Genomic DNA, 57,671 nt, shown 5'->3' on the forward strand with positions numbered 1-57,671 from the left:
TCAGGCGGTTGAGCAAGGATTATGAGGTGTATTCAGAGGTCAGTGAAGCGATGATTTATGGCTCCTTACTGCGGCTGATGCTTCGAAGATTAGGAGCTTAAGATTTCATTCATAAATCAGCTCTTAAAACATCCTCTTATGTAGACTGCAAACTCATTCAGCGCGATCGCCAATCTTGTAGAGTGTATTTGCGATCATGAAACGCACCAAGAAATTTATCCACCCAATTGGGCAATTATGCAATTTGCTTCGACGTAAATATGAGTCATAATGGTGCATTCGCTTGGCAGCAATGCACCCTACTAAAGCAGCGATCGCACTGAGTTATGAGTGAGTTTAGTGAGTCGTACCATTTACGCGAAGCCACCCAAGAAGATGCCGTTCAGTTATTACAACGGGCAGGATTAAATGGAATTGTTTTTCCATCTAGTAACGGTTGGACAAGCTTTGTGCCATCCGGAAATAATTGGGAAGCGCTTGGAGCGATCGTTCAAGCCAATGTTGGATTGTTACTGCATTATTCCTATGCAGAAGACCATGGCTGGCTGATTGAGATCTATCACGGAGTGGAACGCCAAATGAAATTTCAGCACTGGTGGGACGGTTCTGAGGAGAGTGTGGATGACCAGGGCATGCCTCATCCGTCAAATGATCCCAATTTCGATCTTTTGGCTCAATGGATTCCACAATCTTCTGAAAATGTCTCAACTTTGCATGAGTGTCTCAGACTGGATGGGCAGGATAGAGCTTATGATTTTGCTCACTTGATCGGATTAGAGCATTTCAAGTGGCTATCGCCGGTTTACTGGAGCCATGACCCAGCAGGTTCTCGTTTTCCAGGGAGTATTGAGGTTTAAATTCTAGCTATTCATCAAACTGTTGATAAACCAGCAGTCGCTAAAGCCATTAGACCTTGGGGAAACTGGCGGTAGGCCCAACGGTCGTGGTAAAAGAGACTGCATCAATGCTTTTCTGTCAGCGGTGGGTTCAATTTTCGCAAGTTAAACCACTGCTTGTTTCTGGCTCCTCAAATTTAAGGTTCGGCGAGCCCTTGAGCAACTTCTGCTCAAGGGCGACTACTCAGTTTTCGAGAACCGAGGTGATTATCGGTTTAATACCATTTTCTGGGTAGGGTCCTTTTAGAAGTTCCTTTGATACACCCATATTGGCAAGAATAAACTTGAGAGAAGTGTTCGTTTGCCACAAGTCTTGTGTATGTGGACCGCCTGTAGAGTAACGTTTTCCTTCGTTGTAGAGAGTGTCCCAATGCTGTAGGCAAGCAAATAGCATTGGACGAAATCCCTGATTATCTCGCTCCTCTCTAGAGAGCCTCTTAAAAGGATAAAACCACATCTTGTTCTGAGGAGAAAGTAGTGATAACACTCCCCAGCAGGTTTGCAACGAGAATTCAAATACTGAATAACTGACCTCAAATGAGATTTTTTCTTCTGTGTAAAGTTGCAGAGCCTCTTCAAAACAAAGATAGCAGTAGAACTGTGGACCCCAAGGGTCCGCGTTTGCTCCTGGAGAGCCTGCTAGCACTAACATGCCAGCTTTTTCCGAAGTGTCAACCATGGATTCATTGGCAATAATTTCTTGCCAAGCTTGTCCTTTCATCAACTGCTTTGCCAGCTTTCGGCAGGTTGCTCTAGTTTCCTTATAGGTTCCAAAAAATGAAGCAGGTATTTGCATAAATTTAGTAATAGCCAGGTGTTAGAAGGCGACCAAGTTCTCCAAATACGTTGTAGGAAGAATAGAGAGCGATCGCCCTCTATTCCTCCCCTAAATTAGCTAGATAGCTCTCAGCCAGACTGCAAACTTCTTCAGTTTCCTGTACCCATTTGAATTCGTTCCTAATTAACGTGAGTTTTGGATAAGCGCAGCTTGAAAGTCTTGTTGTGGCTTAGCGTTTGGGCTTTACAAAGACCAGAGCACGTTATCAAAATGAACGAGGGATATTGTCTAAAGCATTAATCTAACGTGAGTTCAAAATAATTAAAACTTATAGTTCCATTAACCCTGACTTCAATGGCTTCCCCTGATTTTAGGGGAGTGGCTGTACCTACAAAGTCGGGAACATAAAAACCTTCCGGAACGGTTCCATAAGTAATTGTGTCGAGTTGAGAGCCTCTAGAGAGTTTTACTCTTTGAGAATCTCTTTCAGCCACGTTTAAAGGTTCATCTGATTGTCTTCTGAATTCAACTAGCCAAAGGATTTGATTATCTACTTGCCTTCTGAACGTAATTGAAATAATACGCACATCAGAAATGCGAGATTGTCTTTCTTTAGGTTTAGTAAAAGATAAGGTAAGATGCTCGGCTCGTGTGTCGATTGCGCTGACACAAATTGGGTCAGGCCGACATCCCAATAGCAGGAGCAGCATGGTTGCCCCTGAATAGAGTGAAATTTTACGCCAATTTATTCTGTGTAATGCCAACTAACGGATTACCTCTAAGTCCTGTGATTCACATAAATCTAATGGGTTATAGTGAAATGATGGAGGGCGATCGCCCTCTATTGCTAATGTTTTAGGTCAAGTCACAGAAGGTTTGAATGTGTTGCCAAATTTCCGCTTGTACGTTGCCTAGGGCGTGGTCGCTGTCTAGTTCCACCAACTTCACCCAGGGGCGGGTAGCTGCATAGGCGCGACTGGCCTCCACTGGAATCACCTCATCGTGGATGCCGTGCAAAATCAGCGTGGGAACGGAGCGCTGTAGCTGGGTGTCGTCGTACTGTTGCGCATCGGCAAGGAAATTGTAGTGCAGGGGGAGCGATCGCCCTTCGCTGTAGTGGTACACGGGCATATATCCAGTTTGTTGCCACTGTTGCACCTGTGCTTCTCCCAGCCGAGCCAGCCAGTTCGCCGCAAAGCCAAAGGCCGGAGCCAGCAGCACCAGCCTTTGCACTTGGGCATGGCGATCGCCCAACCATGCCGCCGTCAACCCGCCCAGGCTAGAGCCAATTAGCGTGACAGGTTCCAATGGTGAAAACAGCTCAGCCACCTGCTGCATTTGGCGGCTCAGCGTTAGATGAGAAAAATCGCCCTGGTTCAGGTCGGGGATGAGGAGCGGTTGCTGAAGCAACTGAAAGCGATCGCCCAAGTACACCGCCTTGGCAGATTTCGGACTAGAGGCGAACCCGTGGAGATAGATAAATGACATTCTAGCTAGATGTATTCCCGCTATAGTGGATTGTTCAATGGTTTTGATGTTGCATCAAAACAAACAGCAAATCACCATGACACATTCTCTCGCACAACAAGTCGTCCTCATTACCGGAGCCTCGGCAGGCATTGGGGCGGCGCTGGCGCGGCTGTTGGCTCAGCAATACAAAGGCATTCGGCTAGTGCTGGCAGCTCGTCGCGCTGATACCCTAGAAGCTCTCGCCAAAGAGTGCCGCACGTTGGGAGCCGAGGTGCTGGTGGTGCCCACCGATATGGCCCAAACCGACCAAGTGGTGACCCTGGCAACTCAGGCGATCGCTCAGTTTGGCCGAGTGGATACCCTGGTCAACAATGCCGGATATGGGCAAATGGGGCCGATTGAGTTGGTGCCCCAAGAGGCGATCGAGCAACAGTTTGCCGTGAATGTGCTGGGGGCGATCGCCCTTATTCGTGCCCTCATTCCCAACATGCGCGACCAGGGCGGCGGCCTCATCATCAACGTAAGCTCCCTAGCTGGACGCATGGCCTTTCCCCTGGTGGGCACCTACAGCGCCTCCAAGTTTGCCCTAGAAGGCGTGAGCGATGCTCTCCGCCGCGAACTGGAACCCTTCAACATTCGCGTGTCGGTGATTGAACCCGGCCCTGTGCAAACCGAATTCGTGGAAGTGGCCCAAAAGCGCGCCCTCGCCACCATTCCCAATGCAGATCAGTCCCCCTACCAAGCCGCCTTCGAGCAACTGCAAACCCTAGAGCAACGCACCGCCCGCCAAACCTGGAGCAGCGAACAGGTCGCCCACGTCATCCTCAAAGCCATGACCGCTCGGTATCCGCGCCCTCGCTACATTGCCGCCACGGGGGGCGAGATCCTTGTCTTCCTCATGACCAAAGTGCTGCCGACTCGCTGGAGCGATCGCTTTTGGCAACGCTTCTACGGCATCCATAAGATCAAAGGGGCTAGGGGTTAGGAGGGAGTGGGGAGTGGGGAGTAGGGCAGGTGGATCAGAAAGGCTTGGATGGGCGAGTTGCCTTGCTTGCACTTTGTTCTGAATGGACGAGGCTCCTCTGAGTTCTCCCTGTGTTGGGTCTCATTTAGAAAGGCCGATGATTTCCCTTCACGATTCATCATTTTGCTTTTTGCGTTCTGCTTTCCCTGCTGCGGTATTGTGGGGAAAGATGCACGTTTACCCACCGTTTTTCAATGACTGCTGTTTCGCCGAATTTTCCCCACAAAAAGGCCAAAGCCCTGAAGCCCGGTAGCCGTCGTCCCGCCAAGGAGCTGTGCAGTGAGTGCGGTCTGTGCGATACCTACTACGTTCACTATGTAAAAGAAGCTTGCGCCTTTATCAACCAACAAATTCCCGAGTTAGAGCAGCAGTCCCATGGGCGCAGCCGGGATTTGGACAATGAGATGGATGTGTACTTTGGCGTACACAACGATATGATGGCGGCGCGCAAAACCGAGCCCATTGAAGGCGCACAGTGGACGGGCATTGTTAGCAGCCTTGCCATCGAGATGCTGAACCGGGGCATGGTAGAAGGCGTGGTGTGTGTACAAAATACTGAGAGCGATCGCTTTCAGCCCATGCCCGTCATCGCCCGAACCCCAGAGGAAATTTTGGCGGCGCGGGTGAATAAGCCAACCCTTTCCCCCAACCTATCGGTACTGGAGCAAATTGAGCAATCTGGCATGAAGCGGCTGTTGGTCATTGGGGTGGGCTGCCAAATCCAGGCATTGCGAGCGGTGCAAGATCAGCTCGGGTTGGAGAAGCTGTACGTGCTGGGTACTCCTTGTGTGGACAATGTCACCCGCGCTGGCCTGCAAAAATTTTTGGATACCACCAGCCGATCACCCGATACGGTGGTGTACTACGAGTTCATGCAAGATTTTCGCGTGCACTTTAAGCACGAAGATGGCTCCACGGAAACGGTGCCCTTCTTTGGTCTAAAAACCAACGAGCTAAAAGATGTGTTTGCGCCGTCTTGCATGAGCTGTTTTGACTATGTGAACTCGCTGGCCGATTTGGTGGTGGGCTACATGGGCGCACCGTTTGGTTGGCAGTGGATTGTGGTGCGCAATGAAACGGGGCAAGAGATGCTGGACTTGATGCAAGACCAAATTGAAACTCAGCCCGTGATGTCGCAGGGCGATCGCCACAATGCTGTGCAGCAAAGCATCCCCGCTTACGACAAGGGTGTTACGCTCCCGATGTGGGCCGCCAAGCTCATGGGCGTGGTGATTGAGCGCATTGGCCCCAAAGGGTTGGAGTATGCTCGCTTCTCGATCGATTCTCACTTCACGCGCAATTACCTGTACGTGAAGCGCAACCATCCCGAAAAGCTAGAGCAACATGTCCCCGATTACGCCAAAAGGATTGTGGGGCAATACAAGCTGCCAGAAGAGTAAACAATTTGGTTCGGTAGAATAACTTAACCGAACCAAATGCATAGTAGCGATACATAACGCAACCAAGTTTTAACGCTCCGTCAAAAATCGCAGACTTTTGTGCGATCAACCGTGGTTTTGAGTTGAAGTTGGGAATTATGTCCTAGGAGCAGCAAAATATACTCTTGAGTAAAGGATTTGGACATATGGTAACTGCGACACCTATCAAGGTTTCTTCGAAAGAGGAAACTCGTATTTTGCTGACTGTGTGGACCCTAGGAGGTTCAGAAGCTGAGGTCAATAAAGGAGAAGTAACTCGCCGAATTAAGCGCCCAAACGAGAAATCCATTCAATATGAAAGCAGCTTTGACAGGCTAGAAGCAGTTCAAGCGATTACTATCAATCGAACACAAAAGCGATCGCCCAAGATTTCTCTGTCGCCGAAAGGGGTCGAGATGCTAGTCCAAGGACTCAATCCATCAAATTTTCAGTTTAATGCTCAGATTGGTGCCAAAACGGCGAACGCTCTTCTTAAACTTATCGGGCAGCGCTGGCTTGAAGCTCCCAGATCCGAAACTAATAGAAACAGCGGACAATTAACAGAAGCGATCGCCACAATCACAACTTATGAAGAATTCAAGAACACGGTTGTAGATGTATACGAGCGTCTTAACCGAGATTATAACTACGACAACTTGGTGCCTATTTATCGAATCCGGCGCGAGGTAGGAGAAAAGGTTTCTCGTCCTCAATTTAATGATTGGATGTTGGAGTTGCAATCCAATGATGTTTTTCAACTACTAGAAGGCAGTGTTGAAGATAGTGCACCCGATAAGATTGAAGATTCTGTAACAACTAAACTCGGCAAACTACGCTGCTATGCGAAGCATCTCTATCCCTAACTTAATAACTTAAGACGGCTATTTTCTCTTCATTTGCCTATTTTTTGCAAGCCAAATACTATCATGCCCTCTCATTCATCTTTCGAAGAGCTCAACGAAGCGATTAAAAATGAAAACCCTTTTGATGGGCGGTACGTTGTTAAATCTCAGCAGGTCTGGGGTGAAGAATTCCCTGATATCCCTACTCTAAACACCTATGCCTCGGATGCTATTCTTGACACAGTTAGCCGTATAAAAGAAGGAAAATTATCAACTTTCGGCATCACCATATTAGCGCCAAAAGGCGTAGGCAAGAGTCATGTCTTGAGCCGTATTCGCCATAATTTACAGATGCATGGACATGGTGTTTTTATTTACATGTGCGAGTATGGAAACCTAAGCCATATCAAGCTTCAGTTATTACAAGGTTTATCATCAAGTCTCAGGAAGCGGGGACATAAAGGAGTCATGCAATGCCAGCAGGTTGCAACCACTCTGATTAATCATGCTACTCAGAAAAGCGTTACTCCTCAGCAAGTGCTCGGTTTCTTTCAAAAAGAAGCAGCTAAACTACCTTTCATTGTTAAGAAGGTCACTGAGCAAATTATTGCAAGTGGAATACTCAAGGATATTCAGTATGATCCATATGTTTTAAAGGCTTTTATTTGGACGCTGTCGCCTGTTCATGCACCCTTTGCCTTAAATTGGCTGGCAGGACGAGAACTGACTCAAGTTCAAGCAGAGGTGATGGAGCTGCCAAATCCCGTCAAAGAGAATAAAAATATTGAGGCTTTCCATATTGCATGTCAAATTCTTGAGCTGATATCGCTTCATACAGTTCCTGTAATATGTTTTGATGAGCTGGATGGAACAGAGTTTGGCGAAGATGAACTTGAGCCACAAAGCGGTTTTACAAGAGCGCAAATTGTTGCCAGCCTAGCCAAAGATTTGTACAACAATTTAAGGCGAGGCGTCATAGTTACTGCTATGTATCCTCAAACTTATAAAGAAGTAAAATCACTTCCAAGAAGTGAAGCGATTGAAGACAGAGTTGCTCAGAAAATTGTTGAGTTCACTAACTTTAAATCGCAGGATGCAGTTGATTTGGTTTCTGGCTGGCTTGAGGATTTCTATGCGCGACAGGGTTTAACTCCTCCTCATAAAGTGTATCCATTCGATGAGAGCCAGCTTCGAGAAGTTGGTGATGGATCGACGATGAGAGAAGTTCTGCGGTGGTGTGCCGACAACTTTGGAACTGTCATTGATCAAAGCGAGCGGATAGAGCGGGTTTATCGAGAGGTAGAAGAATCTATTGAAGATTTTTTTGATGATAATGAGCGTATCGCTAGTGCAATCGCTTTCGGTCTACAGCATTTAATAGGTCAAACCATTGAAAAGGTAACCATTGAAGAGATTGACCGAGAGGTTCAACCAAAGTCCGAAAATAGAGGATTCATAAACTTCAGAATCCTTGGGATGGAAGATGGTCAACCTGTAAAAATTGGTGTTGCTGTTATACAGGATTCGCACGGAAAAACAGTTGGTGCCGGCTTGAAACGGCTAAATCAATATCACGATTTCGATTTGACCCGTGGTTGTTTAGTCCGTTCAAAAACCATTAATGAATCCTGGAGTGCCCATACTGAACTCCAAAAGCTATTAAGTGAGATGGGTGGTGAGTGGGTCACCATGACTGAAGACCACGTCAAGCCTTTACTTGCGTTGAGAGCGATCGCTAAGGATCTGGAAGGCTATAATTTCCAACAAGAACACTTCTATCAATTTATCGAGCAAAATCGACTGATTCTTGATAATCCACTTCTCTGTGAAATCTTGAGTGATCCCTCAGGGGAATCTCCTAAAGATGTTATTGAGGAAGATGATTTAATTGGTAAATTGAGTGACGTGTCAGATGAAGCCAGCTTAGAGACAGAAGTTGGTGATGATTTAGGAGCGGCAATCTGTGAGAGTAAGGTAGGGTTCGATCTTGCCATTTTATCTACGACACAGCGTGCCACGTTTGAACTATATCAGCAAGGATTAACCATCGGAAGAATTGCTCAAAGGCGTCGTTTGTCACGCAGCACAATTGTTCGACACATTGTAGATATGATTGAAATGAATCAGCCAATCGAACTCAATACTTTAATGGCAGAGAAGCGACAGACTCGTATCAGACTAGCCATAGAAAAAACATCAAATCCCACTTCTCTTAAGAGTATTCGAGAGCATTTACCAGACAGTTACACATACGATGAGATTCAGCTAGTTCGAGCAAAATGGATAGCTGAGAATCGTCAGCGAAGTGCTTGAAGATAGACATGGTTAATACTAGTCTGCCAATTGCCTTGAGCTTGCCTGCACCTGAATTAGAAGCTCTTCTTCAAGGGCGAATGATTGTTGTCAACTCTAGAACTTTCATTACCCCAGGACGGTCGTTCGCCCTATATCCATCACAAATGCTGGTTGCTGCATCTATCGATGAGGTTTATCATCCAAACTTTGTTCCGTCTGCAAAGGCAGCGATCGCTAGGCTACAGGCAAAAGGAGGTGAAATTAGTGCCTGGGCAAAATGCGAATTCTGTCAATGCATAGATTCATCAGCATCCTTAGAGAAGCTGTCGAACTTAACTGTCTGGACGGTTGATGGATTAAACCAATTTTTTGCTCAACAAAGGCAGATTTTCCTTACATATATAAGGGTTTATCACCTACCTCAACCAGTTTATTTCATCAGTAATACTCGCGGCCAATTTATCAAATTACCAAAGGCTTGTTCTGCTACATCTAATTTTCCTGTACTAGATGAAGCATCTTTTCGTCACCGCAGGTATGTTCTTGAGAGATTTGAAGACGACCAGAAACTAGAATTAAACAGCCTCGCTTCACCTCCAGACTTAGCTCTAGCAGAGCTCGAAGCAGTCATATCTAATTTGGCTTGCACTGATTCCAGGGCTAAGGCATTGCATCAAGATATTAGATTTTTTTTAGGGTGGAGTAAGATTGGAAGCAATTCTACTTATAAAGATGCCAATTTTACATGGATTAAAGAAATCTCGTTACTAGCCGATCGCAGCTTAGAGGAAGACACTCGAAAAAGTAACTATCAAGCAGGTACGGATTTTGAAATTATTGTCCGAAGAAGTCTTGACTTTTTAGGTTTTACGATCGAAGAAGAATATAAAGGTGGCGCTGGCGGTTTAGATCTCTATTGCTCAAAACCATACCCACTTGCTGGTGAGTGCAAATCTGGCAAAAGTATCCCAAGCAGAGCTGTTGAAGAGTTAGAGAAAATTGCTAAGCGGCATTTAAAAGAAAATTATTTAAGAGCAAAGAAGTTAGTGATTGGTTCAGGTAAGCCAACACCACAACTTCAGGAATCTGCAAATTACTCTCGGGTTAGCATTATTACAGCAATGACACTTCAAAAACTAGTTGAGCTAGCTGCACAGTACCCAGGTTCCATTGATCTGCTTGCATTGAAAGAATATTTAATCCCTGGTCAAATTGACGATGGCATTCAGCGGTATATTAATTCAATCTCAAAGGAATTGAAATTACGTTCAAATGTCATTCAAGCTGTTAAAGAGTTAGAAAAGGGCTCTAGTAGCTCTACAACAAAAGGGCTAGGGGTTATTGAGATCAGGGTTTGCCATGATTTAAAGTTTTCTATGATTACTCAGAAAAGGTTGGATGATAAAGAAATTCATGAGATCTTAGTAGAACTTTCATCGCCCCTTGCAGGATATCTAGGCAGAATTAAAGGTTCTAACTGGGAAGCTGACAGATTCTATTATCTGCGTGATCTAGCTATCAACCGAGATCTCTAAAACTGAATCTATAAATTAGCTATGAGGACTGTGCATCCTCCATATGAGAGCGGTTCGACTTCTCTTTAATAAATCCTCTCCTAATCGCCGAAGGGTTGAACTATTAGCTCAAATCTTGGCAGCGCATCTTTACCCAACAAATGATTAAGGAGCGATTGCACTTCGATACATTGCCCAGGCCAATAAATTTCAACTTGTTGATTTTGGGGATTGAACAAAACCATCCCAGCTATATGCTGCAATCTATGTACTCGTACATTTTTTCTTGCAAGGCTGGCAAGTCATCGGTTCGCGATCGCAGCTCCATCGCAAAATCGGGGCGATCGATGTTCCTATCGCGGTGTGCAGGTTGCTAAAGTGTCTGGAGAAGCCTGAACAAAACGTGAAGTTTAATAGCAGAGAAGGGCGATCGCCCGTGCTCATGTCGTAAAGAAAACCACCGACGTGGGAACTCTAAATTCCAGAGAGCATCATTAATTTTTTCCACAACACAATGGGACTTTCATCTCGCCTGTTTGGTTGGTTTCGCAAATCTCCCCCGGTATCTCCGGTCCTTCCGGTTGCCCAAGCACCCATCGCCCCTACCCGCCCAAAAACATTGGCCGAACTGGAGCGACAAATGGCGCTAGAAGCTCAGCAAAATCGGATGCGAGTGTCACCAACGGCTCCGGTGCGGCGGGGTGGATGGAAAGGCAAACTGATGGGGTTGACCCTATTGGTGGGCTTGCCCACGTGGTTGGTGTGGGTAGCCAATTTGCCCTATGCCCCCATTCGCAACTCTGTTGCCGACAATGCACCCATGTTGCTGCTGCCCAGCTACATTCGCTACGACAACAACTTTCGCGAAGCGATCGCCCTTTCCCAACAGGCCAAACAGCTGATCGACAATCCTACCAGCCCTACCGACCTCGACCGTGGGCAAATCATTGTCGCGGAAGCTCAAGATCGGCTTGATGCGCTGCCCGTCACCATGCATCAATATTGGGACGATGACTGGTATCGTTGGCATGGCTGGTATGGCTGGAGCTACTCTCCTAGCTACTTTAATAACATTCGTACCGAAGTCGGCCGTCTACAAGCCACCGTAGCGCAAGAGCAAACCGCCCAAACGGCGCTGACTACAGCCGAGCAGGCGATCGCCACAGCCAAACAGTCCTACCAGCAAGCCCAAACTCCTATCGATCAACAAAGTGCGATCGCGGCTTGGCGCGAAGCATTGCAATCGTTGGAACTGATCCCCAGGCAAACGTTGGCAGGCAGAAACGCCGAAATTAAGCACACCGCCGCCCAGCAAGAGTTTCATCGCATTGTGGGCATCGCCGCCGCTTCAGACGAAGTGGCCGTGTATATTGCCAGCGCCATGGAGTTTGCAAAACTGGCCGCACAACAAAGCCAAAACCCACCCCACTCGGTCGAAAAATGGCGCGAGATTGAACGCCTTTGGCAAGAAGCGATTGCTCGGCTAAATCTCGTTTCTCAATCAGACTTACAAGGCTATGCCCAAGCCCAGCGCAAAATCGCGGAATACGAAGCGAACTTGGGCCAGATTCGCGTCCGACAAAAGGCCGAGTACGACGCGATGCAACGGTGGGAAGAAGCCAACCGGGTCATTCAACAATTCCAACAAAGCTTAAGCTACCGCGATCGCAATTACCAACTCAGCCAACTTGACAGAGCAATTAATGAGCTAAAGCGGATTCCATCCGGAACGTCTGTTTACAAAGATGTGGAAGTGCTGCTCATCCAAGCCAGTAATGCGCGAGAAAAACTCCTGTCGGCCCCTTAGGGCTTCGGTGGTAGGCCGTTGGTACGTCATCACATCCTGACATGCGGATGGGTTGGCCCGACATCGCACTTTTCATGACTCCATATCCCGACCTGCCCTGTCCAGCGACCTCAGTGTTGTTGGATGGGCTGTTTTTTGGGGTTTAATCCAGCAGGCTTTACGCAGTGGAATCAATTTTTGGAGCGCTAAGCACACCAAAAATCCTTCAGTCCCCTGGTTTTTCGGATGAAGTGCATAAGTCCTATCCGGTAACACAGGGCGATCGCATCTACGTAAAATTGCTGGTTAATCGCAAGCAGGAACAGCATCAGCCACAACCCTTGATGCTAGGAACTTCTAATTTTTTTCGTCGTCCAGATTTATTTTTACTTCATACAGTCCACATCCCACCTTTATAAAAACCCTAGATAAAGCTGGTTTATTTAAAGGAGTTCAGCCTCGCTTTAGGCCATCTCCCTGCTTCAAAAATGGCTCGTTTTTTCCGAGCATCTCCCTTGGGAGAGTTGTACAAACGATAGAACATCAGCATCAATAGGTCTTGCATGATGGATAACATCTACCAGTCATGCGATCCAGCAACATCAAATTCATTCGCCAACGATCAGCGAAGCGACAGCGTTTCTCTGGATGTAACTGGCTTAATGGTTCCTTTACCGAACGATTAATATTTTTTTGCGATCTGAGGGTGTTACGGATGTGTCAGCAACTTTTAATACCCGAACAAATTGAAGAGATCTCTTTGTTTGGGGCTCGGTTCCATAAAGTCAAGGTATGCCAACTGTTGGACTATGTTGTAGCCGCTGGACGGCAAAACAAAAAAACGGTTGTTGGTAATGTCAATATTCGAGGTTTGAACATCGCCTACGAGGAGCCATGGTATCGCGACTATCTCAACCGCTCGGATTTGGTGTTTTGTGACGGATTTGGTGTGTTGCTGGCTGCAAAGCTTATGGGTCACCTTGTCGATGGTTCGCACCGCATGACCTGTCCCGACTACATCGAAGATTTGGCAAAGAAATGTGAGCGTGAAGGCATTTCGTTGTTTTTGCTGGCGGGTCAGCCTGGAGTCACGGATATCGCAGTACGCAAGCTCAAGGCGATCGCCCCTGGTTTGCGAGTGGCTGGACACCACGGCTACTTTCAAAAAACAGGGCCAGAAAATGATGCCGTGATTGAGAAAATCAATGCATTCAAGCCAGACCTGCTCTACATCGGGTTTGGTATGCCAGTGCAAGAGCGCTGGATGGTGGATAACTTGGATCGCATTCATGCACGCGTATTTTTGCCGCTGGGCGCTTGCCTCGACTTTTACACCGATACGGTTTATCGAGGGCCACGCTGGTTGACCGACAACGGCTTGGAATGGTTGACCCGCCTTGTTACTGAACCAAAGCGATTGTGGGATCGCTACATTATCGGCAATCCGCTGTTTTTCTATCGGGTGGTAAAGTATTGGCTAGCTGCGCGATCGCAATCTCGCGTTCCTGCAAAGTTCAACTGACAGGACTTACACAGTTGAATGATGTTTGGGGCGCTAAGCGCCCCAAACATCATTCAATCCCCGGTTTTTCGGATGAAGTGCATAAGTCGTAACTAAGCTCGGCAAAGATCCCCTCGTGTGTGAAGGGGGATCTTGTTTTCACGATCATGAACCTGGAGTTGCAATCGCGCCATTACCGTTTTTCTGCAAACGCGGCATCAATGGCAGCTCGCTCATCAACCGTAAGGCTCCAGTCGAGCGCACCTGCATTTTGGCTAGCTTGGCTAGCGGTCTTGGCACCCGGAATGGGGATCACGTTACCTTGCCCAATGAGCCAATTCAGCGACACTTGGGCAGGAGTGCGCTGATACCTGCTTCCAATCTCTTGCAAGAGGCTGAGTTTGGGGGCCAACCTTTCCAGCCCATCCTTACCAAACAGGGGGCTGAGCTTGCGAGCACCCTGAGGGTTGGCTTGACTGTTTGGGGTGTACTTGCCTGTCAGCAATCCCTGCGCCAAGGGACTGTAGGCCAAAATAGTCACACCGAGCGATCGCGCCGTATCCATCACCCCATTGGTTTCAATCTTGCGTTCTAGCAGCGAGTACTGCATTTGGTTCACCGCTAGAGGAACGCCACGCTGCGCCAACAACTCATGGGCGCGTTTCATTTGCTCGGCAGAATAGTTGCTCACACCAACGGTTTTAATGCGTCCCTGCTTCACCTCATCGGCAAGCGCATCCATCAGCGTTGTTTGGCCCATAAAAAAGTCGAACGGCCAGTGGACTTGGTACAGCTCTACACTGGCGACTTGCAAGCGCTTGAGGCTATCGGTGAGCGCGTGGGCAACGGCTCCTTTGCCCAACCGCCACGGCAGTGGAAAGTACTTGGTGGCAATCAAGACGGGTTGCCCCACCTCTTGCATAAACTGCCCCAGCAGCCGTTCCGATTCACCAAACCCATAAATTTCTGCGGTATCAAAGAAATTGACCCCAGCACTGATAGCCGCCTTGAAAGCGTCTCGCACGGTATCGGCGGTGTAGTCTTTGCCATAGCCCCAGTACAAGCTATCGCCCCAGGACCACGTGCCAATGCCAAGCGCAGGAACCGTCACGTCACTTCCAGCCAGGGTAATTGTCTGCATCACCAAATGCCCGTTACACAACTTAACGCTTTTAGTGTAACGAAGGGAGAGGCGCGCAGAGGTCTCTCAACCGAAAGAAACGGCGGCAAGAATGGCGATCACCCTTCACCGCTAATCGCACTCCTGCTGTTTTCTGGGTCAAATCTCATCAAACCCCTACCGCCGATCGCCCATAGAGCCGATATGCTGGATGATGAAGGATTCTTCGTCTAGCAACAGGTTTGCGCCGTTGATAGCCTGCGGGTTAAAGCTCAGCAACCGCTCGCCACGACAATCCTGTGCAAGCCTAGTCCAGAATTTTATTGAAGCGATTTTATCGGTTTCCCTTTTTAGATGAAGCGTCATGGCAACAAGCGATTTCCCTGATTTGCAACCCTCCGTTGGCAAGGCAGCCGCCCAGCCGCGCATCACCCTGCTGACCATGCTGCGGCTAGGGCTCTTTCAAATGTCACTGGGCATCATGTCGATTCTCACACTGGGTGTGCTGAATCGTGTGCTGATTGATGGGCTGGCTGTACCGGCGGTCGTGGCCGCTGGGGCGATCGCCATGCATCAGTTTGTGGCTCCAGCGCGGGTGTGGTTTGGCCAACTGTCCGATACGAAAAAACTGTTGGGGCTGCATCGCACTGGCTATGTATGGCTGGGGGCGGTCATTTTTACCCTTGTTTCGTTTTTGGCGGTGCAGGCAACCTGGGGCCTGGGCAACAGCATGGCTGCGGCCGGTGGCTGGAGTTGGACCGCTCAGGTAGCCGGTTGGACTGGGCTTTTGGCTCTGTTGTTTGCAACCTATGGAGTAGCTTTGAGCTCTAGCTCAACCCCCTTTGCAGCCATGCTGGTGGATGTTTCGGAAGAGGAGGAGCGCTCAAAGCTGGTTGGCGTGGTGTGGTCGATGCTGATGGTGGGAATTGTCATTGGCGCGATTGTCAGCGGCAGCCTCTTGCAGCAGCTCGAAGCCGATGCCCCTTTAGAGCTGTTGCGGCCTTCCATCGATCGTCTCTTTATCATCGTGCCGCTTCTGGTCATCGTGCTAGCGTTGCTAGGCACCGCAGGCATTGAGCGCAGGTTTTCGCGGTTTTCTTCTCGCACCACCATGCCGGAACGCGAAGACCAAATTAGCCTGGGGCGCGCCCTCAAAGTGCTCACTGCCAGTCGGCAAACGGGCTTATTCTTTAGCTTTTTACTGGTGATGACCATGAGCCTGTTTATGCAGGAGCCTGTGTTAGAACCCTACGGCGGCCAAGTATTTGGCATGAGCTATTCCGATACAACCCGGCTCAATGCCTTTTGGGGAATGGGAACACTCATTGGCCTCAGCATTACAGGATTTTTGATTGTGCCTAAGTTGGGTAAGCAGCGTACGGCAAAGCTGGGATGCGTGCTGGTTGCGGGTTGTTTTTTGCTCATCATTCTGTCAGGGTTTACGGCTAATGAGGCGCTGCTGAAGAGTGCAGTCTTCCTGTTTGGGCTGGCCTCGGGGGTGACGACTACGGGGGCCATCAGCATGATGCTGGATCTCACGGCGGCAGAAACGGCTGGAACCTTTATTGGAGCTTGGGGACTCTCACAGGCGTTGGCTCGGGCGATCGCCGTTGTGGCTGGGGGTTCGGTGTTGAGCTTGGGCAAGGTTGTGTTTCCAACCAACCTCACGTTGGCTTATTCGCTGGTGTTTTTCTTGCAAGCCGTTGGAATGTTGGTCGCGGTTTGGTTCCTCAGCCGGGTCAATATTCAAGAGTTTCGGGATAATTCTCGTCAGGCGATCGCCGCGATTTTGCAGCAAGAGCTCGATTAACGCTCAGCGTTCTTGTTCCGTTCCCAGCCAATTTCCAACGGGGATGGTGCCGCCAACAGTTGGGCAGCAGGGCGGGGTGAATCCCATGGCGTGAATTCACCAAAACGAGGGCTATAGTAGCAGTTGATTGTTCTGGGTCATGTTCAATTCCCGCGATCGCTGTTTTTTTCCCCTAACCCTGCTGCTATGAATGATTGGAATCAAATTCTGTCCTTTGCTGAAACAACAACGCACCAAGTTGGGCAACAGTTGCTCAACAGCTTTGGACAGGTGCAAGCCACCGAAAAGGCCGATGGTAGCCTGGTCACTCAGGCCGATCGCTGGGCCGATGAAACCTTAAGAGGGGCGATCGCGCAGGCATTTCCCCAGCACGGAGTCCTGAGCGAAGAAGTGGAGCACATCTTTCCCAATACCGAATGGTGCTGGATTATTGATCCACTAGATGGCACCACCAACTTTGCGCGGGGCATTCCCCTATGGGGCATTTCCTTGGGGCTGCTGTACCGGGGCACTCCGATGTTTGGCTATGTGCATTTGCCGCCATTGCAGCAGTCGTTTCATGGCTTTTGGTATGGCGATTCGGGGCTTACTGGACCCACTGGGGCCTTTCGCAACCACCAGCCCATCCACAGCAGCACCGCGGCTCCTTCGGGCAACCAGTTCTTCAACCTGTGTGCGCGCAGTTTAGCCGTGTTGCAGCAGCCCATTCCATGCAAGATTCGGATGCTGGGGGTCGCAACCTATAACTTGCTGACGGTGGCACAGGGCTCAACCTTGGGCGGAGTCGAGGCAACCCCCAAGATTTGGGATATTGCAGCGGTGTGGGCCATTACCCAGGCAGCCGGAGCCGTGTGGACGACGCTAGAAGATGGGCCCATCTTTCCGTTGGAGCCTGGAAAAGATTATGGCAAGCGACCCTACCCGACGCTGGTAGTGAGCCAGCCGGAGTGGGTTTCGGTGTTTTTGCCGCTCGTGTCTGTTCTTTAGCGATCGCCACATCACACAGGACTTATACAAGCCCACGAAATCTAGTGTGTTTGTGTCGTGGGGAAGGAACACCCTATCCACAACACAAACCCGTAAGCTCTAACCACACTTGCAACACGACAGGAGTTTGCCCATGGTTTCCACCGACAAGTTGATGCACTTTCTCGTTGGGCTGGTGATTGGCGTGCTGTTTTGGCAAATGCTAAAGCGCTGGGCGCCGGGCTCGACCCGGCGCATTAACCCAGGGTTATTTTTGGTCATGGTGGTGTGGGGTGCCAGCGGCTTGTTTTTGTTTCGTAAGCTAGGCATCCCATTGCTCTCTGCCGATTGGGTCTATATGGCTGTGCCCGATTGGGATATTCCACTGTACAAGCTCACGCAATGGCGGTTTCTCATCCATCGCAGTTGGCTGTTTCATTCCACGCTCATTCCCACAGCGTTGATATGGCTGAGTGTGTGGCAGCTAGGGCAGCGATCGCACCGAGCCTGGAAGTGGATTCTGGATGGGGCAATGGGCCTATCTGTAGGAATGGCCACTCACCTCGTATGGGATACGCTGGCCTCGAAGCGCGGCTTTGTCGTCCATGGGTGGAATGCGGGCGGATCGCTGCTGTGGCTCATTGCCAGCCTGGTAGCTGGATTTGGCATACCCTGGTTGATTGCCTGGGCAATTCACCGTCCATCCTCCCTGGATACCTCTGGGTAAACCTGACAGGACTTACGCAGTTGAATGATGGTTGGAGCGTTAACGCTCCAACCATCATTCAACCCCCTGTTTTTTCGTATGAAGTGCGTAAATCCTACCTGAGTTTTGGATAAGCTGAAGTGCCCATTTTGTGTGCGCGACGCGCACACAAAATGGGCTTTTCTGAGGTTTGCGCACCGCGCGAACCTCAGAAAAGCCCTTAACCGAAACTGACGTTGGGTAACTGATGGTAGCGATCGCCCCAGGTTCATCAACCCAGCTTGTTAAAACCGAACGCGCCCAAAGGTCAGCAACTGATAGCCCGACACCATGGCGATCGCCGCCACAAAAAAGGTCCACAAGCTTGTGGGCTGTAGCACCAGCCCACCACTCAAAAACGCCATCAAAATTCCTAGGCCCACCAGTACCCAGCCCAAATCTTTGACGCTGCGCCGCGCACACACCAAGATCACCACACCGGATAAGGTACTGAGCACCGAGCCCGTAGCAGGAATGCTACGCCACCAGTAATAGGCCGAAAACCGAGTCGTGAAGATAATATTTTGTCCCAAAAAGTAAATGCCCGCCAAGATGAGACACAGGCCGATCAATTTGGTGAATAAGCGCATGAGATTGCAAACAATGAAGGGATGAAGAGCACGATAACTCGTATAGATAGCTTCAGGGGCAAAAACTGCCATTCCGGACTGAGCCATTCATCCGCTCATCAGTTTCATCCCAAACAAGCGCGAGCGATGCTCGCGCTTGTTCATGGACAAATTCTAGAAACCGCTGCGTCGAGCATGAATCATTCATGCCTTCAACCGTAATTTTAGCTCAGGGTATGCGTGAGCCTAAACCGGGCGATCGCCCTTTAGCGCATATCCCACGCCTTCATTTTGCCCGGGTTGAGCAAGCCATAGGGATCAACCTGTTCCTTAAAGGCCAACTGCACAGGGTCAATGGTTTTGCGGCCTCCATCCTCCAAAATGTACGTGTGGGGATTGGCAATAAACGCTCCCTGCGCCTCGTGGTATTTGATAATCTCGTTTAGGCGTTCTGGGGTGCTGTACCGCACAATTTGCAAAGCCGCCGGACTGACCTTGCCAGCCACACGAATAAATTCCACATGCATCATCGCTTCATCACCGTAGTGTTGATACATGTGCTCCAGCAGCTTCAGCTCCGCATCGTAAGGAAACAGCGTTTGCAAATAGGTGAGGCTGGGATCGACACTGCGAGCGTGTAGAGTTGTGTGGTTCCAGGTGTATTCCATCAACATCGACCCTTTACCAGCATCCTGGGCTGGCTTGTGATGGCAAACTTCACCCCCAAATTCTTTCACCAACTCGCCAAAGGGCTCCAGCGACGGTTCGGCAATCATGACCAAGGCGCAGTGCTTGCCCACCGAAATCACATTGCGAAATGGCGCAAAGTATCCAGGAATGGGGTCGGCACAAATGCAAACGAGTTTTTTAATGATGCCATCTGATTCGCCAAGCGCTTGGCCAAAGCGAGCTGCCGTCATAAAGTCATCAAACGTGACGATAATATCCGCCCAAGGATAGGCCGGCCCCAGCGGAACTTCGAGTTCAGTAATAATGCCGTTGGTACCGTAGGCATGAGTCACCTTGTGCACACTATCGCCCCGCAGCTCAATCACACGGGGTTCGTCTTCCATGGTGACCACTCGCACTGCATTTAGGTTGCCGCGATCGCGCAGTTGACCATAGGTAATTGACCCAATGCCGCCGCTGCCGCCGCTCATAAAGCCACCAATGGTTGCCGTGCGATAGGTGGAGGGAGCCATGCGCAGCTCCCAGCCAATATCACGAGTTTGTTTGTCAATCGCGATGAGCTTGGCTCCGGGTTCCACACAAACAGCGCCAGGTTTGATCCATTTCACCGCCTGCATTTTGGATAAATCGAGAATGACGCCACCCCGCAGCGGAATGCACTGCCCGTAGTTGCCCGTGCCTGCCCCCCGCACCGTTAGCGGAATGCGCTGCTGCACACACAGCTTGGCAACTTTGAGCACTTCAGCTTCGCTATTGGGGCGTACCACCACATCGCCAACTTTGTCATCCAGCTGAGCCACCAAAATGGGGCTGTAGGTATAGTAGTCTTTGGAGAGCTTGGTGACTTGGGCCAGGTCTCGGATGACCTCAATTCCATCCAATGCATGGGTAAATGCATCCCAATCAACCGAAGCAGGGGTGGTTACAGTCATAGTGAAATTGGTTTTAAAAAGCGAACGACTGAAGAACTAACTTTCCCAATCTATCGCTGTTTCGTGGGATTTAACTGGAATCTAAGCTACAGCTTGAACAACACACGCGGTCTGGCTCCTGCATCAACACAGGCGATTCGCCCATGGATTCGCTCATGGATTCGCCCATGGAACGAATCACCCAGGGCGATCGCGCATTAAGTTTTGACCAGGATGCAGTGACTTTGAGATGTTACTTTGAGATAAAGTTGCAGGGCATGCGATCGCCATCTCTCCGGAGCGTCCCCCTCTGAGAATTCACATCTGAGCATCGTGGTATGACTTCTCCCCTTGTCAGACGATATTTGGTGGCCCTCGATCGCCACAAGTGGGCTGGGCTAGGGGGCTTTGCCCTGGTCATGGGGCTATCGGCCCTGGCCGCGCTCAAGCCTCCACCACCGATTACCTACGAATCCGCTGGCATTCTCAGCTATGTGCCGCCGCCCGTTACCGTGAGCGAAACCAACACCGCATTACAGCAGGGACAGGTCATCACCCCCGAGGTGCTCCTCTCCGATTTTGTGGTGGATTCGGTGGTGCAAAAGCTGCGCGATCGCCAAATCACTGTTGACGCCGAAACCCTACGCACCAACACCAACATCACCACACCCCGCGTCCGCGACAACAACAATCGCCCCCAAGACGAGGCACCCGGCCAGCGGGTACTCGTCATTTACGAAGACACCAGCTCCCGCACGGCACAAACCATCTTGTCGCTCCTTATGGAAACCATGGTGGAGCAAAGCCAACTGTTTAATCGGCAGCAGGTGCAGCGCATCGTCCGCAACCTAAACGACCTACTGCCCAAAGTCACCCAAGAACTGCGTCTAGCAGAAGACGATCTGGAGCGCTACGTTCGGGTTGAAGGCCCCACCATTCAATCCGCCGAGGATGGGCAAATTGTGGGAGCCATTACCGGAACCCAACAGCAGCAGCGCCAAATTCAGCTGAACCTGCAAACCCTCGCCACCCAAATTCAAAGCCTGCAAGAACGATTGGGCCTTTCTGCCGATCAGGCTTATGCGTCTTCGGCCCTCAGTGCCGACCCCATCATTGCCGACCTGCGCGCCAAAATTTATCAAAACGAAACCCAGCTTCAGGTGCTGTCCCAAACGTTGCGCCCACAACACCCCGACATGCTCAACCTACAAAGCCAACAGACAGCATACGAGCAGCTCTTGCAGCAGCGGGTACAAGAAATTCTGGGCGTCTCGGAGCCTGTCGCCGCCATTCGCCAAAACAGCAGTCTTGACCCCGCCCGACAACAGCTCGCCAATACCCTGGTCGACCTCACCACCCAGCGCGAAACCTTACAGCAACAGCTGCAAGCCCTTACAACTGCCGAACAGCAGCTCCGCCAGGAATATGCGCAAATTCCTAATAAGCAGCTAGAGCAGGCTCGCTTGGAACAGCAGGTCGCCCTCAAGCGCAATTTTTATGATCAAATTCAGTCGCGTTTGGCCGATGCCCAACTTGCCGCAGAAGAGACCGTGGGCAGTCTGGTGATTTTTCAACCGCCCAAAACCGACTTGGCCGAGGAGCCAGGAAGCAGCACCGCATTCATTTTGCTGGGAGGCAGTGTGGTGGGGTTGCTGGTGGGGGCGGGGTTGGTGCTGTTGCTCGACTCGCTCGATGCCACATTCCACACGCTGCAAGATTTGCAAATTGCGCTGCGTCAGCGCGAAATTCCTTTGCTAGGGCTGTTGCCGACGTTGCCGGAAGCATGGGAGATCGATGGGCTACCGCTAGCCTTGGATGTGGGCTCGCCCTTGGTGGAACCTTATGAGCGGTTACGGGGAAATTTGCGACGGGCCAATAGCGATAAGCCACTGAAGGTTGTTTTGCTCACCAGTTTGGTGGATGGCGAAGGGAAAACGGTGACGGCCTACAACCTGGCGATCGCCTCTGCCAGAGCCGGTAAACGTACGTTATTAATTGAGGGAGATTTGCGATCGCCTTCGCGTGCCAAACTCTTCAACATTGTGCCCGAACCAGACACCCTAAGCGAACCCTTGCGATATTACAGCCGAGGCGAGTTTCGGTTTACTCCGCTAGAAAATTTGTTCCTGTTGCCTAGTCCGGGACCACAGCGCCAAGCCGCCGCCATTTTAGAATCGAGCGAAATGCGACGAACGTTGGAAGACGCCCGAGGACGATTTGACCTAGTGGTTGTCGATACGCCTTCCCTCAGCCGCTACAACGACGCACTCTTGCTAGAGTCCTACACCGATGGCTTGGTCTTGGTCACGCGTCCTGGCTTTACCGAAGAAGCACTGCTCTCCGATGCAATTGAACAGTTTATTGAATCTGAAGACTTGCAATTTTGGGGTGCCGTTATTAATAGTGCAGACGACGATTTCCAGCCCTATGCCACAACCGCAACCGATAACGATGCAACAGAAAAGGCAACACCGCAGCCGAGGCCAGAGCAAGCCTCAGCCGCGCTATCTGGTCGCCTACATCGCCCCTAAAATCGATAACAGGCCCACTTCACTCAACCTCACGGCTTAGCCTCCCAATCTGCTCAATCCATTCAAACCTAGGCTTTACGCACTTTATGGGAAAAACCAAGGGGTTGAATGATGTTTGGGGCGTTAAGTGCCCCAAACATCATTCAAATGCGTCAGTTCTGAAACCATTTGCCCAACGTTTTTTCGCTGCAACACTCTGCACATTGCAGTTTTCTATCGACAGCACCAGCTACCACCCAACATTTAGACCTTTTTGTTTTTGTATTTAGACCTTCTGTACGAATATTCCTTTGAAGCATGAGTTGCTGCGAGCACCGCTGCACAACAACTCATGCAGGAGGTCTACTCACGATGAAACGCTTGAATAAAATAAAGTTTATTGTCTCTATTCTATTTTTGGTATCGGTGGGAACACTGTTTATTATTTACTGGTAATAAATCACTTGTTTCTCTCGATAAGATTCCCATCTAGGGTCTTTCACGCGTAGTCTAGGTTGCATTGCTGCACGTTAGGAACCAAACGCGTAACTTATAGAATGCATACAGAATACAGAAATCCATCTAGTAATATGGCTAGAAGTGATTTTAAGGGCTAAGGCGTTCAGCAATAAAAATGGTGGCACCAGAATTGCAAATTCAGAAACGAAAACGTGGTGTTGTTTTAAGCTCTCAAGGATGGCAGCGATTGCAAGCTGCCGAACATCTTGCAGCCCTTCGCGAAAATAATGGCAAGTCTTACACCTTGGAGCAACTGAGCGATCGCACTGGCCTTAGCACTAAAACCCTCACTAAAGTTCGCCGCCGTCAAAAACCCGTTGACCAGCCCACCCTAGAAGCCTATTTTGAAGCATTTGGCCTTACCCTTGGAACCGATGATTGCATTGGACAGGATTTTGAAGTTGCGCCCCCAACCTCTGCATTTAGTCAGCAAGTGCCACTCCGGGGTCAAATTCCGTTAGATTCCCTGCTATACGTCTACCGTCCACCGGCGGAGCAAATCTGCTTCAAAGAAATCATGCAGCCCGGTGCCCTCATTCGGATCAAGGCACCCCAGCAATTTGGTAAAACCTCGCTGATGGCACGAGTGCTCAACCAAGCCGAAGACCATAGTTTTCGCACGGCTGTTTTGAGTATGCGCCTAGCCGACGCTTCAGTATTTTCCAGTCTTGAACAGTTTCTAAAGTGGTTTTGTGCGTCGGTGACGCGCGGTATGCAACTGCCGAACAAACTAGACGAATATTGGGATGCGACCTTTGGCAGTAGCTATTGCTGTGGCGATTATTTTGAGCGTTACCTATTGCCTGAAGGCGATACTCCATTGCTACTGGCGATCGATGATGCCGACATTTTGTTTGCCCATCCCGAAATCGCCACAGATTTTTTTGGTATGTTGCGGGCCTGGTATGAGCAATCGCGGCATGGCACCGCCGCTAGCGAAATTTGGCATCGGTTGCGGCTCGTCATTCTCCATTCCACCGAAGTCCTGCTGCGGCTGAATATGCATCAGTCTCCGTTTAATGTAGGAATTTTGGTAGAGTTGCTGCCCTTCACGCCCGAACAAGTGCAAGACTTGGCCCTTCGGTATGGTCTAGCAGGTTCGGATGTGCAGTCCGATATTTTGGTGGATATGCTGGGAGGCAACCCCTATCTCACTCAGTTGGCCCTGCACTACATTAATACTTATGGGCTCACCATGAGTGACATTGCCACAAGCGCGTTGGCACCCGATGGGGTGTTTGGTAGCTACCTGCGCCAGCTTTTTATCTATCTTGAAGATCGGCACGAGTTGATTGTTGCCGTCAAGCAAATGGTGGCAAAACCACAAGGGGTTGAGCTGTACCCTGAGGCCGCTTTCCGGTTGTATAGTTTGGGGCTGGTTCGGTTTAAGGGCAGGCTGACTTTGTTTAATGGCACGCTGCATCAGCATTACTTTACTCAAATCGTAGATTTATTGCCCGACGCTGCTCCTTGATGCGAGGCGGATAGATGAGGGCATCCCAGGGTGGCGGCTGAACAGAGTGAGTGGGCCAATGGTTGTTTTTCAATATCCCCAGTCGATGTATCAGGCGGGCGGGACTTTGCCGTACGATGCACCGACCTATGTACGGCGAGAGGCCGACGATCAGTTAGTGCAAAGCCTGCTGCGGGGCGAGTTTTGCTATGTGTTTAATGCCCGACAAATGGGGAAATCCAGTCTGCGGGTGCAGGCGGCCAAGCAGCTAACGGCGGCGGGGGTGCAGTGCGGCGTTATCGACATTACGGCGATTGGAACACAGCAAATTAAGCCCGAGGAATGGTATGCCGCCATGGTGGCAACCCTCAATAAGCGGTTTGGCCTGAATGTGAATTTGCGGCAATGGTGGAGCGATCGCGCCCATTTGCCTTTAGTCAGTCGGCTAGGCGAATTTATTGACACGGTGTTGTTGGAACAGATTGTCCAGCCCATTGTGGTGTTCATTGATGAAATTGATGGGGTGCTGGGGCTCAAGTTTCCGACAGATGACTTTTTTGCCTTTATTCGCAGTTGCTATAGCCAGCGGGCCGATAGCGAAAAATATCGACGGCTCACCTTTGCCCTGTTTGGAGTGGCAACGCCGGGAGATTTGATTGCCGACAAAACCCGTACCCCATTCAACATTGGGCAGGCGATCGCGCTCCGGGGATTTGAATGGGCCGAGGCGCATCCACTCCTGCTGGGATTGGCCGATCATATGCCCCATCCCGAAGCGGCACTGCGCCGCATTTTGTACTGGACGGGGGGTCAGCCCTTTCTCACCCAAAAACTGTGCCAACTGGCCGTGCGATTTAGCCCCACCATCGAAATGTCCAGCCTAGAGGCAGAATGGATTGACCAACTGGTGCACGATCGCGTGTTGCATAACTGGGAAGTGCAAGATGAACCAGAACATTTGAAAACCATACGCGATCGCCTATTGCGCAATGCCCAACAAGCCAGCCGTTTGTTGGGCATGTATCAGCAGATCTTGGTGGGAGCCGAGGCCGATCAACCCATCGACCCCGTAGCTCAGTTACAGGCAATTGGGGCGGGGGTCGCAGTCGATGATTCGCCCGAGCAGTCCGATCTACAACTCACTGGTTTGGTGGATAAACATCAAGGCTATCTGCAAGTTAAAAACCCAATCTATCGTGCGGTGTTTGATACGGAATGGGTGGCCACTCAGTTAAAGCTATTGCGACCCTACTCCCAAACCCTAGAAGGGTGGCTCAACTCTGCAAGCACCGACTCATCGTGGTTGCTGCGAGGGAAGGCGCTACAAGATGCCTTGGCATGGGCCGAGGGCAAAAGCTTAAGCAATGTGGACTATCGTTTTTTGGCGGTCAGTCAAGAGCGCGATCGCCAAGAGATACAGCAGGCATTGGAGGCCGAGCGCTTCAAAGAAGTAGAAACCCGGCTCGTGCTCGAACAGCAAAGTGCTCATCGGCAGCGCACATTACTCCTGGGGGTGAGTGTAGCATTAGCAGGAGCGATCGCCCTAGGGTTGATTGCCCTCTTGCAATATCATCGAGCCTCGTTGCGCACAATCGAAGCCATTACCGCTGCAGCCCGAGGCAACTTTGACTCTCAGCAACGGCTCGATGCCTTGGTGCTCTCCATCAAGGCGGCTCGGCGGTTGCAAGCCTTGGAGCTAGCCTGGTTCACGCCCAATCACCTTCAGCAGCAGGTGGCCCAAGCCCTGCAACAGTCTGTTCAAGCAACCGACGAATTCAACCGCCTTTCTGGCCATCGTGGCATGGTCATGGGAGTGCAAATCAGCCCCGATAACACCCTCTACGCCACCGCGTCGAGCGATTGGCAGGTGCGGCTGTGGCAGCGAGATGGCACCTTACTCGCCACCTTGCCCCACACAGCCACAATTCACTCGCTGCGCTTTAGCTCCGACGGAAAGTACCTTGTCACCTCAGGCTTAGATGGCAATGCAGAAGTATGGTCAACTCGAGGAACCAGGCAAGCCGTACTAAAAGGGCACACTGGCCCAGTTTGGCGCGTGGATATGAGCACCGATCGCCAAACGATTGTGACCGGAAGTGGCGATCGCACGGTCAGACTATGGCAGCGTGACGGCACCCCAATTGCCATCCTCAATGCGCATCAGGCTCCGGTGTGGGGAGTGGCATTTAGCCCCACTGGAACGCATCTTGCCTCCTCCGACCTGACGGGTACCATCCATCTTTGGAGCCGCGAAGGCAAACGCTTGCGAACCCTACAAGCCGGCTCAACCCCCGCGTGGAACATTGCCTTTAGCCCCGATGGCAGCCTGTTGGCTTCGGCCAGTGCCGATAATCTGGTGCGCCTGTGGAGCGTAGCCGATGGCCAGTTGGTCAACACCTTGAAAGGGCACTCGGCAGAAGTTTTGAATGTTGCCTTTAGCCCCTTGGGTGAGGTTTTGGCCTCGGCCAGTGCCGATAAAACGGTGAAAGTATGGCGGTTAGACGGCACCTTGATCAAAACGCTAGAAGGACACCGCTCAACCGTTCGGGATGTCGCCTTTAGCCCCGATGGGCAGCAGCTAATTTCGGCCGGAACCGACAACACAGCGCGACTGTGGATGCTCAACTTACCCTTTCAAACAGTGCTGAATGGGCATCGCGGGATTGTATGGGATGTGGCGGTGAGCCCAGATAATCAACAATTTGTCACGACTGGCGGCAACGAGCTGATTCGCTGGGCCCGCGATGGCAAACGACTGGAGGTATGGAGTCAGCCCAATATTCGATTTTTAAGGCTGAGTATTAGTCCCGATGGCAACACGCTAGCGATCGCCGGGAGTAACGGATGGCTAATTCTGCGATCGCTCAATGGCGGAGAGCCCATCTTGCTGCGAGAGCACCAGGCCAATGTATGGGCCGTAAGCTTTAGCCCCGATGGGGAGTGGCTTGTAACCGGAAGCGACGATCGCACCCTCAAGCTGTGGAAACGCCAAGCCAACGGTTCCTTTGCCGTTCAGCAAACTCTACAGGCGCACATGGCCCGCATTTGGGATGTAGACTTTAGCCCCGATGGTTCGTTTATTGCTTCGGCCAGTGCCGACGGCCAAGTCAAGCTGTGGCAATGGCAACATTCAACCCGGCTGAACACGCAACCTGCAGCGGTTTTAAAAGACCACAAAGGGGAAGTATGGGGCGTGAGCATTAGCCCCGATAGCCAAACAATTGCCACGGCTGGGTTGGATGATCAGATCCGACTGTGGAGCCGAGATGGGGTATTGCAGCAATCGCTGGCGGGCAATGGATTTGGCTTGGCTGATGTGGCGTTTAGCCCTCGGGGAGACCACCTCGCGGCAGCTAGCATTGATAGCTTTGTGAAACTGTGGACTCTCGACGGTGAGCCCTTGAGTCGGTTGGCGGGTCATCGGTCGGGCGTGGTGCGGGTTGCTTTTACCCCCGATGGCAAGCAGATCATTTCCACAGGCGATGACCAGCTTGGAATTGTGTGGGATTTGGAGCAAACCATGCAGCTAGATCCACTGGCCTATAGTTGCCAGCTGGTGGGGAATTTTCTGCGCACCAGTCCCGAAATCGCACCGAGCGATCGCACTCTGTGTCGCGGCATTGAGCAAGATGAACCCAGCGAATGAATTTTACAGATGACCTGGGTTACGCAAATAACCATGACTTTGTTCCTATACCGCATCTTCCTCAAGGTTGATTGATGTGTCTCTCCAGGCTTGTTATTTATAGAGACAGATAAAAAAGTTAACAATTCATTTATCCTTAATGACATAGAAACGGGCTTCAACGGGAAGCATTGAGTCAGAGCTAGAACATAGGCTCTGAGGCGAGTTTGCGTTTTGAGGCCAGCCTGTCTTGCTGGTGATCTCGGTGACTCTGTGGGGCTTTCAGGCTGTTGTTCTTCTCAGGCAAGCGAAATCGCGAGCTTTGTAAACCATAAAAAACGTTGTCAAAATTCAAGTTTCGGTCGCAGTCTTCCAGGTGTTTCAGGTGTTTATTGTGCGTCAACAAAAGCAACACATCGGGCGGAATATCAGGCGAAATATCGGCTTGATGAGCTTGGCGGCGTCGGTGCTGCTGGTGCAGGGATGTCAAGTTCTTCCCCAAAGCGAGGCTCAGGCACAGGCTCCTCAAGCGGGAGAGGCGGCTGGTCCCAGAACGGTGTCGGTTGAAACGGCGATCGCCCAAACAGGTTCCCTCCGCGAAGACTCAACCTACACGGGCACAACACAGCCCCTAAAAATTGTGTCGGTGCGGGCGCAAACCGAAGGACGGGTGGTGAATCTGACGGCGGATGTAGGCGATCGCGTTAGTCGTGGTCAGGTGTTGGGGCAGTTGGATGATCGGCTGCTGGCGACCTCGCTGAGCCAGGAGCAGGCCGAGCTTGCAGCGTTGGAGTCGGGGGTGGCGCAAGCCCAAACCGAGGTGAGTGATGCCGAAGCTCAAGTGGTTAGTGCTCAACTACAGTTACAGCAGGCGATTGCCGATGCAGAACGGTTGCAAAGCTTAGCCGACCAGGGCGTCGTCACACGCCAACAGGCCGAGCAAGCTCAGACCGCCCGCCTAACAGCCGAGCAAGTCGTCAAGTCTGCTCAGGAACAAGTGCGCACTCGGCAGCAAGCGGTTGTTGCTGCGCAGCGGCGAGTGGCAGCCCAGCAGGCGGCCGTATCCGAAGTGGGGCAACGCCGGGCCTATGCAGCCCTAGCGGCTCCAGCCTCTGGCGCAGTGCTAGAGCGCATGAAACAGCCCGGAGACCTGGCCCAACCCGGCGAAGAAATTTTGACTATTGGCGACTTTAGCAATGTCAAAGTGGTGGTGCAGTTGTCGGAGCTGGAGCTGGGTAAGGTGCAGGTAGGGCTTCCTGCCCAAGTCACGCTAGATGCCTTTCCCAACCGCACGTTTAGCGGGGTGGTGGAGCGTATTTCTCCCGCGGCAGACCCCACCGCTCGCCTAATTCCCGTTGAGGTGGTGATCCCCAATCAAGATGGCCGGGTTTCGAGTGGGCTGCTGGCACGAGTGCAGTTCCGGGCTGTGGGGGCATCGCGCATCGTCATCCCCGAAACGGCTTTGGAAGCGGCAGAAGACTCAGACTCCACGGTGTTTGTGGTGCAGGGTGAGGGCGAAAACGCAACGGTATCGGCTCGTTCGGTTACGTTGGGCGATCGTGCGAATGGCCGGGTTGAAGTGCTGTCTGGTCTTCAGCCGGGGGAAACAGTCGTTGTGCGGAGTGGTCGCCCGTTGGAAGATGGGCAAACGGTACGGCTCAGCATTTTGTCAGAGCAATCGCCTAGTTCTTCGAGCCCAGGGCAACCCTTGGCAAACTAACTCAGCGGGTGAGGGCGATCGCGCTCCAGTTCCATTGGATCGTTCTCACCCAAACGCGCTGGAAGCCACTATCCAGCCTGAGTCAGCCGATTCTCCATTCCTAGTTCCAACGTCTGCCTTATTCCACACCTGGCCCATCGCTATCGGAATTCTTTGCTCATGCAAGCGTCTTCATCTCGCACTAGCCTTAGCACGCTCTCGATTCGGCGGCACATTGGCACCCTCATGCTCACATTGACGGTCATTGTGCTGGGTGCATTCTTCATTCAGCAATTGCCAGTTGACCTACTGCCGTCGATTACCTACCCCCGTATTGGTGTGCGGATCGATACGCCGGGTGTGTCGCCCGAGGTCGCCATTGACGAAATTACGCGCCCCCTGGAAGAAGCACTGGCTACCACGGAAGGCGTCGAGCAAATCTTTTCTCAAACGCGTGAAGGTCAGGTGAGTGTAGACCTGTACTTTCGACCGGGTGGTAATGTCGATCAGGCGCTCAACGATGCAACAGCCGCCGTAAACCGGGCTCGGGGACGCTTGCCCGATAACCTCGAATCCCCGCGCTTGTTCAAGGTGGATCCGTCGCAGCTCCCGGTGTATGAGTTTGCGCTCACATCGCCCTCGCTGCGTGGGGTCGATCTGCGGGTGTTTGCCGATGAGGAGCTGGCTCGCGAGCTAAACGTGGTGCCGGGAGTCGCCAGTGTGGATGTGTCTGGCGGGGTGCGTGAAGAGGTGCAGGTCAACCTGGATCTCAACCGCTTGCAGGCGCTCAATGTTGGGCTACAGGATGTGCTGAACGAATTGCGCGATCGCAACCAGGATGTATCTGGAGGCCGCATTCGTAGCGAAGATGCCGAAGCCTTAACCCGGACGGTGGGCCTGTTCACCTCGTCGGAGGAGATTCGCAACCTCTCGTTTGAGGTACAGGGTTCCGATCCGCCGCAGCGGGTGTATCTGAGGGACTTTGCTGACGTGGTGGATGGCACCGAAGAACAGCAAGTATTTGTGAATTTGAACGGTCAACCTGCCGTCAAGCTAAGTATTCAAAAGCAGGGCGACGCCAACACCATTGATGTAGTAGCGGCAGTGCAGCAACGAATTGAGCAACTGCGAGAGTCAGGACTGGTGCCCGAGGATGTGGTGATTACATCCACCCTTGATGAATCTCGTTTCATTCAAAGTTCCATTGCCAACGTAACAACCTCTGGCCTGACGGGGGCAGCTCTAGCGGCGATCGCGGTGCTGCTGTTCTTAGGTTCCCTCCGGCAAACATTGATCATTGTGTTGGCGATTCCGCTGGCAACCCTGATGGCGATCGTGCTCATGGGCATGTTTGGTCTCTCCATCAACGTGTTTAGCTTGGGTGGTTTGGCCCTGGGTGTGGGCATTGTGGTGGACAACTCCATCGTCATGCTCGAAAACATTGTGAATGGCGTGGAGTCCTATCAACGCCAGCGCCAGGTGGAAGCAACGGCCAACGGTCAACCCCATGGGCAAATCCACTCAGATCACTATCCAGGCCCCATCGACAACGACCAGAGCGGTAACGGTCATAACGGCAATGGGCATAACGGCAACGGTCACGCCGCCAATCAGCCCTATCCCCCAGCTACAGCCAAAGCCACCAGCCGCGATGTCATGCGCGTTGCCGAACGCAGTAGTCAAGAACTGGAGTCGGCGCTGCTAGCTTCAACCACCACCAACTTGGTGTCCGTGTTGCCCTTTTTGCTCATTGGCGGGTTTATTGCACTCTTGTTCAACGAACTCATTCTCACCATTAGCTTTGCGGTGGCCGCCTCGCTGGCCGTAGCGTTGACGGTGGTTCCGGCGCTCACGTCGCGGCTGCTGTTGGTGCAGTGGTCTAGCAATGTGGGCAATTTCTTTCTGCTGCGTGAGTTTCGCCTGCGGTTGGAAGGGGTGACTCGTCGCTATGGCCATTTGCTGCAAACGGTGCTGCGCTATCGCGTGATCATCATCACTCTGGCGTTTTTGGTGCTGGGGGGCAGTAGCTTCCTCATGGTGAGCAATATTCCACAAGAAATTTTGCCCCGCATCAATACAGGACAAGCTCGCTTATTTGCTCAGTTTCCTCCCGGAACTACGCTGGCTGACAATCGCCGGGTCATGGACGCAGTGGATGAGCTGCTTCAGGAGCAGCCAGAAGTGAGCTATGTGTTCACCACATCGGGCGGTGGCTTGTTTGCCGGAAATACATCGGCCAATGCGCTGCGGGGTTCCAGCACGATCACCCTAGAGCCCGGAACCAACGTTGCCGCTTTCTCGGATCGAGTTAGCGCCCAGTTGGAACAGTTCAACCTGGTGGAAACTCGGCTGCGAGTGTCGCCAGAGTCGGTTCGAGGAATTTCGCTCAGCAACTCTCCAGTGCGAGGCGGTGAGGTTGACCTCACCCTGCAAGGCTCGGATGAGGCCATATTGCAGCAAGCTGGATTTCAGGTGCTGGGCGTACTAGAGCAACAGGCACAACTAGCGCGCTACCGCCCCGATGCCGATCGCCCCCAGCCAGAACTGCAAATTGTGCCCGATTGGGAACGGGCGGCGGGTTTGGGTCTATCGGCGCTGGCCATTGGCGACACGATTCAAACGGCGGTGCAGGGAGCCGTACCAACGCAACTGCAACGCGCTAGCCGACTGGTGGATGTACGGGTTCGCTTACGAGAAGGGGCGATCGCCAATCCAGATCAACTCCTGCAATTACCGCTGTTCACCACGGGCAATCGTTTGCTGCGCTTGGGCGATGTGGCTCGGGTGGAGCCCGGTGAAGCCCCAGGTCAAATTCAGCGCATCAACCAACGGCAAGTGTTCATTATTGCGGGTTCTCCCTTGGATGGCGTAAGCTCCAGCGAGGCGATCGCTGAAATGGATCGAATTCTTGCCACCATTGAGCTGCCCGAAGAGGTAACCGTTCTCAATAGCTCCAGTGCCGAGGCCAATCGTCAGCTGCAATCTTCGCTGGCAACCTTGGGAGCCTTAGCCACATTTTTGGTCTTTGTTGTGATGGCAGTACAGTACAACTCGCTGATTGATCCCCTGGTGATTATGTTGACGGTGCCGTTGGCGCTTGCAGGTGGCATCTTGGGCTTGTTTGTCACGCAAACCCCGATTGGAGCGACGGTCATTGTCGGGGTGGTGCTGCTGGTCGGGATTGTGGTGAACAACGCCATCATTATGGTGGAGCGGGCCAACCAAATTCGGGAACAGGAAGGGCTGGATCACCAAAGTGCCATTTTGCTTGCAGCTCCTGAACGACTGCGTCCTATTTTGATGACCACAATTACCACGGTGCTGGGCATGTTTCCGTTGGCGCTAGGGGTAGGTGAAGGATCAGAATTTTTGCAGCCGCTGGGGGTAGTCGTATTTTCAGGATTATCGCTGGCCACGCTGCTGACGCTGTTCATTATTCCCTGCTTTTACACGCTGCTGCATGATCCCAGGTGGACACGGGGCCTGCCCATTCCCCGCAAGCCCAGCCAAACAAAGCGGGTGGAAACTAGGGTTTAGCGAGAACGGGCTGTTCCCAACCTGAGTTTTGGATAAGCTGAAGTGCCCATTTTTGCGTGCGCGTTGCGCACGCAAAAATGGGCTTTTCTGAAGTTTGCGCGGCGCGCAAACTTCAGAAAAGCCCTTAACCGAAACTGACGTTTCCCAGGTTCTGCATAAGCTGAAGCACCCATGGTTGTCTGCGCAGCGCAGACAACCATGGGTGTTTTTGGGAGCTTGGACAGCACACAACCTTCGAAAACGGCCTATACCAACACGGACGTTGGTCTAAGGCAACATTCCTAAGGCTTCTTGAGGATTCACAATCGAGCCAAAGCCGAGCGGCACAAAGTCGTATCCATAGCCCGATCGCAAACCAGGCTGTACTTCTACCAACTGCACACTTTGATTGCGATCGCCTGATGGCAAAAATCGAATCGTTCCGGTTGCTCCGTTGGCATAGCTGCGGCCTGTGCTCAGTTCAGCCTGAACACCCAAACGAGAAGGCGATCGCTCCAAAGCTGCAGCCAAGGCCTGCACCGCATCAAACGCCACCGCCGTTCGCCAACTCACCTCTCCTCGCCATAGCGTGCGGGCCGTTGCGGCAAAGGGCGATCGCGGATTGGACAGCGCATGCCATGGCACAACCGACACCAAGCCCACCGCATCCGGGCCGCTAATTTCCAATGTTTTCACAGTGTAGAGTTCGCCTCCGGCCAGCAGCGCCAAGCGTCCTGCATTCCCCCGTACCAGTTGTAAAGCGCGATCAATCTGGGCGGAATCTGGCAGCAACATCAGCGCCGAGGCACCAGCCTCCACCGCATGGTTAAAGCTCGCCACCGGACTGAACCCATCGTCGGCCAAGTTGGCCTCTAGCACCACCTGCCCACCCCCCAAAGCCAGCGCGGTACTCAACTCATTTTTTAGCGATTGGCTATCGGCACTTTGGTCGCTAAAAAAGAGTGCCACCCGTTGATGCCGCATGCGATTCAGGGCGTGATCGGCCAAAGCCCTCGCCGTCACAAAGTCGCTGGGCACGGTGCGAAAGAGATATTGGCTGCGATTCGTCAGGGCGATCGCAGTGCTTAAGGGAGCAATCGTCACCAACCCTGCGGCTTCGTAGTGCGGCAAAGCAGCAAGGGTGGTTTCGGTCGTCGCATGGCCCACCACACCCAAAATAGAAGTATCGTTCCCAAGGGTGGCGGCGAGTTTCATCGCCAGTTCGGGTTGATTAGCATCATTGGCGATCGCCAACTTTAAGGGAACTCCACCAATCCCGCCGCGTTGGTTCACCTCATATTGGGCTTGGGCGACCCCCCGCAAGACCTCCAAAGCACTGGTGCGATCGCCACTCAGCGACACCACAACCGCCAGGGTATAGGCATTGTCATTGCCAATGGCGGCATTGCTGGCGTAAATTCGGGCTTCTGGATCGTTGGGATTTGCCAACAGCGCCAGCTGAAAGTTGGTAGCAGCCTCAGTGTAGTTGCCCTGTTGATAGGCCCAAACCCCTGCTCGCTTCTCGGGTGGGACTCCGTCTTCTAGCAACAGGCGCTCGCCCTGGCTCATGTGCGATCGCACCGCTTCGAGTTCAGCACGGCTGAGCTGGGATGTGTTGTCGCGTTGCAAGCCCTGTAAATGAATTCCATTGAGTTGTCCAACCGACCACCAGCTGCCCACTCCCAGCAGCCCCATCGTCACCAACAGGGACACAAGCAATCTCGGTGTTTCGCGGTTTTTAGACATGAATCGCCAGGATGCACCACCAAAGCTACAGCACTTTGGATATCAACAGGTAGACCAACCTGAATACTATTGCAATGGCGATCGCAGCTAATCCGGTCAAAATTCCTAAAATTGCAACCGTATACAGAGCACTGCCAATATTCGTGCCTGTCGTCGAGGGCAACACGCTGTTGAGGAAGGGAAATAACACAACCAATGCCAGCGTAATGCCAGCAATAATCACCAGGTCCAATCGCTCAATCCAGCGACGAGATTGAGCAAAAATCAATCCGCTGATGAAGAACAGCCACAATACCCAAAACACCGGACTCACAATCGAAGTGCCCAACAGGCTGAGCAGCCCAATGGCCAACAACCCACCCTCAAATCCCGTAAAGGCGGCACCCGTCAAGTATTCCAAAAGCGATCGCGATCGTGATGGGGTAGCTACAGGACTGGGTGCAGCGACCGGAGGTATCGTTGCCGGAGCCGGATTTCCACTCCCTTGAAGCGAGGTCGATGCAACTTGTCCCATGACAGCTCCTCCAGTGGCCGATCCCCCAGCGGCCGATCCCAACGTTCCTGATGGAGCAGGAGTTGGATGAGAGACTGGCGCAGCAGATGCAGGCGGTAGTTGTCGCAGCTGCTCTAGAACTTCGGCGGCTGATTGGGGGCGTTGGCTGGGAGTCAGCTCCAACATACGATCCAAAATTTGGGCTAGGTGTGGTGAGACCTTGACCTGATCTTTCCACTTCCAGCTATTGCTGTAGGCATCGTATAGTTCGCTGGGCTGCATGCCCGTCAACAGGGTAATGCACGAAACCGCTAGTGCATACAAATCCGTTGCGGGATACACAACATCCCCTCGCATTTGCTCTGGCGGCGCAAATCCCATCGAGTAGATTCCGGTCGAGGCTTTGCCGCCAGGAGATCCAGCCGCAGCGGTCACCTGTTTTACAGCCCCAAAATCGAGCAAAAATAGGCGACCATCCTTGCGCCGCATAATATTGGATGGCTTAATATCGCGATGAATTGAGTTGTGCTCGTGAACAAAGGTGAGAATTTTGAGCACCTCGCTCAATACCTCGGTCACGGCTTCTTCGGAATAGGGACCTCGCTGGGCCAGTTCTTCTTCTAAATTGAGTCCGTCGATAAACTCTTGCACCAAGTAGAAGTACCGTTCGGACTTGCCCGGAACCTGTCCTGGCGCATCAATTTCAAAGAAGGCCAGCAGATCGGGAATTTGAGGATGCTGGTTTCCCAACAGTTCCAGAACTTGGGCTTCGCGCTCAAACAAGGTTTGGGCCATTTGCAGTTGGGTTGAGCTCAAATCTCCTGAGGGTTGAAATTGCTTGACGACGCATTCCCGCATGGCGGGTGTGTAGCGATCGCGCGCCAAAAAGGCCGCCCCAAATCCTCCTTTGCCCAAGAGCCGCGTCGTGACATAGCGCCCCGCCAAAATTTGCGGCATCCCACAGGCCGTACAAAACTTTTGCTGAACGGTTCGTAAGGTGGCAGCCTGATCCAGATCCGCAAATTGGTTGACCGGGCGAGAGCAACCCGGACGAGTGCAATAAACTTCCATAAGGGGGGATGACAGCAGGGACTTGGATGGAGGGTGACGGGGCGATCGCACGATCACAGTTCCCAACGAACCCACAACAGCATTCTACGCTCTAGGGTACTGTGCCCTGGGGTTCTTCGCACAACGGCAGCGGATTGAGTCACCATTGTTTATGGTTATCAACCCCCAATTGGCCGCCCCTAGGAGCGATTGGCCCCGCTATCGGACTGTTTGGCCGCCAGTTCCATTAACACGCTTTGTGCTTTGAGCACACTGCTGCGGCCATGGGCTCGTCGCTGCACATACCGCCCGTCTGGCTTTAGCTCCCAGGCATTGTAGTTGTCAGCCAGCAAAATTCCCAAAATCTCTTGCAAGTCTTTGGCGAGCTGTTCATCTTCTACAGGTGTCATCACTTCAACCCGGCGATCAAGGTTGCGGGGCATCCAGTCGGCGCTGCCAATGTAGACTTCTTCCTGTCCTCCATTGTGGAAGTAGAGAATGCGAGAATGCTCCAAAAATCGCCCAACAACACTGATCACCCGAATGCGATCGCTCACACCCTTCACCCCAGGGCGCAAACAGCACATGCCTCGCACCACCAGGTCAATTTCCACACCCGCTTGCGAAGCTTCGTAGAGCGCTCGAATAATTCCAGGCTCCACCAATGCATTCAGTTTGGCAACAATGCGTGCATGTTTGCCCTCGCGGCTATGCTGAGCTTCACGCTGAATCAACGCCAAGAGGCGATCGCGCAAATTTACAGGAGCCACCATTAGCTTGCGATAGGTTTGCTGCCGCGAGTACCCCGTCAAAAAGTTAAATAAATCAGTCAGATCCGCACCCAGTGCATCTCGACAGCTCAACAGCCCCACATCGGTATAGAGTCGTGCTGTTTTGGGATTGTAGTTACCCGTGCCAATGTGAACGTAACGGCGAATTTGGTTTTCTTCCTGCCGCACCACCAGCACCAGCTTCGTGTGCGTTTTCAACCCAACCAGCCCATACACCACATGCACACCCGCCTCTTCAAGCTTCCGTGCCCAGCTAATGTTATTCGCTTCATCAAAGCGGGCCTTAAGCTCTACCAAGACCGCCACCTGCTTCCCGTTTTCTGCAGCGGCAATTAGCGACTCTACAATGGGCGAATCCCCCGAGGTGCGGTACAACGTCATTTTGATCGTTAGCACATTGGGATCATGGGCCGCTTGATGAATAAACCGCTGCACCGAAGACGAGAAGGATTGATAGGGATGATGCAGCAATACATCCTGCCGACGAATCACCGCAAAAAAGTCATCCTCTCCCTCACCGCGAAATGCCATGCTGGAGTCAGATAGTCGGCGCAAACGAGGGTGAGCCACGGGCGACCATGGAGGATCTCTCAGATCGGAACGCGGCAAGTCTACCAAGCTCATAACATGACCCAGCGACAGCAGACCTTCAATGTCATACACATCGTCTTGCCCAATGCCCATCTCTTCGATGAGGGTTTGCCGCATCGCATCGGGCATAGACGACTGCACCTCTAGCCGCACCACCGAGCCGCCATAGCGTCGCTTGCGCAACTCTTGCTCGATCGCCTGCAATAGGTCTCCAGCCTCATCCTCTTCCACATCCAGGTCGGCATTGCGGGTAATGCGAAACGGATAGCACGCCTGAATCTGCATACCGGGAAATAGAGTTTCCAGATTATGGGCAACGACTTGCTCAATGGGCACCCCCACCCACGTGGCGGTGCGCCCATTTGGTAAAACCCACAGTGCAACTGGTAGAGGAACGAATCGGGGCAGCAGGCTGGGCACCTTTACCCGTGCGAAGTTTTCATGCTGTGAGTCGGGATCACGCACCACCACGGCCAAGTTTAGACTCAGGTTAGAAATGTAAGGAAACGGATGGCTGGGATCGACGGCTAGCGGGGTCAATACCGGAAAAAGATGCTCTTCAAAATAACGGCGGAGATAGGCGCGCTGCTCAGACTGAAGCGTCTCGTAATTTGAGATATAAATGCCGTGCTTGGCGAGCTGAGGCCGTAGCGATGCCTGAAAGTGGTGGTGCTGTTTGGCAATCAGGGGCAATAGGCGATCGCGAATGTCCTGTAACTGTTCAGACGGGGTACGACCATCGGGCGATCGCCGATGCACTCCAGCTTCAACCTGTTGCTTTAAGCCCGCCACCCGCACCATAAAGTACTCATCTAAATTGTGACTAAAAATGGCTAAAAACTTCAGCCGTTCTAGCAGAGGCGTACGGGGATTCATGCCTTCTTGCAGCACTCGCGCATTAAATTCGATCCAACTCAGCTCTCGGTTGAAGTAATACTGCGGATCGGTCAGCAGAATATCCTCGACGGGCTTTTTGGTTCTGGGCTTAATGCGCGGCATGAATGATTACAGTCACAAGTAAGTTAGAGCAGATAACAGGATTGATCGAGCGGCAACAGAATTGATCCAGGAGGAACAGGATTGATGCACCTCATGCCCATCCTCAGAATTCTAGGTAGACGGTTCATGAGCAAAGCCAACCATTATCCAACTGCGTCGGTGCCTAGCATCGTGAAGTGCCTATTCCGAGCCGGGCAATGGTCCAAATGCCTCGTCTTCACGGCCAATCCACCACTCCCCCAAGTTCATCAACTGTTGGTGCAGTTCGGCTAGCTCGGCCATATAGGCATCTTGCGTCATCGTATCGCGTTGTTCTTGCAACTTTTTGATGCGCAACTGAACCAAAAGCCAGGGTTTGGAAATTCCGTCTGTGGCTTCAATAAATTGTGCCAGCGTTTTGCTATCCACGGGGGGCAAGCTCCTGTTTTTTGGTAATCACACTTGGCCATTGCTGGCCTCTTTCTAGTATGTCGGTTTGGCCTGTTGTCGCGAGGGGCAACGGGTTGAATATTCCTCAAATTTCCCAAAGACCACCTTGAAATGATGAAAGGTATTGCAGACTCATCTGCAATACCCCTACGTGTTCTCTCAAAGGATGGGGTGAATGGAGCGCGATCGCGCGTCAATTCACCATCGGCAAGTGTATCGCGGCAACGGTGCCTAAGCTCGATAGCTGAGCTTAGGACGCCATGTTTTCAGCAACAAAGTCCCAGTTCACCAACTTATCCAAAAAGTTTTGAATGAACGCAGGGCGAGCGTTGCGGAAATCGATGTAGTAGGCATGCTCCCAAACATCCAGGGTCAGCAGAGCTTTTTTACCCATAGCCACCGGGTTTTCGGCGTTGGGAGTTTTCATCACCTTTAAAGTACCGCCATCATCAACCAACCAAGCCCAACCACTACCAAACTGGGTGGCGGCTGCGTTGGAGAACTCTTCTTTAAATTTGTCGTAGCTACCAAAAGCGGCATCGATCTTAGCAGCTAAGTCGCCACTGGGCGTACCACCGCCACCGGGCTTCAGCGAATTCCAAAAGAAGGTATGATTCCATACCTGAGCAGCATTATTAAACACGCCAGCTTTCGACGCATCACCATAGGTAGCCTGAATCACTTCTTCTAGCGACTTGTTGTCGAGGTCGGTACCCGCTACCAGCTTGTTCAGGTTATCGACATAAGCTTTGTGATGCTTACCATAGTGATATTCGAAGGTCTCAGCCTTCATGCCGTAGGGCTCAAGTGCATCCATGGCAAAAGGCAAGGGTGGCTGGGTAAATGGCATGTGCTGTTTCCTCTCTAAAGTGAATCCTATACAAAGCACAACCGCTAGTACGCTGAACCGTGTGAATATATTGCTTGAGCCAAAAACGTCGATCTAAACAACCGATGTTGCTCCTCTTCGCAATTCACAACGTAGCTGTAGCCGATTGTGAGGCAAATTTGGCATGATTTGCCAGTGGTAATACCCTAGGACGATCGCCTGGTAGAGTCACATCTCTACAGACAGAAATTATTTCCAGGGGTATTGATAGGATTTTATATCAAAAATCGACAGGCGTAGGTTTTACAGCTTACGACTTAGGGCTGAATTCTGTCTACCAGCCATTGAAGTTGCCTACATGGCTTCACCAAACATCTTGCCAAACACCAGCAAAACCCCTAAAGTCTGGAGCCTCCAAACCGCCAGAACGAATATTCACATCAGCAGGCTCAATCCAATTCAGCCCACCGAGCGATCGCCCCTTCCTAAACCGCCGCTTTGACTGGAGCGGGCTCAACCGTACCAGTTTGGACATACTGAGGGGCCGCCGTCTTCAAGTAGTCGTGGAATGTGCTGGCGATGACTGAAGATTGCTTACCAGCCAGTTGCACCAAATACCACTTGCGCGGAATAGGAAACCCTTCCACATCCAGCACAATCAGCTCACTGTTGGCCGCTTCAAATGGCAGTGTATGGCGCGACAAAACGGCCAAACCCAAACCACCTGCGATCGCCTGTTTAATGGCTTCATTGCTGCCAAGCTCCAATCGAACCTTGACCGATAGCCCCTGCTCATCCAAAACCTTTTGAAATGCGCGCCGAGTTCCAGACCCGGTTTCCCGCATAATGAAGGTCTCTTCACTCAAGCGCTTCAGCGAAATGTCCTTCTCCTTCGCAAGAGGATGGTTTCGTGGAGCAATCACAACCAGCGGATTGTCCATAAACGGCTCGGCAGAAATGTCCAAATTTTCAGGAAGCTGACTCATCACATACAGATCATCCTGATTGTTGGCCAACCGTTCAATCACTCGTTCGTGGTTCGTCACCGTAAGCGAAATATCCACACCGGGATACATTTGGCAAAACGGCCCAAGCAACCGGGGCAAAAAGTACTTCGCTGTCGTAATAACCGCAAGGTTAAGCTTGCCTTGCTTCATGCCCTTCAAGTTCGCCACCGACATTTCTAACTGATCAAGCCGACTAAAAATATCGCGACAGGTACCAAATAGCTCTCGGCCAGCTTCCGTCAAGTACAGACGCTTTCCAACTTGTTCAAACAACGGAAGGCCAATCGCTTTAGTAAGCTGTTTGACCTGCATCGATACCGTTGGCTGGGTCAGAAATAGTTCTTCAGCAGCACGGGTAAAACTGCCATGGCGAGCAGTCGCCTCGAAAACCTTGAGTTGATGCAATGTGGCGTGAATCAAGGGTGTACTCCTAAACATTATCAGAGCCCTAATAGATAAAATCCTATCATGCTCATTCGAACTAGTGATTTTTTTCTATGAAATTTCGAGTAAGATATGAGAACAACAAAAGCGAACGAATGCAGTTCAGCGGTATTTCTTATTGCAGTTCAGTCATGGAACAACGTCTCTAAGCCCGTAGAGCAGAGCTATGACATCGGGTTGACTGCAAAGCAGCAGAACTAGCTTCCCTTCCTACCAAACGCTGTACCCATTTAAGACATCACTGAATATTCAGGGAGTTCACCAATTTCCCACCCCTGATGGGTAATCAATTCGTTGATTACTAAAGCTGATGTTCTTTTAGGTGTACAGCGTTTTTTTGAGTATTTGAGCAAAAATTTACCCCTGGCTGTAGCGATTGACAAGGGCTGCTCATTGATGATGCTTGGCAGATTCTCTGCAAAGGTGAAACTGCAGGTATGAATGACAGGCGAGTGATCTGCAAAACTTGGGCGCTGCGTGGCTGTGAGCCCAGATCCTCATTAATTTGGGCGGTGACTTGTCAGCTGAAACCAATTCTGCGAAACCAAAGATCCAGATAGGTGTGAGAGGTTGCGGCTCCTGTAAGTTTGTGGGGTTAGCCGTTGCCTCAGAAGTGCCCTTTTTTGGCTAGACCTCCTGCACGAATTGCTTTTTGGAAGGATGAATCATTGCGCTGCGGTGCGGCGTGATGATTCATGCAGGAGGTCTACTATTCACGACAAAACGCTAGCGATTTCTTGTCTCTATTGGGAACCCTATGGGATTCCTAATTGTTTGGAATGGTATTCGACCTGTGACATAGCGCAAAAGCCATAAAGCTATGATTTTTGTGGACTTTTTTGTGAACTTTCTGTCGTGCCGATTACAACTATGGCTTATTTATTGAAACTTAAACCCATTGATGAAGTTTGCTGCAGCCTTGGCTAGTCATTTTGCTGTGCTGTTGGAGGTGGGAAGTATGGAAACCAACAGACTTTCTTGGGGTGCAGCATGCAGTTATGGCAGCGGTTCGTACTCCTGCATTGGTGCAGGTTTGTTAAGTCAGATCAGCAGGCTGGGTTTACATTAACAGAAGCGATCGCAACGATTAGCATTGCGGGTGTATTAGCAACAATTGCAGCACTCGGATGGGTTGCATTTTTGAATCGACGACATTTAACGAGTGCGCAAGATCGAGTTTTTCAGCAAATTCGTCTGGCACAAACCCAGGCCGAAAGCTCCAGAACAGTATGGCAGGTCAGTTTTCGGAATGTGGATGACAGGCTGCAAGCAGCAGTCCACACGGCTGATGCACCGCCTGGAGAACTTCCCTGGGAAGATTTGATCCACAACATTCAAATAGACCCAACCCGCACAACCCTTTATCAAAAAGATGGAGTCTATCGCGTTCAGTTTAGCCAAGTGGGCCGAGTGAACGGTCGGTTGGGCCGCATGACCTTGCAGAGGAGCGCCGATAGCCCTGCCCGAAGCTGCGTTATCGTTTCGACCCTATTGGGAGCCGCCCGCAAAGGACACGATCAAGAGTGTCGCGTACGTTGAACCTTAGAACTTACATAGCATGTACGCAATATGAATGATGGTTGGAGCGCTAAGCGCTCCAACCATCATTCAACTCCCTGGCTTCTCGGACGAAGATAAGTCCTATACCTTGCAATTTGAGAGTGGAAAAACCTACCAGAAGCTAGTTCTCCACCGCAGGAATGATCCTGAGATATGGAACCTCAAGCATGAATCGTCATGCAGTTCAAACAGGCGATGGTTCATGCATTGAACCGCCCTTCTAGCCCGGATGGCTGTTCTTAAACGGGCGATTGGTGCGATCAGAGAATGTCTTGCATTGATTGATGAAAGTTGAGGCCGAAAATTGGCCAGGGTTTGTGGCTATGAGCTGAGCCGTGTAAGGGCGTCTTTAATGGTGGGCGGAAGCTGACGCATGATTTTGCCCTTGTCTCGATCGATCGCCACGAGTGTAACCTGGGCGGTAACGCATAGCTCTTGGGTATCGGCCTGTTCAATGCGGTAATCCCAAATGATGCGCACCCCATCCATATGGTTCATACGAGCTTTGATTAAGGCTGATTCACCCATGCGCAATGAGCGGCGGTAGCGGATGGATAGCTCTACAACAGGCAAATCGCATCCCAATGCAACCAAATCGGCAAAACTAATGCCGAGCGATCGCAAATATTCCACCCGCGTTTCTTCCATCCACGATACATAGGAACCGTGCCATACAATTCCGGCGTAATCTGTATGGTGCGGATGGGCATGAACCGCGTACTCAAACCAGGGATTGCTCGATTCTGGAGTCACTTGCTGTAGCGTACTCGTGGGTAGGGGAGTCTGCATAGGCTGGGAATTGTATCTAAATCTTGCAAAATGTGAGCGGCTTTTATCAATTTTTACACCATCTGTGTTGGTCAACCCATCGGTAGCTTAAGCTTGAAAGCGAGCTAGAGCAATCGTTGTTGGCACGGGCTGTACCTAGTTAACGTGGCTGGTGAATGCAGTTATCGCAAGATCGCTTGGCCGACGCGGCAAAGGCAACAGGAACAATCATCGGTTTTGATGAGTGCTGACCTGGGTTGTCTTGAGCGTGAGTGACTGCTAAGCCCCAACCTGCATGGTTCCTCATTAGTATTGCTCAACACCGCAGCATCGGTTAAGAGGCAGACGATATGTTAGAGAGAATTGAAAAGATTTTACTGGCGGATTCTGGAACCGGAAACACTCAAGAAATGCTGCGCGCATTGATGGAGATTCCGAGTGTTCAGGCGGCTTCTGTGGCAATTTTGCACGTGGTGCCGCCCCAAATCACATCCGATGATATGGCGGAAAAATGGGAAGAAGGTGGAAAGCTCTTATCAGCTGCCATCCAAAAGCTTCAGCTGGATCCAACTCAGGTGAATGCTATTTTGCGGACGGGCGATCCTAAAGATGTGGTGGTCAAGGTTGCAGATGAGTTGGATGTCGATCTCATCATTATGGGGTCGCGCGGACTGAAGCGAATTCAGTCCATCCTCGAAAATTCGGTGAGCCAGTATGTGTTTCAGTTGGCTGCCCAGCCCATGCTACTGGTTAAGGACGATATTTATGTCAAAAAGCTGAACCGCATTATGGTGGCGGTGGATAAGTCTTCTTCGGCACAGGAAACGCTGAAGCTGGCACTTACCTTTCTGCGAGACATTAAAGGCGGACAGATCATTCTGGTGCATACAAATCCAGAAATGAAGCTGAAACCGGGTGAAATTTCGGCGAACCCCGAAGAAGACCCTGTACTACTGCCAGCGATCGCCGAAGCCAAGCGTTTGGGGATTAACTACAAAGCGATCGCCCCCGAAGGCAAGCCCGGTGAGCGCATTTGTCAGGTTGCCGCCGATATGAACGTGGACTTGCTGATGCTGGGTTCACCCGATCGTCGTCCAAGTATTGCTCGCGGACTGCCAGATCTCGATCGCCTGTTGGGACAATCGCTGTCGGATTATGTGCGGGTGTATGCGCCCTGCCCGGTGATGCTGGTGCGAACCTCGGCAGCCTAGAGCGCGTCATGCATGCTCTGCCCAACCCCTAACTGTGAAGGTTTTCGAACCTGCTGGTACAGGCGAAGGGAAACTCCGGTCTATTTAGAGTTGAAGCTTCAAGAGTTCAGCCTGGGTGAATGGACACCTTTCAAGGTAAGACGAGCCGTTTGGCCTTTATTCATTGTTGAATTCATCGTTGTTGAGGATGGTTGGTGTGGCGGTATCCGCTGCATCAACCATCTTTGTTTTGTGAGGGTTTTGTGAGGCCACAAGATGCTGGAATGGGATGGCATCTTGAATGGCTTGCGGGTAACCTGAGCAATTTTTTAGCAAAGCAAAGGCGCGATCGCAAAAAAAATTGAGGCAATCACTCAAAGCTGTCTTAACCTTAGGGCTAAAGGATTGCTAGCCAGTTTTGCTGGCCCATCATTGGCGTGAGTGAAAAAGTCCGTGCCCCGCGCAACCGAACTCTAACCCTAACTGTTGCCGAGCGATCGCACTATCGGCAACGACTGCTGCGGCTACAACAACCCGTTTCAGCAGCGGCCATTCTCAACCGCACACTGTGCCAAGATTTATTTGAGGCGCTGCCCTACCTGCCTTCTGGCTGTGTTGATTTGCTGGTGCTCGATCCACCCTACAATCTCACCAAACGGTTTAACCAACGCACCAATCGCAGGCGATCGCTTCAAGAATATGAAAATTGGGTTGCCCAGTGGCTCAGTCAACTAGTGCGACTATTAACTCCAACGGCTTCCATCTATATCTGCGGTGATTGGCAGTGTTCTCCAGCCTTGTATAACGTGGCCTCTCGCTACTTCATTGTGCGCAATCGCATTACATGGGAACGAGAAAAGGGACGCGCCTCTCGCAAAAACTGGAAAAACTGCTCAGAGGACATTTGGTTTTGCACAATGTCTTCGACCTACTACTTCAATGCCGATGCAGTGCGGCTCAAACGGCGAGTGCTTGCGCCCTACACCGATCCCATGGGACAACCCAAAGATTGGAACGCTACGATCGACGGCAACTTTCGCCTCACTGCTCCCTCCAATCTATGGACCGACATCACCATTCCCTTCTGGTCCATGCCCGAAAACACAGACCACCCGACTCAAAAACCAGAAAAACTCGTCGCCAAGCTCATTCTTGCTAGCTCTCCACCCAATGCGCTCGTTCTCGATCCCTTTTTAGGATCTGGTACAACTTCTGTCGTCTGCAAAAAGCTCAATCGTCGCTACGTAGGCATCGAACAAGAACTCGACTACGCCTGTATCGCAGAAAAACGCTTGGCTCTGGCTGATACAAATGTGCAAATTCAAGGGTACAGCGATCGCGTTTTTTGGGAGCGCAACAGCTTACCTTGGCAACGTCTGGTTCAGTCGTCTTCGGGGGGATAAGCCAGGGCTTTTCTTAGAAAGATAGCTCGTTTAACGTCTGTTATTGATATTCATTTGAGATGGGGCGATCGCGCATCAACTGGCAGGGCACTCTGGCACCACAACCATACAAAAAGATCCAGGCCCTTCAACTCAAGAAAAAGCCTGGATCAAATGTATTAGGTAGCACCGCCTCATTTAGGAAAAACCCCGGAAGCCAACCACCTATGCAAGTCGTTGCTCATACATCAGGATTTGTTACCTTCACGGCTTGCAGTTTGGATATAAAGAATCAACAAAAAAACTGTAGGAACCAGCACAAATAGAAGGCTAGCTACAAAACCCAGATCGTTTACTTGCATCAGACCCAGCCCCTTTTCTACTTATCTCAAAAGACTAACGAATCTAGCATAACGATACCATCTGACGTGGCAAGAATCTTGGCGATCGATCGACATCTGCCGCATTTCTTGAAGAAACTACGCCTCAACAGATCGATACAATACTTAACAAAAAATCAATCTTGTATAAGCCATGAAAATTTGCGTAAAGGACACCTCATTTCACTCGACTCTAAAAACGAATTCAGTGCTTTAGCTCGTGGAACAACCCCAATCAAGCAACTCAGCCCACAGGCAAAACCAATCATCGGTTTGCTAACAAAAAGCGGGAACTTTGAGTATTTTCACACCCAAAAGCTCCCATTTTTACGTATTTTTTTTGCTCGCAAGGGTCAGCCATCACCCAGACTCATCAGCCGATACCAACAGCTGATATCAACAGCCCGGATCATTAAGGCTTGGTATTCACACTCACAGGTCCATGAACCAAGGTTTGACAAGCCAAGCGGTAGTTGTTGGGTTTCTTCTTCAGCTTGCGGTTTTCCACATCGGTTCGAGGTGAAAGATTTTCCATCCCATCCACAATCTCAACAATGCAGGTACCGCACTGGCCATAACCACCGCAGTTCATCATCTTCCCAACAAATGTGTAGAGATCGACACGGTTTTCTAGAGCTTTTAGCCTCAGGTTCGCGCCATCAGCAGCGACCACCTCAGTATCTTCTTTAAGAAACTTAATCAAAGCCGATTGAAACGTTTTCTTTTCTCCTGCAGCAGAGGCTGCTGTTTCTGAATTCTCGACTGGGCCTGCAATTGAAGTTCCGTCAACTGCGATCCCTTGTTGCTGGTGTCCGCCACTATTCACCATGTTAGATACCCTCCCCTTCCCGCTGTAAGTTGGATGCTTGATTTCGCTTCTAACGCTGGTTACACTTCTTTATACACTTTCATTTTTACAACCTTATCGTCAAACTGTCGAAACAACTACACCTCCCAGCTGAGGCAAGTTGTTTTAAGTGCAGCGAGGCAAACTTGAATGCCCGATTCTGGTAGGCTTACTAGTATCTGGCAGCTTAATATAAGGCTCAAGAAGGCGTTGAAACTTATCTAGGAGGAGCGTAGTCGATGGGACTACCCTGGTATCGCGTACACACAGTAGTTCTGAATGACCCAGGGCGACTGATTGCTGTACACCTGATGCATACTGCTCTGGTTGCTGGTTGGGCTGGCTCTATGGCTCTCTATGAGCTGGCCGTCTTTGACCCCAGTGATCCTGTACTCAATCCCATGTGGCGGCAAGGCATGTTTGTGCTGCCCTTTATGGCTCGCTTGGGTGTAACTGGCTCTTGGGGTGGCTGGAGCATTACTGGCGAAACCGGCGTGAACCCCGGTTTTTGGTCATTTGAAGGCGTTGCCGCAGCGCATATCATTCTCTCTGGCCTGCTGTTTTTGGCAGCATGCTGGCACTGGGTCTATTGGGATCTAGAGCTTTTCAGAGATCCTCGGACGGGTGAGCCCGCATTGGATCTGCCCAAAATGTTTGGGATTCACTTGTTCTTATCTGGTCTGCTCTGCTTCGGTTTTGGAGCATTCCACCTAACCGGTTTGTTTGGACCGGGAATGTGGGTGTCAGATCCCTATGGTTTGACAGGAAGTGTTCAGCCTGTTGCTCCGGCATGGGGGCCTGAGGGCTTCAACCCCTTCAATCCGGGCGGTGTTGTTGCTCACCATATTGCTGCGGGGGTGGTTGGCATTATCGCGGGTCTCTTCCACTTGGCTGTTCGTCCACCTGAGCGTCTGTACAAGGCTCTGCGGATGGGGAACATTGAGACCGTTTTATCAAGCAGCATCGCAGCGGTGTTCTTTGCGGCCTTTGTTGTGGCTGGAACGATGTGGTACGGAAGCGCCACAACTCCAATCGAACTGTTCGGACCTACTCGTTATCAGTGGGATAGTAACTACTTCCAGCAAGAGATTGATCGCCGTGTTCGTTCGTCTATTGCAGACGGTGCAAGTATGGCTCAGTCCTATTCCGAAATTCCTGAGAAGCTTGCTTTCTACGACTATGTCGGCAACAACCCTGCTAAGGGTGGTTTGTTCCGCACGGGTCCTATGAATAAGGGTGACGGTATTGCTCAGGGATGGCTGGGTCATGCAACCTTCACCGATAAGGAAGGTCGTGAGTTGTTTGTGCGTCGTATCCCCAACTTCTTCGAGAACTTTCCGGTTCTGTTGACAGATAAGGATGGCGTTCTACGCGCTGACATTCCGTTCCGTCGTGCTGAATCGAAGTATAGCTTTGAGCAAGTTGGCGTTACGGTTAGCTTCTACGGTGGCGAACTCAACGGTCAAACTTTCACCGATCCGGCGGTTGTTAAGCAATACGCTCGCAAAGCTCAGCTGGGTGAAGTTTTCGAGTTTGATCGTGAAACTCCTGAGGCGGATGGTGTGTTCCGCACTAGCCCACGGGGTTGGTTTACCTACGGCCACGCTGTGTTTGCGTTGCTCTTCTTCTTTGGCCATATCTGGCATGGCGCTCGGACTCTGTTCCGTGATGTGTTTGCTGGTATTGACCCTGAACTATCGGAAGAGCAGGTTGAGTGGGGTTACTTCCAAAAGTTGGGTGACAAAACAACCCGCCGCAAGGAAGCCATCTAACTTGGCTTTGGCCTAGAAAGGGCGGATACGCTGATAAGTCTTGTGTCGGTTGTATCTGCCTTTTTGCTGTGTTGTTACATTGATTATGGTTTTGGCAGAGTAGGAGTTTCCTTATGGAAAGCGTAATTTATGTTCTCTTGCTGATCGCCACGTTGGGCTTACTCTTCTTTGCGATCGCATTTCGTGAGCCACCTCGCATCACTAAAAAAGATGAATGATATGGGGTGTTACATCCCTTCATAACTCTAGGTAAGAGTTTAGAAGCCTGAGCTATTTTCATGAGATCTTCTGATTTATTTGAAGATTGAAAATGGCTCAGTTTTTTTGCGTGTGGACGGGATTTTTAGGGCTAATGGGTTTGTGCGATCGCTACAGGTAGTGCTTTAAAGGCAAGATGGGGGTATCTTAAAGAAAAATTGTTCATTTTTTGCTGCTTTGATTAAAGTTATTGGTAAACAGATTCAACCTAAGGTTCTTTTAGCGGCAGCCTAGGTTGTTCAAACGAGGGCTGTTTCAATGCGCTGTCCGTTTTGCCAATTTACAGATAACCGAGTGTTGGAATCTCGCTCTGCTGAGTCAGGGCAGAGTGTTCGACGGAGACGCGAATGCTTGCGATGCAACCGCCGATTCACAACCTATGAGCGGATCGAGTTTGTGCCAATCGTGGTGATTAAACGAAATGGCGATCGCGAGTCATTTGATCCCTCTAAGTTGCTGCGGGGCATTATGCGTGCCTGCGAAAAGACAGGTCTTTCTCCAGTCGAACAAGAGCATTTGGTTGACGAGATTGAGGCAGAATTGCAGCAACGCTCTGTGCGAGAAGTGGCAAGCAATGAAATTGGCGAACTCGTGTTGCAACGGTTAAAAACCGTGAATGAGGTTGCCTACGTTCGTTTTGCGTCAGTTTATCGGCAGTTTCAAGGCATTCGAGATTTTGTTGAAACTCTCAACCATCTACAAGCAGGCGCGGAAGTGGGAGAACCAATCAACTCTGACCGGGCTTCGATGCGGCATCAACCTGTATTGGAAGAGAACGGTAGAGAACCGTCAGCCTCGTCTCGCTTGAGCTATTAATCTTGGCATGTCTAAAAATTTGGTAGTTAGGTTAGCTTGCTTTTGTACTGGGTACTTGTTGCCGAACCCCTGAATTACCCATAGAACCTCCAAGCATTCTGGGTGATGTTCTAGGATATGTAGTTGTTGGGTGTGGTTCACACCCAACAACTACACATTTGAAACACAACCGCATTCTGCCCAATTGGCGGATGAGATTTGGGTTAGGCGATTCGACAATGCTTGGGCCATGGTCAACAGGTCTCTGCCAGCTTGGAAAATCGTTGGCTGAATTCTGGGAATCTCTGCGGTGGCATACAGGGGCGATCGCCCTGATATATCTTAAGTCCAGCTACTTAAAATCCGGCTAAAACCCGCTTCAGAACCTCAAACCCTTGGCTGAAAAACCAAAATTCTCTAATTTTAAGCATTTTTGACGTTTCTTAGAGCCAAAACTAGCCTAAATCGCCCAAAGCCAGAAAAACTCTGCATTTTTCCATTTCGCCGATTGTTGTTCTGAGCTACCGATCTGGCTTAAAAATGCGTTAATATACATTTTCTAGGGTTTTTGTGCCTGGGGTCAGAATCTCATAGAATAGAGAAGACGATCCGAAGCGATCGCGCTGCACACTTTGTAAGTTGGTTATGTCCAAATTTAGGAGAACCAATCATCACCCCAACAGAGGACATTAGGAAACGATTAGCATGGTCAATCAGCAAAAAGAGAAAGCAGATATCGGTTTTACCCACGAAGATTTTGCTGCCCTTCTGGACGATTACGATTATCACTTTAGCCCCGGAGATATTGTTGCCGGGACGGTGTTTAGCATTGAGCCAAGGGGCGCTCTGATTGACATCGGTGCTAAAACGGCTGCCTACATTCCGATTCAGGAAATGTCTATCAACCGGATTGATGCTCCAGATGAGGTTTTGCAGTCCAACGAAACCCGTGAGTTCTACATCCTGTCCGATGAGAATGAAGAGGGACAACTTACCCTCTCGATTCGTCGGATCGAATACATGAGAGCTTGGGAGCGCGTTCGTCAGCTACAAGCAGAAGACGCAACCGTTCGTTCTGCCGTGTTTGCAACTAACCGTGGTGGAGCCCTGGTTCGGATTGAAGGTCTACGCGGATTTATTCCTGGTTCTCACATCAGCACTCGCAAACCCAAAGAAGATTTGGTTGGGGAAGAACTCCCCCTCAAGTTCTTGGAAGTGGATGAAGATCGGAACCGCCTCGTCCTCAGCCATCGTCGTGCGCTGGTTGAGCGCAAGATGAATCGTCTAGAGGTTGGCGAGGTTGTGATCGGAACGGTTCGCGGGCTCAAACCTTACGGTGCCTTCATTGACATCGGCGGTGTCAGCGGTTTGCTGCATATTTCCGAGATTTCCCACGAGCACATCGATACGCCTCATAGCGTATTTAATGTGAACGACGAGGTAAAGGTCATGATTATCGACCTAGATGCCGATCGGGGACGGATTTCTTTGTCTACCAAGCAGCTTGAGCCTGAGCAGGGCGATATGGTGCGGAATCCTCAGTTGGTTTATGACAAAGCTGAAGAAATGGCTGAGAAGTATCGTGAAAAAATGATGCAGGCTCAGCAGGCTCTAGAATCATCTGCCGTTGATGATGTTGCTTCAGACGATGTGCTTGAAGAGGAAGCCGTCGCAGCAGCCGAATAGAGCCAGTACCAGTCATTCATAAGCAAGAGGAGGGTATATCCCTCCTTTTTTTGTTGCAGATGTTCTATTGCAACTATTTTTGCGGTGTGGTGTAGGAGAAGATTTGTTGGCTGTTATTCGATGCAATGGAGTGGTGTTCTCCAATATCAAAACGATTTTGTTTGATAAAGACGGAACTTTAGCGAATGTAGAGCAATTTTTGTGGAAGCTAGGACATGAGCGATCGCGCTGGATTGATAGCCAAGTGCCTGGGCTGTACCACACGCTGATGTCAGCATTTGGAATATCTGGCCAAAATTTTCACTCTCAGGGATTGATGGCGGTTGGAACTCGCCAAGAAAACGAAATTGCAGCCGCAGCCTATGTCGCCGCAACGGGCAAAGCATGGGTTCAAGCGGTAGACCTTGTTCATCACGCTTTTGTAAAGGCGGATCAACACATGGCATCCAAAGCAGAGCAAACGCCACCCTTTCCGGGCATTGTCGAATTGCTGCACCGACTGCATCAACTGGATGTGCAATTGGGAATCGTTTCTTCAGACCATTCGGAAAACATTGCCGATTTTCTTCAAGTTTATGGGCTCAACGCCCTGTTTCAACACTACATTGGCGCTCAAGCAGGGGTTTCGAAGCCAAATCCTATATTTGTGCATCAAGCCTGTGCGGCTCTGCATGCTGAACCAGCCTCTACATTAATCATTGGAGATTCTTCGGCAGATATTGAAATGGCTCGCTTAGCTCACACAGCAGGGGCGATCGCGGCTTTATGGGCCTGGCAAGATGTCACAGAACTACCCAATGCCAGTGCGATCGTCTCTTCCATTTCCCAAATTGAGGTCTTGCCATAGCACAACCTTATGCACCCAAGCCTGAGAAAAGCTATTTTTGCGGGCGCGTTGCGCCCGCAAAAATAGGCACTTCAAATTATCCATAACTCACGTTAAATTAATTTTTGTAACAGATCCCTTGCCAGTTGCGATCGCCAGCGATTCTTAATAATCGCTGAAAAGCCGTCACAATTCCTGTGATGTCCATTTTGTCTATCGGTAAGTGGGATAATTATCGCTTCCTATAGCTCAACGCAATCTGCGATAATTGCCAGAGCACAACACCCCCAACACTTACTCACTAAACTTAAGGAGAGGATACGTCCTTGTCTCGCCGCTATCTATTTACCTCCGAATCTGTTACTGAAGGGCATCCTGACAAAATCTGTGACCAAATCTCCGACACGATTTTAGATGCACTCCTCTCGCAAGACCCAGCCAGCCGTGTTGCCGCAGAAGTGGTTGTCAACACGGGCTTAGTTTTGCTAACGGGCGAAATCAGCTCATCAGCCATCATTAACTACGTTGATTTGGTGCGTCAAAAAATCGCTGAGATTGGTTATACCGATGCTGATAATGGCTTCTCGGCAAGTAGCTGCTCTGTGCTTGTGGCCCTCGACGCTCAATCTCCCGACATTGCCCAAGGGGTAGACACAGCACACGAACAGCGCGAACAGTCCAGCGATGAAGAGTTGGATGCGATTGGAGCGGGTGACCAAGGAATTATGTTTGGCTTTGCCTGCAACGAAACGCCCGAATTTATGCCCTTGCCGATTAGCTTGGCGCATCGAATTTCGCGCAAGCTAGCAGCCGTACGCAAAACGGGGCAACTCGCCTACCTACGACCCGATGGCAAAACCCAAGTCACGGTTGCCTACGAAGATGGTAAGCCCATTGGCATCGATACTATTTTGATTTCCACTCAGCACACAGCAACGATCGATGGCATTGTCGATCCCACAGAAGTGCAGGCCCGCATCAAATCAGATTTGTGGTCGGCTGTGGTGCAGCCTGTGTTTGCCGATATGGCCGTCAAGCCCAACAACGAAACTCGCTTCTTGGTGAACCCAACGGGTAAGTTTGTGGTGGGTGGTCCTCAAGGAGACTCTGGGCTAACAGGCCGCAAGATTATTGTAGATACCTACGGTGGCTACTCTCGCCATGGTGGTGGTGCTTTTTCTGGCAAGGATCCCACCAAGGTTGACCGTAGTGCAGCGTATGCAGCTCGGTACGTTGCCAAAAATATTGTGGCAGCTGGCCTTGCCGAAAAATGCGAAGTGCAATTAAGCTATGCCATTGGTGTGGCTCGTCCAGTTAGCCTCATGGTAGAAACGTTTGGCACCGGCAAAATTGCGGAAACCCATCTCTTAGAGTTGGTCAATCGCAACTTTGAGCTACGCCCGGCTGGCATTATTCAAGCATTTAACTTGTCGCGCTTGCCTGGTGTGCGGGGAGGTCGCTTCTACCAAGATGTGGCAGCATATGGCCACTTTGGGCGAACAGACTTGGATTTGCCGTGGGAGCAAACCGATAAGGCTACGGTGCTCAAGGAAGAAGCAGCTAGTTTTTTAACCGGTGCACTGAGCTAAGTATGTGAAGGATTGAGCTTGTGAAATTGAGTCTGTAAACTCACACAAGCTATCAAAACCGGATATCAATCGCGACGAGCCATTGGGTGAATGCATGATGCCAAGCCCGATGGCTCGCTTTTCAATCCGCTTTCAACAGGCTAAGCCCTGTTAAAGGGTTCAAACCGGGTTGCAGGGAAATGACTGACTTACTGGCTTATGGACTAAGGCGATCGCGCCCATGATCACTGGTCAAATCTAGCTCAGGCCCAACCGGAACAATCCCCGATGGATTCACATTGGGATGACTGCGGTAGTAGTGCTGCTTAATGTGGTGAAGATTGCAGGTTTCTGCGACCCCAGGCATCTGGTAAATATCGCGCAGGTAACCCCACAAGTTGGGGTACTGCCAGATGTGGCGCACATTGCACTTAAAGTGGCTGTAATACACCGGGTCAAAGCGCAACAGCGTTGTAAACATACAAATGTCGGCTTCAGTGAGCTGGTTGCCGCAGAGATAGCGCTGGTTGGCCAACACAGACTCCCAACGATCCAGCGCGTCAAATAGCTCAGTTACAGCTTCCTCGTAAGCTCTTTGCGCAATGGCAAATCCTGCTCGATACACGCCATTGTTAATGGGATCGTAAATTTCATCGATGATTTCGTCAATTTTGTCGCGTAGGTGTTGAGGATACAGGTCTATCTCAGGCTTAGCAATCCCTTCAAACTTGGTATCCAACATGCGAATAATTTCGCGAGATTCGTTATTCACAATCGTGTTGGTTTTCTTATCCCACAGAATTGGAACCGTAACACGCCCTGTGAAATGTTCCTCTGAAGCAACATAGATTTCTCGCAAAAACTTGGCGTTGTGGATGGGATCAGGAATGACTCCAGGCGCGTCTTCAAATGACCAACCCTCATCGCCCATGTACGGATTCACGACGGAAATAGAAATGGCATCGGTGAGCCCTTTCAGCGATCGCATGATCAACGTTCGGTGTGCCCAGGGACACGCCAACGATACATAGAGGTGATAGCGATCGCGCTCGGCTTCGTATTCCCCAACATCATTGGACGTAATCCAATTGCGAAAGGTGGTGGAGGGGCGAAGAAAACGACCTTCCTTGTCTTCTTGCTCTCGCTTAGAGGTCCATTGACCATTCACGAGCATTCCTAATGCCATGAGATTCTCCTATGTTTAATGCTGCATCACTGGCGGTGAAGAGTGTTCTAAATCTGAAATTAAAAACGGTTGGTAGTTAATGAGCGTAGAGCAACCAAGTTAACCAACGCAGAATTGATAAGACGGTTTATGCGGGAAATAAGCTGATGAGGATCTACCAACCAAAGATAAAAAGATAAATTGATGCAAAGCGTATTGAAGCTACAACTCACAGAGTACGCTTCTCTAGCCATAGCTGCTTTCAACGTAGGTTGAATTATGAATTCCCAGCGTCCTTCTGTGGAAAGAACCCCAGGAAGAAACTACCTGGGGTTCTATATTCGTCAGGCATCGGCTCAGGCGATGACTATGCCAAATCAAACAGGAGAACTTCGGTATCGCTATGAGCCTGCACATCCAAGAGGCTTTCGTCACTAATGGCGGCTCCATCGCCTGCTTCCAGCGAAACTCCATTTAGGCTGAGTTTGCCGCTAACCACCTGTACCCACGCATAGCGGCCCGCCCGTAGCTCATAGGACAAGCGATCGCCCTCGCTCAGCACCGTTGCGTACAAATCCACATCCTGGTTAATGTGTACCGCACCAGCGCCCGGGTTACGCCCAGCTACTTTGCGCCATGTGCCCCGCTTCTCCTCGGAGGAAACGTTGATTTGGTCATAGTTGGGGGTAAGCCCAGCCGCTTCTGGCAAAATCCAGATTTGCATTAAGTGCAAGTCTTCTTCGCGAGAAGGGTTGATTTCGCTGTGGGCAATGCCAGTTCCCGCCGTCATGGCCTGCACCTCTCCGGCACGAATCACCGTTTCGTTGCCCATGGTGTCTTTGTGGGCTACAGCCCCACCCAGCATATAGGTGATGATTTCCATATCGTTGTGAGGGTGGGTGCCAAACCCACGACCCGGTTTGACCCAGTCTTCGTTAATCACCCGCAGAGCGCGGAAGCCCATATGGTCGGGATCATAGTAGTTGGCAAAGGAAAAGGTGTGATAGCTATTGAGCCAACCGTGGTAAGCGTGTCCACGTTCGTTCGATGGGCGTAGGGTAATCATCAAAACACCTCCGATATAGGTCAAAGACAAAAAGAATTAAACCGAACACATTCAACCAAACACACTCACCAGTTGCAAATGAATCACACGCCTCACCGTTCATCCTCAATGAGGTCGATCTCTCCAACACCTGACGAATGATTCCAACATGGATCGGTTGGCGATCGCCCGTCGTCTCAAGTCCCCTCTGCTCTCAGTTCACGCTTCCTGCGAACTCATGCACTCGATGCGATCGCACCGTTCTAAACAGTCAGGTATCTAAGCAGCTAAGTCTCAACGGATCGAGCGATAAATTTTGAGGGATAACTGTTGTAAAAGTCGTTATCAACTCAATGAATTCAGTTTATAGTGAGTACATAGGATTAGGGAAGT

General features: G+C 51.0%; 44 protein-coding genes. 26 read left to right on the top strand and 18 right to left on the bottom strand.

The window, feature by feature from the left end; genetic code table 11:
* Window positions 1-326: 326 nt before the first annotated feature.
* The gene (locus ACQ4M4_RS13285; protein WP_430684969.1) at window positions 327-857 is read left to right on the top strand and encodes a hypothetical protein; all 531 of its coding nucleotides are present in this window, start codon (window positions 327-329) and stop codon (window positions 855-857) included.
* A gap of 223 nt (window positions 858-1,080) precedes the next feature.
* On the opposite strand, the gene ACQ4M4_RS13290 is transcribed toward ACQ4M4_RS13285, so the two are convergent.
* The 3 genes from ACQ4M4_RS13290 to ACQ4M4_RS13300 all read right to left on the bottom strand — a co-directional run bounded on the left by ACQ4M4_RS13290 (window position 1,081) and on the right by ACQ4M4_RS13300 (window position 3,162).
* Entirely contained in the window at window positions 1,081-1,692 is a 612-nt protein-coding gene (locus tag ACQ4M4_RS13290; protein ID WP_430684970.1) for a hypothetical protein, read from the bottom strand.
* A 278-nt stretch (window positions 1,693-1,970) separates the two neighbouring features.
* The gene (locus ACQ4M4_RS13295; RefSeq protein ID WP_430684971.1) at window positions 1,971-2,384 is read right to left on the bottom strand and encodes a hypothetical protein; all 414 of its coding nucleotides are present in this window, start codon (window positions 2,382-2,384) and stop codon (window positions 1,971-1,973) included.
* 145 nt (window positions 2,385-2,529) lie between these two features.
* Window positions 2,530-3,162, bottom strand: coding sequence for a YqiA/YcfP family alpha/beta fold hydrolase (locus ACQ4M4_RS13300; protein ID WP_430684972.1), 633 nt, complete (start codon window positions 3,160-3,162; stop codon window positions 2,530-2,532).
* Between the two features lie 76 nt (window positions 3,163-3,238).
* Here ACQ4M4_RS13300 and ACQ4M4_RS13305 point away from each other — a divergent pair, with 76 nt between their 5' ends.
* The 8 genes from ACQ4M4_RS13305 to ACQ4M4_RS13340 all read left to right on the top strand — a co-directional run bounded on the left by ACQ4M4_RS13305 (window position 3,239) and on the right by ACQ4M4_RS13340 (window position 13,545).
* On the top strand, window positions 3,239-4,129 hold the full coding sequence (locus ACQ4M4_RS13305; RefSeq protein WP_430684973.1) for an SDR family NAD(P)-dependent oxidoreductase: 891 nt from the start codon (window positions 3,239-3,241) through the stop codon (window positions 4,127-4,129).
* Window positions 4,130-4,362: 233 nt separating this feature from the next.
* Window positions 4,363-5,568: a Coenzyme F420 hydrogenase/dehydrogenase, beta subunit C-terminal domain gene (locus tag ACQ4M4_RS13310; protein ID WP_430684974.1), complete on the top strand. Its 1,206-nt coding sequence runs from the start codon at window positions 4,363-4,365 to the stop codon at window positions 5,566-5,568.
* A gap of 164 nt (window positions 5,569-5,732) precedes the next feature.
* The gene (locus tag ACQ4M4_RS13315) at window positions 5,733-6,449 is read left to right on the top strand and encodes a hypothetical protein (protein ID WP_430684975.1); all 717 of its coding nucleotides are present in this window, start codon (window positions 5,733-5,735) and stop codon (window positions 6,447-6,449) included.
* A gap of 63 nt (window positions 6,450-6,512) precedes the next feature.
* Entirely contained in the window at window positions 6,513-8,741 is a 2,229-nt protein-coding gene (locus ACQ4M4_RS13320) for a helix-turn-helix domain-containing protein (RefSeq protein ID WP_430684976.1), read from the top strand.
* A gap of 8 nt (window positions 8,742-8,749) precedes the next feature.
* The gene (locus ACQ4M4_RS13325; RefSeq protein WP_430684977.1) at window positions 8,750-10,258 is read left to right on the top strand and encodes a DUF1802 family protein; all 1,509 of its coding nucleotides are present in this window, start codon (window positions 8,750-8,752) and stop codon (window positions 10,256-10,258) included.
* A gap of 265 nt (window positions 10,259-10,523) precedes the next feature.
* Window positions 10,524-10,688 (top strand): hypothetical protein, encoded by a 165-nt coding sequence (locus ACQ4M4_RS13330; RefSeq protein WP_430684978.1) that lies wholly within the window; start codon window positions 10,524-10,526, stop codon window positions 10,686-10,688.
* Window positions 10,689-10,751: 63 nt separating this feature from the next.
* Entirely contained in the window at window positions 10,752-12,044 is a 1,293-nt protein-coding gene (locus ACQ4M4_RS13335; protein ID WP_430684979.1) for a hypothetical protein, read from the top strand.
* A 694-nt stretch (window positions 12,045-12,738) separates the two neighbouring features.
* Window positions 12,739-13,545 carry a WecB/TagA/CpsF family glycosyltransferase gene (locus ACQ4M4_RS13340; RefSeq protein ID WP_430684980.1) on the top strand — a complete coding sequence of 269 codons (807 nt, stop codon included), beginning with the start codon at window positions 12,739-12,741 and terminating at the stop codon, window positions 13,543-13,545.
* A 172-nt stretch (window positions 13,546-13,717) separates the two neighbouring features.
* Here ACQ4M4_RS13340 and ACQ4M4_RS13345 read toward each other — a convergent pair whose 3' ends face one another.
* Both ACQ4M4_RS13345 and ACQ4M4_RS13350 read right to left on the bottom strand, forming a co-directional pair.
* Window positions 13,718-14,665 (bottom strand): aldo/keto reductase, encoded by a 948-nt coding sequence (locus tag ACQ4M4_RS13345; RefSeq protein ID WP_430684981.1) that lies wholly within the window; start codon window positions 14,663-14,665, stop codon window positions 13,718-13,720.
* Between the two features lie 156 nt (window positions 14,666-14,821).
* Window positions 14,822-15,010 carry a hypothetical protein gene (locus tag ACQ4M4_RS13350; RefSeq protein ID WP_430684982.1) on the bottom strand — a complete coding sequence of 63 codons (189 nt, stop codon included), beginning with the start codon at window positions 15,008-15,010 and terminating at the stop codon, window positions 14,822-14,824.
* Here ACQ4M4_RS13350 and ACQ4M4_RS13355 point away from each other — a divergent pair.
* From ACQ4M4_RS13355 to ACQ4M4_RS13365, 3 genes are all read left to right on the top strand, one after another.
* Complete coding sequence (locus ACQ4M4_RS13355; protein ID WP_430684983.1) at window positions 15,009-16,454, top strand: BCD family MFS transporter; 1,446 nt, start codon at window positions 15,009-15,011, stop codon at window positions 16,452-16,454. The two genes, ACQ4M4_RS13350 and ACQ4M4_RS13355, sit on opposite strands and share 2 nt — an antisense overlap.
* A gap of 186 nt (window positions 16,455-16,640) precedes the next feature.
* A complete protein-coding gene (locus tag ACQ4M4_RS13360) occupies window positions 16,641-17,441 on the top strand; it encodes an inositol monophosphatase family protein (protein ID WP_430684984.1) in 801 nt (266 codons plus the stop codon).
* Between the two features lie 133 nt (window positions 17,442-17,574).
* On the top strand, window positions 17,575-18,147 hold the full coding sequence (locus ACQ4M4_RS13365; RefSeq protein ID WP_430684985.1) for a hypothetical protein: 573 nt from the start codon (window positions 17,575-17,577) through the stop codon (window positions 18,145-18,147).
* Between the two features lie 263 nt (window positions 18,148-18,410).
* Here ACQ4M4_RS13365 and ACQ4M4_RS13370 read toward each other — a convergent pair whose 3' ends face one another.
* Together ACQ4M4_RS13370 and ACQ4M4_RS13375 are read right to left on the bottom strand one after the other, a co-directional pair.
* Complete coding sequence (locus tag ACQ4M4_RS13370) at window positions 18,411-18,755, bottom strand: hypothetical protein (protein ID WP_430684986.1); 345 nt, start codon at window positions 18,753-18,755, stop codon at window positions 18,411-18,413.
* A 245-nt stretch (window positions 18,756-19,000) separates the two neighbouring features.
* Entirely contained in the window at window positions 19,001-20,356 is a 1,356-nt protein-coding gene (locus ACQ4M4_RS13375) for an FAD-binding oxidoreductase (RefSeq protein ID WP_430684987.1), read from the bottom strand.
* Window positions 20,357-20,673: 317 nt separating this feature from the next.
* Between ACQ4M4_RS13375 and ACQ4M4_RS13380 the strand changes: the two genes are divergently transcribed.
* From ACQ4M4_RS13380 to ACQ4M4_RS13400, 5 genes are all read left to right on the top strand, one after another.
* A complete protein-coding gene (locus ACQ4M4_RS13380; protein ID WP_430684988.1) occupies window positions 20,674-22,866 on the top strand; it encodes a GumC family protein in 2,193 nt (730 codons plus the stop codon).
* A 613-nt stretch (window positions 22,867-23,479) separates the two neighbouring features.
* Window positions 23,480-24,838, top strand: coding sequence for an AAA-like domain-containing protein (locus ACQ4M4_RS13385; RefSeq protein ID WP_430684989.1), 1,359 nt, complete (start codon window positions 23,480-23,482; stop codon window positions 24,836-24,838).
* Window positions 24,839-24,896: 58 nt separating this feature from the next.
* The gene (locus tag ACQ4M4_RS13390) at window positions 24,897-28,463 is read left to right on the top strand and encodes an AAA-like domain-containing protein (protein WP_430684990.1); all 3,567 of its coding nucleotides are present in this window, start codon (window positions 24,897-24,899) and stop codon (window positions 28,461-28,463) included.
* Between the two features lie 373 nt (window positions 28,464-28,836).
* Complete coding sequence (locus tag ACQ4M4_RS13395; protein ID WP_430684991.1) at window positions 28,837-30,162, top strand: efflux RND transporter periplasmic adaptor subunit; 1,326 nt, start codon at window positions 28,837-28,839, stop codon at window positions 30,160-30,162.
* 159 nt (window positions 30,163-30,321) lie between these two features.
* Window positions 30,322-33,678: an efflux RND transporter permease subunit gene (locus ACQ4M4_RS13400; protein ID WP_430684992.1), complete on the top strand. Its 3,357-nt coding sequence runs from the start codon at window positions 30,322-30,324 to the stop codon at window positions 33,676-33,678.
* A gap of 267 nt (window positions 33,679-33,945) precedes the next feature.
* Here the strand turns inward: ACQ4M4_RS13400 and ACQ4M4_RS13405 are convergent, their stop codons facing one another.
* The 6 genes from ACQ4M4_RS13405 to ACQ4M4_RS13430 form a co-directional block, all read right to left on the bottom strand.
* Window positions 33,946-35,370: an ABC transporter substrate-binding protein gene (locus ACQ4M4_RS13405; RefSeq protein ID WP_430684994.1), complete on the bottom strand. Its 1,425-nt coding sequence runs from the start codon at window positions 35,368-35,370 to the stop codon at window positions 33,946-33,948.
* A 58-nt stretch (window positions 35,371-35,428) separates the two neighbouring features.
* Window positions 35,429-36,967, bottom strand: coding sequence for a protein kinase domain-containing protein (locus tag ACQ4M4_RS13410; protein WP_430684995.1), 1,539 nt, complete (start codon window positions 36,965-36,967; stop codon window positions 35,429-35,431).
* 179 nt (window positions 36,968-37,146) lie between these two features.
* Entirely contained in the window at window positions 37,147-39,327 is a 2,181-nt protein-coding gene (ppk1, locus tag ACQ4M4_RS13415) for a polyphosphate kinase 1 (protein WP_430684996.1), read from the bottom strand.
* Between the two features lie 180 nt (window positions 39,328-39,507).
* A complete protein-coding gene (locus ACQ4M4_RS13420) occupies window positions 39,508-39,735 on the bottom strand; it encodes a hypothetical protein (RefSeq protein ID WP_430684997.1) in 228 nt (75 codons plus the stop codon).
* Window positions 39,736-40,006: 271 nt separating this feature from the next.
* The gene (locus ACQ4M4_RS13425) at window positions 40,007-40,606 is read right to left on the bottom strand and encodes a superoxide dismutase (protein ID WP_430684998.1); all 600 of its coding nucleotides are present in this window, start codon (window positions 40,604-40,606) and stop codon (window positions 40,007-40,009) included.
* A 464-nt stretch (window positions 40,607-41,070) separates the two neighbouring features.
* Complete coding sequence (locus ACQ4M4_RS13430) at window positions 41,071-42,012, bottom strand: LysR substrate-binding domain-containing protein (protein WP_430684999.1); 942 nt, start codon at window positions 42,010-42,012, stop codon at window positions 41,071-41,073.
* A gap of 1,014 nt (window positions 42,013-43,026) precedes the next feature.
* On the opposite strand from ACQ4M4_RS13430, the gene ACQ4M4_RS13435 reads away from it, so the two are divergent.
* Complete coding sequence (locus ACQ4M4_RS13435) at window positions 43,027-43,575, top strand: pilus assembly FimT family protein (RefSeq protein WP_430685000.1); 549 nt, start codon at window positions 43,027-43,029, stop codon at window positions 43,573-43,575.
* A 342-nt stretch (window positions 43,576-43,917) separates the two neighbouring features.
* Here the strand turns inward: ACQ4M4_RS13435 and ACQ4M4_RS13440 are convergent, their stop codons facing one another.
* Window positions 43,918-44,385: an acyl-CoA thioesterase gene (locus ACQ4M4_RS13440; protein ID WP_430685001.1), complete on the bottom strand. Its 468-nt coding sequence runs from the start codon at window positions 44,383-44,385 to the stop codon at window positions 43,918-43,920.
* Window positions 44,386-44,714: 329 nt separating this feature from the next.
* Between ACQ4M4_RS13440 and ACQ4M4_RS13445 the strand changes: the two genes are divergently transcribed.
* Both ACQ4M4_RS13445 and ACQ4M4_RS13450 read left to right on the top strand, forming a co-directional pair.
* Complete coding sequence (locus ACQ4M4_RS13445; RefSeq protein ID WP_430685002.1) at window positions 44,715-45,575, top strand: universal stress protein; 861 nt, start codon at window positions 44,715-44,717, stop codon at window positions 45,573-45,575.
* A gap of 416 nt (window positions 45,576-45,991) precedes the next feature.
* Window positions 45,992-46,957, top strand: coding sequence for a DNA-methyltransferase (locus ACQ4M4_RS13450; protein ID WP_430685003.1), 966 nt, complete (start codon window positions 45,992-45,994; stop codon window positions 46,955-46,957).
* Between the two features lie 227 nt (window positions 46,958-47,184).
* Here ACQ4M4_RS13450 and psbM read toward each other — a convergent pair whose 3' ends face one another.
* Window positions 47,185-47,298 carry a photosystem II reaction center protein PsbM gene (gene psbM / locus ACQ4M4_RS13455; protein WP_430685004.1) on the bottom strand — a complete coding sequence of 38 codons (114 nt, stop codon included), beginning with the start codon at window positions 47,296-47,298 and terminating at the stop codon, window positions 47,185-47,187.
* Between the two features lie 430 nt (window positions 47,299-47,728).
* The gene (locus ACQ4M4_RS13460) at window positions 47,729-48,145 is read right to left on the bottom strand and encodes a 2Fe-2S iron-sulfur cluster-binding protein (protein ID WP_430685005.1); all 417 of its coding nucleotides are present in this window, start codon (window positions 48,143-48,145) and stop codon (window positions 47,729-47,731) included.
* Between the two features lie 257 nt (window positions 48,146-48,402).
* On the opposite strand from ACQ4M4_RS13460, the gene psbB reads away from it, so the two are divergent.
* The 6 genes from psbB to metK all read left to right on the top strand — a co-directional run bounded on the left by psbB (window position 48,403) and on the right by metK (window position 55,089).
* A complete protein-coding gene (gene psbB, locus ACQ4M4_RS13465; protein WP_430685006.1) occupies window positions 48,403-49,935 on the top strand; it encodes a photosystem II chlorophyll-binding protein CP47 in 1,533 nt (510 codons plus the stop codon).
* A gap of 113 nt (window positions 49,936-50,048) precedes the next feature.
* Window positions 50,049-50,153, top strand: a complete 105-nt coding sequence (locus ACQ4M4_RS13470; protein ID WP_430685007.1) for a photosystem II reaction center protein T — start codon at window positions 50,049-50,051, stop codon at window positions 50,151-50,153.
* 298 nt (window positions 50,154-50,451) lie between these two features.
* Window positions 50,452-51,009, top strand: coding sequence for a transcriptional regulator NrdR (nrdR, locus tag ACQ4M4_RS13475; RefSeq protein ID WP_430685008.1), 558 nt, complete (start codon window positions 50,452-50,454; stop codon window positions 51,007-51,009).
* A gap of 684 nt (window positions 51,010-51,693) precedes the next feature.
* Window positions 51,694-52,674: a 30S ribosomal protein S1 gene (locus tag ACQ4M4_RS13480; RefSeq protein ID WP_430685009.1), complete on the top strand. Its 981-nt coding sequence runs from the start codon at window positions 51,694-51,696 to the stop codon at window positions 52,672-52,674.
* Between the two features lie 106 nt (window positions 52,675-52,780).
* Window positions 52,781-53,521, top strand: coding sequence for an HAD family hydrolase (locus ACQ4M4_RS13485; protein ID WP_430685010.1), 741 nt, complete (start codon window positions 52,781-52,783; stop codon window positions 53,519-53,521).
* 305 nt (window positions 53,522-53,826) lie between these two features.
* Entirely contained in the window at window positions 53,827-55,089 is a 1,263-nt protein-coding gene (metK, locus tag ACQ4M4_RS13490) for a methionine adenosyltransferase (protein ID WP_430685011.1), read from the top strand.
* Window positions 55,090-55,285: 196 nt separating this feature from the next.
* On the opposite strand, the gene ACQ4M4_RS13495 is transcribed toward metK, so the two are convergent.
* Both ACQ4M4_RS13495 and ACQ4M4_RS13500 read right to left on the bottom strand, forming a co-directional pair.
* The gene (locus ACQ4M4_RS13495) at window positions 55,286-56,254 is read right to left on the bottom strand and encodes a glutathione S-transferase family protein (RefSeq protein WP_430685012.1); all 969 of its coding nucleotides are present in this window, start codon (window positions 56,252-56,254) and stop codon (window positions 55,286-55,288) included.
* 346 nt (window positions 56,255-56,600) lie between these two features.
* Window positions 56,601-57,299: a pirin family protein gene (locus ACQ4M4_RS13500; RefSeq protein ID WP_430685013.1), complete on the bottom strand. Its 699-nt coding sequence runs from the start codon at window positions 57,297-57,299 to the stop codon at window positions 56,601-56,603.
* Window positions 57,300-57,671: the final 372 nt, after the last annotated feature.

It is taken from the genome of Leptolyngbya sp. AN02str, assembly GCF_050565595.1.
In the GTDB taxonomy this organism is placed as follows: Bacteria; Cyanobacteriota; Cyanobacteriia; order Elainellales; family Elainellaceae; genus Kaiparowitsia.

Excerpts from the sequence above, each read along its gene's own strand:
- ACQ4M4_RS13285 (WP_430684969.1), top strand. The coding sequence starts at position 327 with ATGAGTGAGTTTAGTGAGTCGTACCATTTACGCGAAGCCACCCAAGAA.
- ACQ4M4_RS13290 (WP_430684970.1), bottom strand. The coding sequence starts at position 1,692 with ATGCAAATACCTGCTTCATTTTTTGGAACCTATAAGGAAACTAGAGCA.
- ACQ4M4_RS13295 (WP_430684971.1), bottom strand. The coding sequence starts at position 2,384 with ATGCTGCTCCTGCTATTGGGATGTCGGCCTGACCCAATTTGTGTCAGC.
- ACQ4M4_RS13300 (WP_430684972.1), bottom strand. The coding sequence starts at position 3,162 with ATGTCATTTATCTATCTCCACGGGTTCGCCTCTAGTCCGAAATCTGCC.
- ACQ4M4_RS13305 (WP_430684973.1), top strand. The coding sequence starts at position 3,239 with ATGACACATTCTCTCGCACAACAAGTCGTCCTCATTACCGGAGCCTCG.
- ACQ4M4_RS13310 (WP_430684974.1), top strand. The coding sequence starts at position 4,363 with ATGACTGCTGTTTCGCCGAATTTTCCCCACAAAAAGGCCAAAGCCCTG.
- ACQ4M4_RS13320 (WP_430684976.1), top strand. The coding sequence starts at position 6,513 with ATGCCCTCTCATTCATCTTTCGAAGAGCTCAACGAAGCGATTAAAAAT.
- ACQ4M4_RS13325 (WP_430684977.1), top strand. The coding sequence starts at position 8,750 with ATGGTTAATACTAGTCTGCCAATTGCCTTGAGCTTGCCTGCACCTGAA.
- ACQ4M4_RS13335 (WP_430684979.1), top strand. The coding sequence starts at position 10,752 with ATGGGACTTTCATCTCGCCTGTTTGGTTGGTTTCGCAAATCTCCCCCG.
- ACQ4M4_RS13340 (WP_430684980.1), top strand. The coding sequence starts at position 12,739 with ATGTGTCAGCAACTTTTAATACCCGAACAAATTGAAGAGATCTCTTTG.
- ACQ4M4_RS13345 (WP_430684981.1), bottom strand. The coding sequence starts at position 14,665 with ATGCAGACAATTACCCTGGCTGGAAGTGACGTGACGGTTCCTGCGCTT.
- ACQ4M4_RS13355 (WP_430684983.1), top strand. The coding sequence starts at position 15,009 with ATGGCAACAAGCGATTTCCCTGATTTGCAACCCTCCGTTGGCAAGGCA.
- ACQ4M4_RS13350 (WP_430684982.1), bottom strand. The coding sequence starts at position 15,010 with ATGACGCTTCATCTAAAAAGGGAAACCGATAAAATCGCTTCAATAAAA.
- ACQ4M4_RS13360 (WP_430684984.1), top strand. The coding sequence starts at position 16,641 with ATGAATGATTGGAATCAAATTCTGTCCTTTGCTGAAACAACAACGCAC.
- ACQ4M4_RS13365 (WP_430684985.1), top strand. The coding sequence starts at position 17,575 with ATGGTTTCCACCGACAAGTTGATGCACTTTCTCGTTGGGCTGGTGATT.
- ACQ4M4_RS13370 (WP_430684986.1), bottom strand. The coding sequence starts at position 18,755 with ATGCGCTTATTCACCAAATTGATCGGCCTGTGTCTCATCTTGGCGGGC.
- ACQ4M4_RS13375 (WP_430684987.1), bottom strand. The coding sequence starts at position 20,356 with ATGACTGTAACCACCCCTGCTTCGGTTGATTGGGATGCATTTACCCAT.
- ACQ4M4_RS13380 (WP_430684988.1), top strand. The coding sequence starts at position 20,674 with ATGACTTCTCCCCTTGTCAGACGATATTTGGTGGCCCTCGATCGCCAC.
- ACQ4M4_RS13385 (WP_430684989.1), top strand. The coding sequence starts at position 23,480 with ATGGTGGCACCAGAATTGCAAATTCAGAAACGAAAACGTGGTGTTGTT.
- ACQ4M4_RS13390 (WP_430684990.1), top strand. The coding sequence starts at position 24,897 with ATGGTTGTTTTTCAATATCCCCAGTCGATGTATCAGGCGGGCGGGACT.
- ACQ4M4_RS13400 (WP_430684992.1), top strand. The coding sequence starts at position 30,322 with ATGCAAGCGTCTTCATCTCGCACTAGCCTTAGCACGCTCTCGATTCGG.
- ACQ4M4_RS13410 (WP_430684995.1), bottom strand. The coding sequence starts at position 36,967 with ATGGAAGTTTATTGCACTCGTCCGGGTTGCTCTCGCCCGGTCAACCAA.
- ppk1 (WP_430684996.1), bottom strand. The coding sequence starts at position 39,327 with ATGCCGCGCATTAAGCCCAGAACCAAAAAGCCCGTCGAGGATATTCTG.
- ACQ4M4_RS13425 (WP_430684998.1), bottom strand. The coding sequence starts at position 40,606 with ATGCCATTTACCCAGCCACCCTTGCCTTTTGCCATGGATGCACTTGAG.
- ACQ4M4_RS13435 (WP_430685000.1), top strand. The coding sequence starts at position 43,027 with ATGCAGTTATGGCAGCGGTTCGTACTCCTGCATTGGTGCAGGTTTGTT.
- ACQ4M4_RS13440 (WP_430685001.1), bottom strand. The coding sequence starts at position 44,385 with ATGCAGACTCCCCTACCCACGAGTACGCTACAGCAAGTGACTCCAGAA.
- ACQ4M4_RS13445 (WP_430685002.1), top strand. The coding sequence starts at position 44,715 with ATGTTAGAGAGAATTGAAAAGATTTTACTGGCGGATTCTGGAACCGGA.
- psbM (WP_430685004.1), bottom strand. The coding sequence starts at position 47,298 with ATGCAAGTAAACGATCTGGGTTTTGTAGCTAGCCTTCTATTTGTGCTG.
- ACQ4M4_RS13460 (WP_430685005.1), bottom strand. The coding sequence starts at position 48,145 with ATGGTGAATAGTGGCGGACACCAGCAACAAGGGATCGCAGTTGACGGA.
- psbB (WP_430685006.1), top strand. The coding sequence starts at position 48,403 with ATGGGACTACCCTGGTATCGCGTACACACAGTAGTTCTGAATGACCCA.
- ACQ4M4_RS13470 (WP_430685007.1), top strand. The coding sequence starts at position 50,049 with ATGGAAAGCGTAATTTATGTTCTCTTGCTGATCGCCACGTTGGGCTTA.
- nrdR (WP_430685008.1), top strand. The coding sequence starts at position 50,452 with ATGCGCTGTCCGTTTTGCCAATTTACAGATAACCGAGTGTTGGAATCT.
- ACQ4M4_RS13480 (WP_430685009.1), top strand. The coding sequence starts at position 51,694 with ATGGTCAATCAGCAAAAAGAGAAAGCAGATATCGGTTTTACCCACGAA.
- ACQ4M4_RS13495 (WP_430685012.1), bottom strand. The coding sequence starts at position 56,254 with ATGGCATTAGGAATGCTCGTGAATGGTCAATGGACCTCTAAGCGAGAG.
- ACQ4M4_RS13500 (WP_430685013.1), bottom strand. The coding sequence starts at position 57,299 with ATGATTACCCTACGCCCATCGAACGAACGTGGACACGCTTACCACGGT.